This is a genomic window from Streptomyces sp. NPDC090025 (genome assembly GCF_044748125.1).
In the GTDB taxonomy this organism is placed as follows: Bacteria; Actinomycetota; Actinomycetes; order Streptomycetales; family Streptomycetaceae; genus Streptomyces.
In genome coordinates, this window is the sequence record NZ_JBIVFL010000007.1 from 311,729 (window position 1) to 367,737 (window position 56,009).

General features: G+C 73.9%; 52 protein-coding genes and 1 riboswitch (2 of these 53 running past the window's edge). Of the genes, 21 read left to right on the top strand and 31 right to left on the bottom strand.

Annotated features, from left to right (window positions below; translation table 11 throughout):
• On the top strand, positions 1–142 hold the 3' portion of the coding sequence (locus ACIPXM_RS19310) for a TetR/AcrR family transcriptional regulator (protein WP_401656780.1). Its footprint begins 485 nt before the window's first position; the window shows 142 of its 627 coding nt (coding positions 486–627); its start codon lies off the left edge, out of view; the stop codon is at positions 140–142.
• 38 nt (positions 143–180) lie between these two features.
• Here the strand turns inward: ACIPXM_RS19310 and ACIPXM_RS19315 are convergent, their stop codons facing one another.
• The gene (locus ACIPXM_RS19315) at positions 181–1,062 is read right to left on the bottom strand and encodes a diacylglycerol/lipid kinase family protein (RefSeq protein ID WP_401656782.1); all 882 of its coding nucleotides are present in this window, start codon (positions 1,060–1,062) and stop codon (positions 181–183) included.
• Positions 1,063–1,211: 149 nt separating this feature from the next.
• Positions 1,212–2,819, bottom strand: a complete 1,608-nt coding sequence (locus tag ACIPXM_RS19320; protein WP_401656929.1) for an FAD-binding oxidoreductase — start codon at positions 2,817–2,819, stop codon at positions 1,212–1,214.
• 188 nt (positions 2,820–3,007) lie between these two features.
• Here ACIPXM_RS19320 and ACIPXM_RS19325 point away from each other — a divergent pair, with 188 nt between their 5' ends.
• The 3 genes from ACIPXM_RS19325 to ACIPXM_RS19335 all read left to right on the top strand — a co-directional run bounded on the left by ACIPXM_RS19325 (position 3,008) and on the right by ACIPXM_RS19335 (position 8,574).
• Positions 3,008–3,613, top strand: coding sequence for a TetR/AcrR family transcriptional regulator (locus ACIPXM_RS19325; RefSeq protein ID WP_401656784.1), 606 nt, complete (start codon positions 3,008–3,010; stop codon positions 3,611–3,613).
• On the top strand, positions 3,610–5,211 hold the full coding sequence (locus tag ACIPXM_RS19330) for a glycerol-3-phosphate dehydrogenase/oxidase (protein ID WP_401656786.1): 1,602 nt from the start codon (positions 3,610–3,612) through the stop codon (positions 5,209–5,211). The genes ACIPXM_RS19325 and ACIPXM_RS19330 overlap by 4 nt, the downstream gene beginning before the upstream one ends.
• A gap of 276 nt (positions 5,212–5,487) precedes the next feature.
• Positions 5,488–8,574, top strand: a complete 3,087-nt coding sequence (locus tag ACIPXM_RS19335) for a phosphocholine-specific phospholipase C (protein ID WP_401656788.1) — start codon at positions 5,488–5,490, stop codon at positions 8,572–8,574.
• Positions 8,575–8,665: 91 nt separating this feature from the next.
• On the opposite strand, the gene ACIPXM_RS19340 is transcribed toward ACIPXM_RS19335, so the two are convergent.
• The gene (locus ACIPXM_RS19340) at positions 8,666–9,478 is read right to left on the bottom strand and encodes a polysaccharide deacetylase family protein (RefSeq protein ID WP_401656931.1); all 813 of its coding nucleotides are present in this window, start codon (positions 9,476–9,478) and stop codon (positions 8,666–8,668) included.
• A gap of 750 nt (positions 9,479–10,228) precedes the next feature.
• Here ACIPXM_RS19340 and pqqA point away from each other — a divergent pair.
• From pqqA to ACIPXM_RS19370, 6 genes are read left to right on the top strand one after another with little or no spacing between them, the layout of a single operon-like run.
• Entirely contained in the window at positions 10,229–10,372 is a 144-nt protein-coding gene (pqqA, locus tag ACIPXM_RS19345; RefSeq protein ID WP_401656790.1) for a pyrroloquinoline quinone precursor peptide PqqA, read from the top strand.
• Between the two features lie 10 nt (positions 10,373–10,382).
• A complete protein-coding gene (pqqB, locus tag ACIPXM_RS19350; protein WP_401656793.1) occupies positions 10,383–11,390 on the top strand; it encodes a pyrroloquinoline quinone biosynthesis protein PqqB in 1,008 nt (335 codons plus the stop codon).
• Positions 11,387–12,100, top strand: coding sequence for a pyrroloquinoline-quinone synthase PqqC (pqqC, locus tag ACIPXM_RS19355; protein ID WP_401656795.1), 714 nt, complete (start codon positions 11,387–11,389; stop codon positions 12,098–12,100). The genes pqqB and pqqC overlap by 4 nt, the downstream gene beginning before the upstream one ends.
• Positions 12,097–12,351: a pyrroloquinoline quinone biosynthesis peptide chaperone PqqD gene (gene pqqD, locus ACIPXM_RS19360; protein ID WP_401656797.1), complete on the top strand. Its 255-nt coding sequence runs from the start codon at positions 12,097–12,099 to the stop codon at positions 12,349–12,351. Before pqqC ends, pqqD begins: the two co-directional genes overlap by 4 nt.
• The gene (pqqE, locus tag ACIPXM_RS19365; RefSeq protein ID WP_401656799.1) at positions 12,348–13,472 is read left to right on the top strand and encodes a pyrroloquinoline quinone biosynthesis protein PqqE; all 1,125 of its coding nucleotides are present in this window, start codon (positions 12,348–12,350) and stop codon (positions 13,470–13,472) included. The genes pqqD and pqqE overlap by 4 nt, the downstream gene beginning before the upstream one ends.
• Before the next feature lies 1 nt (position 13,473).
• Complete coding sequence (locus ACIPXM_RS19370) at positions 13,474–15,981, top strand: PQQ-dependent sugar dehydrogenase (RefSeq protein ID WP_401656803.1); 2,508 nt, start codon at positions 13,474–13,476, stop codon at positions 15,979–15,981.
• Positions 15,982–16,116: 135 nt separating this feature from the next.
• Here ACIPXM_RS19370 and ACIPXM_RS19375 read toward each other — a convergent pair whose 3' ends face one another.
• The 4 genes from ACIPXM_RS19375 to ACIPXM_RS19390 form a co-directional block, all read right to left on the bottom strand.
• Entirely contained in the window at positions 16,117–16,950 is an 834-nt protein-coding gene (locus tag ACIPXM_RS19375; RefSeq protein ID WP_401656806.1) for a LysM peptidoglycan-binding domain-containing protein, read from the bottom strand.
• Positions 16,951–16,953: 3 nt separating this feature from the next.
• Positions 16,954–17,114: riboswitch (cyclic di-AMP (ydaO/yuaA leader) on the bottom strand.
• A gap of 287 nt (positions 17,115–17,401) precedes the next feature.
• Positions 17,402–18,337: an alpha/beta fold hydrolase gene (locus ACIPXM_RS19380; RefSeq protein ID WP_401656809.1), complete on the bottom strand. Its 936-nt coding sequence runs from the start codon at positions 18,335–18,337 to the stop codon at positions 17,402–17,404.
• 71 nt (positions 18,338–18,408) lie between these two features.
• Positions 18,409–19,443: a PHB depolymerase family esterase gene (locus ACIPXM_RS19385; RefSeq protein WP_401656811.1), complete on the bottom strand. Its 1,035-nt coding sequence runs from the start codon at positions 19,441–19,443 to the stop codon at positions 18,409–18,411.
• A 62-nt stretch (positions 19,444–19,505) separates the two neighbouring features.
• Positions 19,506–20,936: a long-chain fatty acid--CoA ligase gene (locus ACIPXM_RS19390; RefSeq protein ID WP_401656813.1), complete on the bottom strand. Its 1,431-nt coding sequence runs from the start codon at positions 20,934–20,936 to the stop codon at positions 19,506–19,508.
• A 281-nt stretch (positions 20,937–21,217) separates the two neighbouring features.
• Between ACIPXM_RS19390 and ACIPXM_RS19395 the strand changes: the two genes are divergently transcribed.
• The gene (locus ACIPXM_RS19395) at positions 21,218–23,119 is read left to right on the top strand and encodes a helix-turn-helix domain-containing protein (protein WP_401656815.1); all 1,902 of its coding nucleotides are present in this window, start codon (positions 21,218–21,220) and stop codon (positions 23,117–23,119) included.
• Positions 23,120–23,152: 33 nt separating this feature from the next.
• Here ACIPXM_RS19395 and ACIPXM_RS19400 read toward each other — a convergent pair whose 3' ends face one another.
• Complete coding sequence (locus ACIPXM_RS19400; RefSeq protein ID WP_401656817.1) at positions 23,153–23,530, bottom strand: winged helix-turn-helix transcriptional regulator; 378 nt, start codon at positions 23,528–23,530, stop codon at positions 23,153–23,155.
• A 163-nt stretch (positions 23,531–23,693) separates the two neighbouring features.
• On the opposite strand from ACIPXM_RS19400, the gene ACIPXM_RS19405 reads away from it, so the two are divergent.
• Positions 23,694–24,101 (top strand): RidA family protein, encoded by a 408-nt coding sequence (locus ACIPXM_RS19405; protein ID WP_401656819.1) that lies wholly within the window; start codon positions 23,694–23,696, stop codon positions 24,099–24,101.
• Between the two features lie 2 nt (positions 24,102–24,103).
• Here the strand turns inward: ACIPXM_RS19405 and ACIPXM_RS19410 are convergent, their stop codons facing one another.
• A complete protein-coding gene (locus ACIPXM_RS19410) occupies positions 24,104–24,769 on the bottom strand; it encodes a response regulator (protein WP_401656933.1) in 666 nt (221 codons plus the stop codon).
• A 95-nt stretch (positions 24,770–24,864) separates the two neighbouring features.
• Positions 24,865–26,130, bottom strand: coding sequence for a sensor histidine kinase (locus ACIPXM_RS19415; protein WP_401656821.1), 1,266 nt, complete (start codon positions 26,128–26,130; stop codon positions 24,865–24,867).
• Positions 26,131–26,359: 229 nt separating this feature from the next.
• On the opposite strand from ACIPXM_RS19415, the gene ACIPXM_RS19420 reads away from it, so the two are divergent.
• Positions 26,360–26,779, top strand: coding sequence for a DUF2690 domain-containing protein (locus tag ACIPXM_RS19420; RefSeq protein WP_401656823.1), 420 nt, complete (start codon positions 26,360–26,362; stop codon positions 26,777–26,779).
• Between the two features lie 52 nt (positions 26,780–26,831).
• Here the strand turns inward: ACIPXM_RS19420 and ACIPXM_RS19425 are convergent, their stop codons facing one another.
• The gene (locus ACIPXM_RS19425; protein ID WP_401656825.1) at positions 26,832–27,782 is read right to left on the bottom strand and encodes a peptidoglycan-binding protein; all 951 of its coding nucleotides are present in this window, start codon (positions 27,780–27,782) and stop codon (positions 26,832–26,834) included.
• A gap of 361 nt (positions 27,783–28,143) precedes the next feature.
• On the opposite strand from ACIPXM_RS19425, the gene ACIPXM_RS19430 reads away from it, so the two are divergent.
• On the top strand, positions 28,144–31,023 hold the full coding sequence (locus ACIPXM_RS19430; protein ID WP_401656827.1) for a hypothetical protein: 2,880 nt from the start codon (positions 28,144–28,146) through the stop codon (positions 31,021–31,023).
• 176 nt (positions 31,024–31,199) lie between these two features.
• Positions 31,200–31,451: an EF-hand domain-containing protein gene (locus ACIPXM_RS19435; RefSeq protein ID WP_401656829.1), complete on the top strand. Its 252-nt coding sequence runs from the start codon at positions 31,200–31,202 to the stop codon at positions 31,449–31,451.
• A 10-nt stretch (positions 31,452–31,461) separates the two neighbouring features.
• Here ACIPXM_RS19435 and ACIPXM_RS19440 read toward each other — a convergent pair whose 3' ends face one another.
• Positions 31,462–32,115, bottom strand: coding sequence for a dihydrofolate reductase family protein (locus tag ACIPXM_RS19440; RefSeq protein ID WP_401656831.1), 654 nt, complete (start codon positions 32,113–32,115; stop codon positions 31,462–31,464).
• 111 nt (positions 32,116–32,226) lie between these two features.
• On the opposite strand from ACIPXM_RS19440, the gene ACIPXM_RS19445 reads away from it, so the two are divergent.
• Positions 32,227–32,682, top strand: coding sequence for a PPOX class F420-dependent oxidoreductase (locus ACIPXM_RS19445; protein WP_401656833.1), 456 nt, complete (start codon positions 32,227–32,229; stop codon positions 32,680–32,682).
• Here the strand turns inward: ACIPXM_RS19445 and ACIPXM_RS19450 are convergent.
• Entirely contained in the window at positions 32,679–33,146 is a 468-nt protein-coding gene (locus tag ACIPXM_RS19450; protein ID WP_401656835.1) for a DUF5990 family protein, read from the bottom strand. The two genes, ACIPXM_RS19445 and ACIPXM_RS19450, sit on opposite strands and share 4 nt — an antisense overlap.
• A gap of 184 nt (positions 33,147–33,330) precedes the next feature.
• Between ACIPXM_RS19450 and ACIPXM_RS19455 the strand changes: the two genes are divergently transcribed.
• The 3 genes from ACIPXM_RS19455 (at position 33,331) to ACIPXM_RS19465 (ending at position 35,746) form a co-directional block, all read left to right on the top strand.
• Positions 33,331–33,957 (top strand): GntR family transcriptional regulator, encoded by a 627-nt coding sequence (locus ACIPXM_RS19455; RefSeq protein ID WP_401656935.1) that lies wholly within the window; start codon positions 33,331–33,333, stop codon positions 33,955–33,957.
• Between the two features lie 192 nt (positions 33,958–34,149).
• Complete coding sequence (locus tag ACIPXM_RS19460) at positions 34,150–35,475, top strand: amidohydrolase (RefSeq protein WP_401656837.1); 1,326 nt, start codon at positions 34,150–34,152, stop codon at positions 35,473–35,475.
• A gap of 67 nt (positions 35,476–35,542) precedes the next feature.
• The gene (locus tag ACIPXM_RS19465; RefSeq protein WP_401656839.1) at positions 35,543–35,746 is read left to right on the top strand and encodes a hypothetical protein; all 204 of its coding nucleotides are present in this window, start codon (positions 35,543–35,545) and stop codon (positions 35,744–35,746) included.
• Here ACIPXM_RS19465 and ACIPXM_RS19470 read toward each other — a convergent pair.
• From ACIPXM_RS19470 to ACIPXM_RS19490, 5 genes are all read right to left on the bottom strand, one after another.
• Positions 35,739–36,044: a hypothetical protein gene (locus ACIPXM_RS19470; protein WP_401656841.1), complete on the bottom strand. Its 306-nt coding sequence runs from the start codon at positions 36,042–36,044 to the stop codon at positions 35,739–35,741. The genes ACIPXM_RS19465 and ACIPXM_RS19470 overlap by 8 nt on opposite strands.
• A 319-nt stretch (positions 36,045–36,363) precedes the next feature.
• Entirely contained in the window at positions 36,364–36,552 is a 189-nt protein-coding gene (locus ACIPXM_RS19475) for an antitoxin (protein WP_401656843.1), read from the bottom strand.
• Positions 36,553–36,638: 86 nt separating this feature from the next.
• Entirely contained in the window at positions 36,639–37,544 is a 906-nt protein-coding gene (locus ACIPXM_RS19480) for a hypothetical protein (RefSeq protein WP_401656845.1), read from the bottom strand.
• Positions 37,541–39,382 (bottom strand): GMC family oxidoreductase, encoded by a 1,842-nt coding sequence (locus ACIPXM_RS19485; protein WP_401656847.1) that lies wholly within the window; start codon positions 39,380–39,382, stop codon positions 37,541–37,543. Before ACIPXM_RS19485 ends, ACIPXM_RS19480 begins: the two co-directional genes overlap by 4 nt.
• A complete protein-coding gene (locus ACIPXM_RS19490; protein ID WP_401656850.1) occupies positions 39,379–39,819 on the bottom strand; it encodes a hypothetical protein in 441 nt (146 codons plus the stop codon). The genes ACIPXM_RS19485 and ACIPXM_RS19490 overlap by 4 nt, the downstream gene beginning before the upstream one ends.
• A 191-nt stretch (positions 39,820–40,010) precedes the next feature.
• Here ACIPXM_RS19490 and ACIPXM_RS19495 point away from each other — a divergent pair, with 191 nt between their 5' ends.
• Positions 40,011–41,228 (top strand): alpha/beta hydrolase family protein, encoded by a 1,218-nt coding sequence (locus ACIPXM_RS19495; protein ID WP_401656852.1) that lies wholly within the window; start codon positions 40,011–40,013, stop codon positions 41,226–41,228.
• Between the two features lie 70 nt (positions 41,229–41,298).
• On the opposite strand, the gene ACIPXM_RS19500 is transcribed toward ACIPXM_RS19495, so the two are convergent.
• From ACIPXM_RS19500 to ACIPXM_RS19515, 4 genes are all read right to left on the bottom strand, one after another.
• Positions 41,299–42,597, bottom strand: coding sequence for a sugar ABC transporter permease (locus ACIPXM_RS19500; RefSeq protein ID WP_401656854.1), 1,299 nt, complete (start codon positions 42,595–42,597; stop codon positions 41,299–41,301).
• The gene (locus tag ACIPXM_RS19505) at positions 42,594–43,394 is read right to left on the bottom strand and encodes an ATP-binding cassette domain-containing protein (protein ID WP_401656856.1); all 801 of its coding nucleotides are present in this window, start codon (positions 43,392–43,394) and stop codon (positions 42,594–42,596) included. The genes ACIPXM_RS19500 and ACIPXM_RS19505 overlap by 4 nt, the downstream gene beginning before the upstream one ends.
• A 43-nt stretch (positions 43,395–43,437) precedes the next feature.
• Positions 43,438–44,529 carry a substrate-binding domain-containing protein gene (locus ACIPXM_RS19510; protein ID WP_401656858.1) on the bottom strand — a complete coding sequence of 364 codons (1,092 nt, stop codon included), beginning with the start codon at positions 44,527–44,529 and terminating at the stop codon, positions 43,438–43,440.
• A gap of 202 nt (positions 44,530–44,731) precedes the next feature.
• Positions 44,732–46,147 carry an aminopeptidase P family protein gene (locus ACIPXM_RS19515; RefSeq protein ID WP_401656937.1) on the bottom strand — a complete coding sequence of 472 codons (1,416 nt, stop codon included), beginning with the start codon at positions 46,145–46,147 and terminating at the stop codon, positions 44,732–44,734.
• A gap of 155 nt (positions 46,148–46,302) precedes the next feature.
• Here ACIPXM_RS19515 and ACIPXM_RS19520 point away from each other — a divergent pair, with 155 nt between their 5' ends.
• Positions 46,303–47,289, top strand: coding sequence for a LuxR family transcriptional regulator (locus tag ACIPXM_RS19520; protein ID WP_401656860.1), 987 nt, complete (start codon positions 46,303–46,305; stop codon positions 47,287–47,289).
• A gap of 102 nt (positions 47,290–47,391) precedes the next feature.
• Here ACIPXM_RS19520 and ACIPXM_RS19525 read toward each other — a convergent pair whose 3' ends face one another.
• From ACIPXM_RS19525 to ACIPXM_RS19565, 9 genes are all read right to left on the bottom strand, one after another.
• Positions 47,392–47,745 carry a UBP-type zinc finger domain-containing protein gene (locus ACIPXM_RS19525; protein ID WP_401656862.1) on the bottom strand — a complete coding sequence of 118 codons (354 nt, stop codon included), beginning with the start codon at positions 47,743–47,745 and terminating at the stop codon, positions 47,392–47,394.
• Positions 47,742–49,202, bottom strand: a complete 1,461-nt coding sequence (locus ACIPXM_RS19530; RefSeq protein ID WP_401656940.1) for an ATP-binding protein — start codon at positions 49,200–49,202, stop codon at positions 47,742–47,744. Before ACIPXM_RS19530 ends, ACIPXM_RS19525 begins: the two co-directional genes overlap by 4 nt.
• Positions 49,203–49,222: 20 nt before the next feature.
• Positions 49,223–50,899, bottom strand: a complete 1,677-nt coding sequence (locus tag ACIPXM_RS19535; protein WP_401656864.1) for an FAD-dependent oxidoreductase — start codon at positions 50,897–50,899, stop codon at positions 49,223–49,225.
• A 168-nt stretch (positions 50,900–51,067) separates the two neighbouring features.
• Positions 51,068–51,748: a class I SAM-dependent methyltransferase gene (locus ACIPXM_RS19540; protein WP_401656867.1), complete on the bottom strand. Its 681-nt coding sequence runs from the start codon at positions 51,746–51,748 to the stop codon at positions 51,068–51,070.
• Position 51,749: 1 nt separating this feature from the next.
• Entirely contained in the window at positions 51,750–51,884 is a 135-nt protein-coding gene (locus ACIPXM_RS19545; RefSeq protein ID WP_401656869.1) for a hypothetical protein, read from the bottom strand.
• 122 nt (positions 51,885–52,006) lie between these two features.
• Positions 52,007–53,629: a glycoside hydrolase family 13 protein gene (locus ACIPXM_RS19550; protein ID WP_401656871.1), complete on the bottom strand. Its 1,623-nt coding sequence runs from the start codon at positions 53,627–53,629 to the stop codon at positions 52,007–52,009.
• Positions 53,630–53,765: 136 nt separating this feature from the next.
• Positions 53,766–54,641: a carbohydrate ABC transporter permease gene (locus ACIPXM_RS19555; RefSeq protein WP_401656874.1), complete on the bottom strand. Its 876-nt coding sequence runs from the start codon at positions 54,639–54,641 to the stop codon at positions 53,766–53,768.
• A 20-nt stretch (positions 54,642–54,661) separates the two neighbouring features.
• Positions 54,662–55,636, bottom strand: a complete 975-nt coding sequence (locus tag ACIPXM_RS19560) for a carbohydrate ABC transporter permease (protein ID WP_401656876.1) — start codon at positions 55,634–55,636, stop codon at positions 54,662–54,664.
• 134 nt (positions 55,637–55,770) lie between these two features.
• Positions 55,771–56,009, bottom strand: partial view of an ABC transporter substrate-binding protein gene (locus tag ACIPXM_RS19565; RefSeq protein ID WP_401656878.1) — the end only. It continues 1,174 nt past the right edge of the window; 239 of the gene's 1,413 nt are visible here — the last part of the coding sequence; its start codon lies beyond the right edge, outside the window — the gene reads right to left on this strand; the stop codon is at positions 55,771–55,773.

Sequence of the window (56,009 nt, forward strand, 5' to 3'; positions counted from 1 at the left end):
CCACGCGCTGCTCGCGGCGGTCCGGGCCGACCTGGTGGAGCTGCTCGCGGGCCGGGAGGCCGTACCCCGCGAGGAGCTCAGGGCCGCCCTCGCCGGGTACGTGGAGCGGGTCACCGCCCCGGCGGCGCGGCCGGCGTCCTGACCCCTGCCGGGACCCGAGGGCCCCGGGGGCGGGGGGCCTCACGCCAGGACGTTCAGTGCCCCCGGGCGCACCCGCAGCGTCACCGGCAGGGCCGCGTCCACCTCGCCGTCGGCGCCGTACGGCAGGGCACGGTCGGCCTCGATGCGGATCTCGGCGCCGCGCAGGATCTCGACCTGCGGGCGGCGGACGTGGGAGCCGGTCTTGAGCTCGTTCATGAGGGTGAAGAAGAGGTGCTTCGGGGCGTCCTGGATGACGACGACGTCGAGCAGGCCGTCGTCGACGCGGGCGCCCGGGGCGATGTTGCGGCCGAAGCCGTAGAAGCCGGAGTTGGCGGCGACGACGGTGTAGCCGGTGCGTTCGTGGCGGACCCCGTCGACGGTGATCCGGTAGCCGACGGGCCGCCAGGCGAGGACGGCGCGCAGCCCGCCCGCGTAGTACGAGGCGGAGCCGCGCAGCAGGGTGGAGTGGTTGGCGTGCCGGTTGGCGACCGCGTCGACGCCCGCGTACACGCTGCCCAGGACGTGGATCCGGCCGTGCGCGGCGGACTCGACCTCGATGGTGTCGACCTGGCGCGGGGTCCCGTGCAGCAGGATCTCGGCCAGCGCCGCCGGGTCGGTGGGCAGGCCGAGGGCGCGGGCGAAGTCGTTGCCGCGGCCCGCCGGGACCAGGCCGAAGACCGTGTCCGTACCGCTGAGCGAGCCGCCGACCCGGCCGGCCATGCCGTCCCCGCCGACGGCGAGCACCACATGGCCGCGGGCGCCCGCCTCCTGGGCGATCTCCTGGGCGTGGGCCAGGCTGCGGCTGTAGACGGTGTCGAGCCGGGCCCCCGCCTCGCGGAGCAGCCGGGCGAGCGGCAGCAGGCCCGCCGTCCCGCTGGAGCCGCCCGCGGTGGGGTTGACGACGGCGGTGAACTGGCGCATGGATCGTCCTCCGGACGGCAGGAACGGCAGGGACTGCGGGAACGGCGGGGACTGCGGGAACGGCGGGGACTGCGGGGACTACGCGAGCGGCGGAACGGGCGAGGTCCGGACGGCGCTACGACCGGGATACGGCGGGGATGCTGCGGGAGTCACTCGGCGGCCGGGGCCGGGACGAGGACGCCGGGGTTGAGGACGCCGGACGGGTCCAGCTCCGCCTTGACCGCCTGGAGCGTGCGGATGCCGAGCGGGCCGATCTCCTGGGCGTACCAGTCGCGGTGGTCGGTGCCGACGCCGTGGTGGTGGCTGATGGTGCCGCCCGCCGCCAGGATCGCGTCGTTCGCCGCCGCCTTCGCCGGGGCCCAGTGGGCGATCGCGTCCTTGCCCTGCGCGCCGACGACGGTGAAGTAGAGCGAGGCGCCGTTCTCGTACGTGTGCGAGATGTGGCACATCACCAGCGGCGGGGTGCCGGCCTCGGTGAGGGTGCCGGTCAGGGCGTCGCGGACGCCGGTGTAGAGGGCGGGGATCGCGGACCAGAAGGCGGCGGTCTCCAGGGTCTCGGCGAAGGCGCCCGCGTCGAGCAGCGCGTCGCGCAGGTAGGGCGCGTTGTACCGGCCGTGCTCCCAGCGGTCGCCGGGCTCCTCGCCGAGGTACTCGCCGCCGCAGGCGAGCAGCACCTCACGGGCGGCGGCGCGGCGGGCGGCGGTCTCCGCCTCGGTGCCCTCGTGGCCGACGATGGCCAGGCAGCCGGGGTTCTGGGGCAGTTCGGCGCTGCCGATGGCGTCGGGCTGGGCGAGGCCGATGAAGGTCTCGCTCTCGTCGGAGAGGCGCAGCACGGTGGGGCGCGGGCCGTCCTGGGCGAGGCGGCGCAGGGCGGCGGCGCCGGTGGTGAAGTCGGGGAAGCGCCAGCCCTCGTAGACCCGGGCGGCGGGCAGCGGGCGGACCCGGACGGTGACCGAGGTGATGACGCCGAGGGCGCCCTCGGAGCCGAGGATCAGCTGGCGCAGGTCGGGGCCGGCGGCGGAGCGCGGGGCGCGGCCGGTGTCGAGGGTGCCCTCGGGGGTGGCGACGGTGAGGGCGAGGACCATCTCGTCGAAGCGGCCGTATCCGGCGGACGCCTGGCCGCTGGAGCGGGCGGCGGCGAAGCCGCCGACGGTGGCCCATTCGAAGGACTGCGGGAAGTGGCCGAGGGTGAACCCCCGGGCGTTCAGGAGGGCTTCGGCCTGCGGGCCGCGCAGTCCGGGCTGGAGGGTGGCGGTACGGGAGACCTCGTCGAGGGCGAGGAGCTGGTCGAGGCGGCGCAGGTCGAGGGCGACCACCGGGCGTTCGGTGGTGGGCGCGAGGCCGCCGACGACGGAGGTGCCGCCGCCGAACGGGACGGCGGCGAGGCCGTGTTCGGCGCAGGCGCGGAGCACGGCGAGGACCTCGTCGTGGCTGCCGGGCAGCACGACGGCGGCGGGCAGGCCGCCGAGTTCCCCGGCCCGGATGCGCAGCAGGTCGGGGGTGGACTTGCCGCCGGTGTGCCGGATCCGGCTCTCGGCGTCCTCGCGCAGGGCGTCGGGCGCGCCGACGGCGCCGCGCAGCGCTTCGCGCGCCGCGCCGGTCAATTCCGGGGCGGTGGCGACGAGTCCGGCGAGTTCCCGCAGTCCGGCGGGGCCGCTCTCGCGCGGGGTGACGCCGAGCAGGTCGCGCAGCAGGCCGGTCACGGACTCGGGCAGCGGCGCCGCCTTCGCGGGGTCGCCCCAGCCGCTCCACAGCATGTCGGTGTCGGGCCGGGCCGGTCCTTCGGCGCCCGGCCCGCCGGTCACCCGGGTCGTACCGGCCTCGGCATCCGCCACGGTCGTGTCGGTCTCGCCCATTCCGCCCTCTTCGCGCACTTCGGGTTCCTCACGGTCTGGTTCGGGTGCGGCGCTGCCGCTCGACCCCTACGGGCGTTACACTGTGACACATGACGCCCATTCGTCACAACGACTCGGACGCGGATCCCGTCCTCGACGCGGCCCGCGACTGCGTGCTCGCCGTCGGCGTGCGCCGCACGACCCTGACCGACGTCGCCCGCCGCGCGGGCGTCTCCCGGATGACGCTGTACCGGCGCTGGCCCGATGTGCGCAGCCTGGTCGGCGATCTGATGACCCGTGAGTGGATCGCGGTGGCGACCGGGGCCATGCCCGCCACCGACGACGGCCGGCCGGTGCGCGACCGGATCGTCGACGGTCTGACCGCCGGTGCCGCCGCCTTCCGCGCCCATCCGCTGTTCCACAAGATCCTCGACGTCGACCCCGAGCTCCTGCTGCCCTATGTGCTCGACCGGCGCGGCGCCAGCCAGGACGCCCTGCTCGACCTGCTCGGCACGGCGCTCGACCAGGGCCACGCGGACGGTTCGGTGCGGGCGCTCCGCACGGATCTGCAGGCCCGTTCGCTGCTCCTGGTGGTGCAGTCGTTCACGCTCTCGCTGCGCACGATGACCGAACCCGAAGAGACCGATCCCGAACTGAGCGAGGCCGCCTTCCTCGGCGAGCTGCGCATCCTGCTGGAGAGGACCCTCACCCCATGAGCCCCGCCACCCCCGCCACCGGCCCCGCCGATCCGGCCGCCCCGTCCGGTTCCTCGCTCTCCGCCGCCCGCCGAAGCCGCGAACTGGCCGCGCTCGCCGCGGACTCCGAGGTGGACGTGCTGGTCGTCGGCCTGGGCGCGACCGGCGCCGGGGCCGCTCTCGACGCGGCCACCCGGGGTCTCAGCGTGGTCGCGGTCGACGCCCACGACCTGGCCTTCGGCACCTCCCGCTGGAGCTCCAAGCTGATCCACGGCGGACTGCGCTACCTCGCCTCGGGCCAGCTGGACGTCGCCCACGAGAGTGCCGTCGAGCGCGGCATCCTGATGGAACGCACCGCGCCCCACCTGGTGCGCGCCCAGCCGTTCGTGCTGCCGCTCACCCCGCTGGTCGGCACCGGCCAGGCGGCGCTCGCCCGGGCCGGTTTCATGGCGGGCGACCTGCTGCGGCTCGCGGCCCGCACCGGGCGCGGCACGCTGCCCCGGCCGCGCACCCTGTCCGCCGTCGAGACCCGCCATCTGGCGCCCGCGCTGCGCGCGACCGGGCTGCGCGGCGGGCTGCTGTCCTGGGACGGGCGGCTCTCCGACGACGCCCGGCTCGTCACCGCGATCGCCCGGACGGCGGCCGCGCACGGCGCCCGGATCCTCACCCGGGTCCGGGCCCTCGCGCTGCACCGGGACGGCGCGGTGCTGCGCGACGAGACCACCGGCGAGGAACTGACCGTCCGGGCCCGCACGATCGTCAACGCCGCCGGGGTGTGGGCGGGCGGCCTGGTCGACGACGTACGGCTGCGCCCCTCGCGCGGCACCCATCTGGTGCTGCGGTCCGAGGATCTGGGCCGGCTCTCGGCCGGGCTGCACATCCCGATCCCCGGCGAGTCGAACCGGTTCGTGCTCGTCCTGCCGCAGGGCGACGGCCGGGTGTACGTCGGGCTCACCGACGAGCCGGTCGAAGGACCCGTCCCGGACGTGCCGGAGGTTCCCGAGACCGACATCGGCTTCCTGCTCGACGTGCTCGGCTCCGCGCTCGACGTCACGCTGCACCGCGCCGACGTGGTCGGCGCGTTCGCCGGACTGCGCCCGCTCCTCGACACCGGCGCGGACCCGGACGCGCCGGGCCGGACGGCCGACATCTCCCGGCGGCACGCCGTGCTGACCTCCGCCGAGGGCGTCGTCACCGTCGTCGGCGGCAAGCTGACCACCTACCGGCGGATGGCCCAGGACGCCGTCGACGCCGCCGTGGCCGCCGCCGGACTCGACGCCGGACCGTGCAGGACCGCGTCCCTGCCGCTGGTCGGCGCCGCGACCCCGAAGGTCCTCGCCGGGCTCGACGTCCCGTCCCGGCTGGTGTTCCGGTACGGCTCCGAGGCCCCGGCCGTGCACGCGCTGGGCCTCGCCGACCCGGCCCTCGCCCGCCCGGTCGTGCCCGGCCATCCGGTCACAGGGGCCGAACTCCTGTGGGCGGTACGGCACGAGGGCGCCCTCGACGTCGCCGACCTGCTCGACCGCAGGACCCGCATCGGGCTCGTACCGGAGGACCGGGCGGACGCCGAGGAGGCGGCCCGCGAGGCCCTGGCCCGTACCGCGGGGAGCACCGTCTGACGCGCCACCAGGAGCCCCCCCGTCGGAGCCCCGCGCCGCCCGGTCCACGCCGGGCGGGGCGGGGCTCCGGCGTTCCGGGGTTCCCGGCCCGCGTCCCAGAGGTGATGAACCGGACGGAAACGGTCACATCCCACTATCACGGGTCAACACCCCACCCGCGGCAAGGGTGTTCGTTTATCGTTCACCGGCTGCCCGGTCGGGGGACGCCACGATCTCCTAGACATAACGGGTCTGGACCACAGCAGGTCCCGACGCGTGAGCAAGGAGTTCCCCCGTATGTCGCCCTCCCCCGAAGTCTCCCGCCGGACGCTGCTCGGTGGCGCCGCAGGTGCCGCCGTCCTGTCCGCGCTGCCGCTGAGCGTACGCGAGGCGCTCGCCGCGCCCGCGCGTCCCGGACGACTGGAAGACATCCAGCATGTCGTCGTGCTGATGCAGGAGAATCGTTCCTTCGACCACTACTTCGGGACCCTGCCGGGCGTTCGCGGTCTCGGCGACCGCGCCGCGGTGCGTACCGCCAACGGCCGTTCGGTGTTCCACCAGCCGGACCCCTCGCGCGCCGAGGGCCACCTCGTGCCGTTCGCGATGAACGCCGCCCACACCAACGCCTACCGCCAGGGCGCCCCGGCCTTCGGCTTCGTGGACTCCTTCCCGCTCTGGAACGACGGCCGGGTCGACGGCTACGTCACCGGGCGCAGCAGCGGCTGGCTCGGCCACGGCTACTACGAGCCCGCCGACATGCCGTTCTACAACGCGCTCGCGACCACGTTCACGATCTGCGACCAGTACCACGCGTCGGTGCAGTGCAACACCAACACCAACCGCGACCACTTCATGACCGGCACCAGCGGTGGCACGGTCAACGACACGGTCGTCTACAACAACACCGTCATCGCGGGCGGCAACACCTGGACGACGTACGCGGAGCGTCTGGAGCAGGCGGGCGTCAGCTGGAAGACGTACCAGGCCCGGGACAACTACGACGACAACGCGCTCGCCTGGTTCCGTCCGTTCATGCAGTCCAAGCCGGGGCAGCCGCTGTACGACAAGGGCATGGCGATGGCCGGTGCGGCGGCCGACCAGAAGGACGGCCACAAGATGGGCGACGCGCTCGTCGAGGCGTTCCGCGCCGACGTGGCCGCCGACCGGCTGCCGCAGGTGTCGTGGATCGTCGCCCCCGAGGCGCTGTCCGAGCACGCGAGCTGGCCGCCGCCGTTCGGCGAGCACCTCACCGCGCGGCTGATCGAGGCGCTCGCGGACAACCCGGCCGTCTGGGCCAAGACCGTGTTCATCCTCAACTACGACGAGCACGGCGGCTTCTTCGACCACTGCATGCCGCCGGTGCCGCCGCTGTCCGCCGAGCGCGGCAAGGCGACCATGTCCGTGGACGGCGAGGTCGTGGTCCGGGTGCAGCAGCCCGGCGGAGCCATCGCGATGCGGGTGGTCGGGCAGGACGGCCGCTACCGGGTGCGGGCCGGTGACGGCGCGCTGACCTGGTCGAAGACGCTCCCCGAAGGCGAGACGCTGGTGTCGGGGCCGCACGCGATGGGCCTCGGTCTGCGGGTGCCGATGCTGGTGGTGTCGCCGTGGACGCGCGGCGGTGTGGTCGACTCCACGGTCCTCGACCACACCTCGGTGATCCGCTTCCTGGAGCGCCGCTTCGGGGTGCACGAGCCCAACATCAGTGCGTGGCGCCGCTCCGTCGCCGGTGACCTGACCTCGGTGTTCGACTTCTCCGGCGAGGACATCGTCTGGCCCGAACTCCCCGACACCAGCGGCAACGTGGCCAAGGCGGACGCCGCCGTCGGCAGGCCGTCGATCGCCGTGCCGTCGCCGCAGTTCTTCCCGCGCCAGCAGCGCGGCACCCGCCCGGCCCGCCCGGTGCCGTACGCGCTGTCGCTGCGCGCGAAGGTCCGCGACGGCCGGGTCGAGCTCGACCTGCGCAACCGGGGCCGGCAGGCCGCGGTGTTCCAGGTGTACGGCGAGCCCGGCAGCACCCCGGACTTCTACACGGTCGGCGCGGGCGGCCACCTGAACGGCGCCCGCGCCCTCCAGGGCGACGCCTACGACATCCGGGTGCACGGCCCGAACGGCTCGCTGTGGCACCTGCGCGGCGACGCCGAAGACGCCCTGGAGGCCCGGCTCAAGGAGGACCGCGACGACGACCGCGCGTACCTGGAGATCGAGATCGCCAACCGCGGCCGGCGTGCGCGCACGGTGCTCGTCGGCGACCTGGCGTACGGCGGCGGGGTCCGCGAGGTGCGGATCGGCGGGCGCGACGAGCGCACCGTGCGGCTGCGCGTCCCGGCCGAGCGCTGGTACGACGTGGCGGTCGGCGCCGCCGACGACCCGCGCTTCCTGCGCCGCTTCGCGGGCCGGTTCGCCGACCGCCGCCACCGGGGCGTGACCGACCCGGCGATGGGCCTGCCGGACGCGCTGGCCGTCGAGGTCGGCACCGCGGCCGGGGACGAGCCGGTGGTCGCGGGCGGCACCACCGCCCGCTTCACCGCGACCGTGACCAACCGGGGCCCGGTCCCGCTGACGGATGTCGCGGTCGCCTTCACGGTGCCCGCGGGCTGGACCGCGAAGGCCGTCGCCGACGTGCCGCCGCGCGCCCTGGCGGTCGGCGCCTCGGCCACCGCGAGCTGGGACGTCACGGCCCCGGCCGACGCCCCGGCGTACGGCTCGGCCCGGCTGCTCGCGAACGCCCGGGGCCGCGCCGCGGACGGGCTGCGGCTCGCCGACGGCGAGATCCAGGCCCGGATCGCCCCGGCCATGAGCGGTCACCTGCTCGCGGAGGACTTCCAGTCGCTGGCCGGGAAGCTGGTCAGGCGCGGCCAGGTGCTCGGCTGGACGGCGACCGCGCCCGAGGGCTGGTCGGTCGTCAACGCGGCCGCCATGCCGCAGGGCACCCCGATGTTCCAGGGCTGGACCTTCCACACCCGGCGCGCCTGGTCGGGCGGCGCCCAGGACCGTCCGAACTTCACCCGGGGCCTCGGCATCATCGCCGTCGCCGACCCGGACGACTGGGACGACACCGGCGCGCCGTCGGCGAAGGGCCGCTTCGACTCGACGCTGGTCTCCCCGGCGGTCGCGATCCCGGCGGGCCGGACGACGCTGCGGTTCGACGTCGACTCGCACTACCGCCAGGAGGGCAACCAGAAGGCCGAGATCCGCGCGGTGTTCGACACCGGCGCGGACCAGGTGCTGCTCGCGTACGGGCCGGGCTCGTCGGACGCCGAGAACACGGCCGTCACCAAGGAGTTCCCGGTCCCGGCCGGGGCGCGGACGGTGACGCTGAAGTTCCGCATGTACGACGCGGGCAACAACTGGTACTGGGCGGTCGACCACATCCGGCTCGGCTGACGGGCACCGGCCCGTGGCCGCCGCGCCCCTGACGACGGGTCAGGGGCGCGGCGGGGCAACCGGGGTGCCTGGGTGGCAGGGCGTCAGGGCGTCAGGGGGTGGTGCGGACCGGGAAACTGGTCGGGTGTCCCTGGGACTTCAGCCAGGGGAGGATCTCCTTCAGCGCCGCGACGGTCTGCGAGCGGTCGCCGCCGCCGTCGTGGAAGAGGATCGTCGGGCCGTTGGACAGCTCGTTCTTCACGGTGCTGACGATCGCGGCGGCGCCGGGGCGCTCGAAGTCCTTGGTGTCCACGTTCCAGCCGAGCGGGCGCATGCCCGCCTCGGCGGCCAGCTTGCGGCTCGCCGGGGTGAACGCGCCGCCGGGGGCCCGGTAGTACTCCACCTTGGCGCCGCCCGAGGCTTCCTCGATCATCCGCTTGGCGTCCATGATCTGCTGGCGCTGGTAGGCGACCGGCTTCTTGTCCATGCCGGTGTCGTGGGTGACGGTGTGGTCGCAGAGCCGGTGGCCCTCGGCGACGATCCGCTTGACCAGGTCCGGGTGCTGCTTGGCATTGGGGCCCACCATGCAGAACACGGCCTTGACGTCGTTCTCCTTGAGGATCTCCAGGATCCTCGGCGTCCAGCGCGGGTCGGGGCCGTCGTCGATGGTGATGTTGACGGCCTTTCCGCCCGCCTCGGCGGCGTGCGCGATGCTCTCGGGCGTCTTCACCGGCGGGACCTTGTCCGGCCCCTTGTCGTCCTGGCCGCTCGCGCCCGGCCGCACCGCGCCCTGACTGCTCGGTCCGGCAGCCTGGTTGGTGGCCTCGGTGTCGGTCAGAGCGGCCGCGCCCCAGGCCGCCAGACTCAGTCCCACCGCAGAGGCCACCACTGCTATGTGTGCGGTGTACTTGCCCTTCAGCCCCATCACGTGCCCACTCCCAGCGTCTTCGTCGTCCCGACGGCTCCGCAGGTGAGGACGACGATCAACCGGAGAAGGTTTCACCGGACGTGCGTGAACCTGATCTCTCCGGTTCACCCGGCACCCGTCCGCCCCACCCGGCACCGCCCGCCCCGCGGACTCGCCCCGATCTCCCCGCGCCCGCCGCCCGCTCCGCACGGACTGCGTCCCCGTGCGGGCATCCAGCATCGCGCCCGGCGGGGTGACCAGGGAAGCCCGTCGACCGCCCGGCGTGGTCAACAGCCGTCGCCCGTCCGGCCGATGGCCTACCAAGGCGAAGCCGGGCAGAGCACGACGGGGACCAGGACCACCGCGCCGAGGGGCAGCGCGGACGGCGCGGACCGCGCGGGCCGCGGGGCCCTGAGGCCGCATCGGGACGGCCGTGGCGTGCCCTGGCCGCTCCGCTCGGGTGGCCGCCGGTGGGGCTGGCGGGCAGCTCGGCTGTGGCGGGGATCACGGCTGCCTCGGGCGGCCCGCGCAGGCCGGCCGGCCGCTACCGGGCGGTAAGGGTGCCGGGTGCGGTGCGGGGTGCGGTGTCCGTGATGGGACCATCTCCGTGGTGGGGAGGGACGGGAGCACGATTCCAGGGAGTCCGGCCGATCGACTATTGGGAAACTTTCCTAACGAAGGGTATTGACCGGGGTCCCGTGAGCCCCGAAGCTCTACCCAGTTCACCGCGCACTCCTGAACCCCCACACAGGAAGGCAAGGCTCTCCCATGACCGAGAACATCACATCGCCGCAGCAGAACGGCGGTTCCGGCGGCACCGTCGTCCCCGCCGAAGAGCACTGGGTCACCCCCGAGTTCACCGTCGTGGAGACCGCGCTCGAGGTCACCGCGTACAGCCTCAACCGGCGTTAGCGGGGCCGCCGTGCTGCTGCGGGTGCTCGGCACCGCGGCCGGCGGCGGGATCCCCCAGTGGAACTGCGCGTGCCCCGGGTGCTCCGGGGCGCGGCGGGATCCGCGGTGGCGGCGGCGGCACGCGTCGCTCGCGGTCCGGGCATCGGACGGCACCGACTGGTACGTCGTCAACGCCGGGCCCGACCTCACCGACCAGCTGGAGGACGCCCCGCCGCTGCGCCCGGGCCCCGGGCGCAGCTCCCCGGTCGCGGGGGTCGTGCTCACCGACGCCGAACTCGACCACACGCTCGGCCTGGCCAGGCTCCGGGAGGCGGACGCCCTGCGGGTGCACGCCACGGCTCCGGTGCGCGGGGCGCTGACGGCCGGGCTGCGGCTGGGCGCCGTGCTCGCCCCGTACCTGGAGCTGACCTGGACGGACCTCGGGCCCGACCACCGGCCGCTGAGTCCCACCCGCCCCACGGTGCCCGGCGGTTCCGGCGGTTCCGGCGGTTCCGGCGGCGGGCTGCGGATCGCCGCGGTGCCGGTGTCGGCCAAGCGGCCCCGGTACGCGGCCGGGCTCGACATCGCGCCGGACACCGTGCCGGGCATGCTGCCGGAGGGCGATCAGGACGGCGGCCCGGGCGGTGGTCCGGGCCCCGGGGCGTGGGTCAGCGCGCTGTCCGTACGGGACCCGGTCACCGGCGGGTCGCTGCTCTACGCCCCGGCGCTCGGCAGCTGGCCCGAGGAGCTCCAGCGGGCGGCCGAGCGGGCCGACTGCGTGATCGTCGACGGCACCTTCTGGGACGACGACGAACCGGTGCGGACCGGCATCTCGGCGCGGACCGCGACCGGCATGGGCCATCTGCCGATCACCGGCCCCGGCGGCACCGCCGAACGCCTCGGCAAGCTCTCGGCCCGCTGCCTCTACACCCACCTCAACAACACCAACCCCCTCGTGGACCCGGCCGCGCCGCAGCACCGACTGCTCGCCGAACAGGGTCTGGAGGTGGCCTCCGACGGGATGGAGATCGAGCTGTGACCCTTGAGCAACGGCTCCGGGCGGTCGCCGCCGACCGCTACCACGACCGGCATCCGTTCAACCGGCGGATGCACGCGGGCACGCTCACCCCGGAGGAGCTGCGCCGCTGGATCACCAACCGCTTCCACTACCAGCGCCACATCCCGGTCAAGGACGCGCTGATCCTGGCCGCGCTCGACGGGCCCGCGCTGCGCAGGTCCTGGCTGCGCCGGATCCAGGACCACGACGGGCTGCGGGAGGGCGAGGGCGGGCTCGAACGGTGGCTGCGGCTCGGCGAGGCCGCCGGGATCGAGCGGGAGACGCTGCTCTCGGGGCGCGAGGTGCTGCCCGGGGTGCGGCTCGCGGTCGAGGGCTATGTGAACTTCTGCCGGCTGCGCACCCCGTTGGAGGCGGTCGCCGCCTCGCTGACCGAACTCGCCGCGCCCGACCTGATGGTGACCCGGATCGCCGCCTTCGAGGAGCACTATCCGTGGATCGAGGCGGCGGGTCTGCAGTACTTCAGGACCCGGGTCACCCAGGGCGCGCACGACGGCAAGGAGGCCCTGGAGCTGGTCCTCGGCTGGGCCGTGTCCCCGGCGGACCAGGACCGGGCGGTGGCCGCGCTGCACTTCAAGTGCGATGTGCTGTGGTCGCTGCTCGACGCGATCGACCACGCGGGAACGGCGGCCGGGTCCGGGCGGGCCGCGGGCCCCGAGGGCGAGGCCCGGTGAGCTGGCGGCCCGCGCTGCCCGCCTCGACGCTGCTGCGGCACGACCGGGTACGGGACGCCGAACTGCTCCTGATGCCGGAGCGGGTGGTGGTCCTGGAGGGCTCGGCGGCCCGGGTGCTGCGGCTGTGCGACGGCAGCCGGGCGGTCGACGAGATCGTCGACGAGCTGTCCCGGTCCTTCCCCGGGGCGCCGGTCGCCGCCGAAGTGCCGGAATTCCTCGCTCGGTTACGGGAAAGGGGGTGGCTGCGATGACCGTGCCGCCGCCGTGGGCGCTGCTCGCCGAACTCACCCACGCCTGCCCGCTGCACTGCTCCTACTGCTCCAACCCGCTCGAACTCACCCGCAAGGCCGCCGAGCTGACGACGGATCAGTGGTACGAGGTGTTCGCGCAGGCGGGCGCGCTCGGCGTCGTACAGACACATCTGTCCGGCGGGGAGCCGCTGTTGCGGTCCGATCTGGCGGCGATCACGGCCGCCGCCGACCGGGCCGGGATCTACACCCAGCTGGTCACCAGCGGCACCGGCCTGGACGAGCGGCGGCTCGCCGAGCTGGCCGGGGCGGGGCTGCGCAGTGTGCAGCTGTCGGTGCAGCACGCCGATCCCGGCGCGTCGGAGCGGATCGCGGGACGGCGCCGGTCGTTCGCGGACAAGGAGCGGGCGGCGGCGCTTGTGCGGGCGGCCGGGCTGCCGCTCGGGCTCAACGTGGTGCTGCACCGGGACAATCTCGACGCCGTCGACGCGCTCGTGGAGCTCGGGCTCGCCTGGGGCGTCGAACGGATCGAGCTGGCCAACGCCCAGTACCACGGCTGGGCGCTGCTCAACCGGGACCGGCTGCTGCCGACCGCCGGTCAACTGGCGCGCGCGGTCGCCTCGGTGGAGTCCTGGCGGGAGCGGCTGCGGGCGTCCGGCGGGCCGGAGCTGATCTGGGTGGTGCCCGACCACTTCGACGGCACGGCCAAGCCGTGCATGGGCGGCTGGGGCAAGGTCTCGCTGACGGTGACCCCGGACGGGACGGTGCTGCCGTGCCCGGCCGCCGCCTCGCTGCCGGGTCTCGACCCGCCGAACGTGCGGGACCGGACGCTGGAGTGGATCTGGCGGGAGTCGCCAGCCTTCGGCCGCTACCGGGGCACCGACTGGATGCGCGAGCCGTGCCGGAGCTGCGCGCGCCGGGAGGAGGACTTCGGCGGCTGCCGCTGCCAGGCGTTCGCCCTCACCGGCGATCCGGCGCGGGCCGATCCGGCCTGCTCGCTCTCCCCCGACCACGGGCTGATCCGTGACCTCACGGCCGTCCCGGCCGACCCTCCCACCTCTTTGACCTCTCCCACCCCTCTGAACCCCCTGATCCCCCGAAGAGCATCGTGGAAGCGAGTGTGACGTGCAGAAATCCATACGGAGCAACGGCCGTGGGGCGGGCCGGGCCAGACGTCTCGGCACCGGTCTGATCGGCGTGGCGACGGTCGCCGCGCTCGGCTCGACGGCCCTGGCCGGGACCGGCGCCGCGGCGGCCCCGGTGTCGGCCGGCGTGTCCGCGGGCGCCCTGGCGCCGGTCCGGCACGAGGCGGAGTCGGCGGCGCTCTCCCAGGCCGCGGTCGAGAGCAACCACACCGGTTACTCGGGCACCGGTTTCGTCAACGGCGACAACGTTGCCGGGAGTTATGTCGAGTTCACGGTGAACGCGGCGACCGCGGGCACGGCGGTGTTCTCGCTGCGCTACGCCAACGGCACCACCACCGACCGGCCCGCGAACATCGCCGTGAACGGCACCGTGGTGGCGGCGGCCAAGCCGTTCCCGTCGACCGGGACCTGGACGGACTGGACCACGGCCACCGTGACCGCGCCGGTCACCGCCGGGGCCAACAAGATCCGGCTGACGTCGAGCAGCGTGGCCGGGCTGCCCAACCTCGACTACCTGGACGTCGAACTGACCGCGCCGGTCACCGACTACCAGGCCGAGGACGCGACCATCAACCAGGGCGCGGTCGCCTCCAACCACACCGGCTACACCGGCACCGGCTTCGTCGACTACACCAACGTCGTCGGCTCGTACGTGGAGTTCACGGTGAGCGCGGCCACCGCCGGGACCTCCGCGCTGACCTTCCAGTACGCCAACGGCACCGACGCGACCCGCCCGATGGACATCTCCGTGAACGGCACCGTCGTCGCGTCCGGCGTCACCTTCCCGGCCACCGGGGCGTGGACCACCTGGACCGCGAAGAGCGTCAACGCGGCCCTGAAGGCGGGCAGCAACACCGTCCGGGCGACCGCGACCAGCGCCGACGGCGGGCCGAACCTGGACCGGCTGCGGGTCGGCACGGCCGCCGACACCACCGCGCCGAGCCGCCCGGGGACGCCGAGCTGCTCCGGCATCGGCCCGAACGGGCTCACCCTGAGCTGGGGCGCGTCCACCGACGACGTCGGGGTCAGCGCGTACGACATCTACGAGCGCGGCAACAAGCTGGCCGAGGCGCCCGGCGACAGCACGAGCAAGGCGCTCACCGGGCTCGCGCCGGGGACCACGTACAACCTGACGGTGATCGGCCGTGATGCCTCGGGGAACGCCTCCCCGGCGAGCGTGGCGGTCGACTGCACCACCGGGCAGAGCACCGACCCGCTGCCGAGCACACCGGGCACGCCCACCGTGTCGGCGGTGACCTCGACCGGGGCGACCCTGACCTGGGGCGCGTCGAGCGACGACAAGGGCGTGGTGGCGTACGAGATCCGCAGCGGCGCCGCGGTCGTGGCGACCGTCACCGGCGCTCCCCCGGCCGCCACGAAGGCGGTGACCGGGCTCGCCTGCGACGCGCCGTTCTCGCTGACGGTGGTCGCGAAGGACACCGCGGGCGGCTACTCGACGCCGTCGGCGCCGGTCACCTTCACCACCGGGGCCTGCTCCGACAGCGGTGGCGTGCCGGGCTCGCCGGCCGCGCTGTCCAGCGGCTGGACCGTGCCGTGGGGCGTGCACTGGATGCCGGACGGCAAGACCGCGCTGGTCACCGAGCGGGACGGCTTCAAGGTGTTCAAGGTGACGCCGACCGGCACCCGCACCCAGGTGGGTTCGGTGCCCAACACCATGACCACGGACGGCGAGGGCGGCCTGATGGGCGTGGCCGTCGACCCCAACTGGTCCAGCAACCACTACGTCTACTTCATGCACACCGCGTCCGAGGGCAACCGGATCGCCCGCATGACGTACGACGGGACCTCGCTCAGCGGCTACACGGTGCTGCTCCAGGGCATCAAGAAGAACCGCTTCCACAACGGCGGGCGGCTCGCGTTCGGCCCCGACGGTCTGCTGTACGCGTCGACCGGCGACGGCCAGACCCCGGCCCTTGCGCAGGACAAGAACTCGCTCAACGGCAAGATCCTGCGGATGACGACGGCGGGGCGCCCGGCGCCCGGCAACCCGTTCAGCAACTACGTCTACAGCTTCGGCCACCGCAACCCGCAGGGCCTGGCCTTCGACCGCACCGGGCGGCTGTGGGAGGCGGAGTTCGGCGACGCGAGCAAGGACGAGCTCAACCTGATCAAGCCGGGCGGCAACTACGGCTGGCCGACCTGCGAGGGCAACTGCTCGACGTCCGGCATGACCAACCCGAAGGCGACCTGGCCGGTCGCGCAGGCGTCGCCGAGCGGGATCGCGATCGTCCGCAACGTCGTCTACATGGCGAGCCTGCGCGGCGAGCGGATGTGGCGGATCCCGATCACCGGTGACACGGAGTCGGTGGGCACGCCCACCTCGTACTACGTGGGCACCTACGGGCGGCTGCGCACGGTCACCAAGGTGCCGGGCGCGGACCGGCTGTGGCTGACCACGACCAACGCGGACAACAACGGCGGCGCGGCGGACGGCGCGGACAAGATCTACCGGATCGACGTCGGCTGACCCACCCCCACCCCCGTCCCCGCCCATCGGGCCGGACCGGAGCGCGAACGCCGCCCGGTCCGGGATCCCCCCTCGGATCCCGGACCGGGCGGCGTCGCCGTGTGCGGCCCCGCTGGTCCCGGTGGCCCCGGTGGCTCAGTAGGCGCCGAAGACGTTGTCGATCGAGCCGTAGCGGTCGGCGGCGTAGTTGCAGGCGGCGACGATGTTGGCGACCGGGTCGTAGGGGTCGAGCGAGGTCCCGGCCACGTGGTACGCCTGGAAGGTCGGGTCGATCACCTGGAGCAGGCCCTTGGACGGGGTGCCGGCGGCGGCGTTGGAGTCCCAGTCGTTCACGGCCCGCGGGTTGCCCGAGGACTCGCGCATGACGTTGCGGTAGATGCCGTCGAAGGTGCCGGGGATGCCCTGGCGGGCCATCACGTCGAGGGACTCACGGATCCAGCCCTCCAGGTTGTCCGCGTAGCCGTAGGAGGCGGCGGGGGCGGCGGTCGCCGCCTTCGGCGCCGAGGTGGCGACGGCGGGGACGGCTCGGGCGACGGCCGGGGCCACGGTCTTCGCCGCCGCCTTCGCCGCCGCCTTCTTCACGGTCTTCGTGGCCGTCTTCGTGGCGCCGGCCGTGGTGAGCGACAGTTTCTGGCCCGGGTGGATGAGCCCCGGGTCGGCGCCGACCACGGCACGGTTGGCCTGGTAGAGGCTCTTCCATCCGCCGCTCACGGAATACTTCCGCGCGATCTTCGAGAGCGTGTCGCCCTTGACGACCGCGTGCGTGAGCGAGGCGGCCCGCGCCGGAGTCTGCTTTGCGACCGCGACGGTCGAGAGGTGGATCGGCGTGGTCGCCGGTACGGCCGCGGCCGCGGCGCCCGCGCCGGTCAGCGGCAGGGCGAGGGCGGCGCTGCCGGTGAGACCGGCGACGGCGATCCCGCGGGTGAGCGGGGTGTTCCTGGGGCGGCGGTGCTTGCCGTGTCCACGCATGGCGTTTCCTCTCCTGCGCCTGCGAGGTGAGCTGTCGGGTTCGGGCTGGAGATGCCCGGCCGCGCACATGCGCGGCTTCACCCCGAGCCGGTCCCGGAATACCGGGACCGGCGGCGAACCTGGGTCCCCCGCTCCTGCCGGAAGGGTGTGGGTGCGGTCGTTCCGGGCGGCGGCAGGATTCGGCGTTTCCGTCCGGTTGCGAGGTGACGCTATGCGAAAACAAATCTGGAGAACAAGACCGGAATTCGATATCACCAATTGATCTAGAGAGAATTCCAAAAGGATCATTCCGGCCCCGTTCACCGGTGATTCACCGACGTCCTCAACACCGCTCCGCGCGAACGGAGATGACGTCACGGCAGAACGGCCGACAGGGAAAGGCGGACGGGTCCCGAGTGATTCAGATCACTGAATACGGAGCCCGCCCGCCTTACCTATCGATAAACGGACATCATCCGTTTTGTCCCTTAATGCCGGGGGCATTCACGAGCCGGTCCGCGACCGTCCGGGCGGGCTCGCCCATGAGGATCGTGTAGTGGTTGCAGTCCGGCACCAGCTCGGTGCCGAGACCCGGTACCCGGTCCGCCCAGTGCGCCACCAGCTCCGCCGGGTGCATCGCGGGCGCCGCGCCGAGCAGGCCGAGCGGCGCGTGCAGCAGCAGGGCCGGGATGTCGAGCGCCGCCAGGTCCGCGCCGAACGCCGCCTCCCCGGTGAGGAGTTCGCGGCCGTCGTGCCGTACCGCCGCCTCCCGCGCCCGGGACCTGCGGGCCCGCGGAGGGCCGGTGAGGTCGTAGCGCACGTACGCCTCGATGTCCTCGTTCCAGTGCGGCCCGAGCGCCGGATGGGCCCGGAAGAAGTCGACGTACGCCGCGTCGCTCTCGTACGTCAGGGCGAGCCGCGCGATCGCCGGGCCGAGCGTGGCGTCGAGCAGCGCGTCGGGGTCGATGCCCGCGGGGACGGGCATCGGCAGGCCGCCGTCGATCAGGAGCAGCCGGTCGAAGAGTCCGGCCGGGGCCCGGACGGCGGCGCGCAGGGCCGCGTAGGCGCCCATCGACTGGCCGGTCAGGGCGACCGGGCCGCCGTCGCCGTAGGCGCGGGCGGCGGCGATCAGGTCGGCGGCGTGCCGGTCCATCCCGTACGGGCCGGGGACGGCGGTGCTGCCGCCCCGGCCGCGCAGGTCGAGCGCGTACAGGGACCAGTCCGGCGGCAGGTGCCGGGCCACGCCCGCGAAGGACATCGCGGAGGCCGAGATGCCGTGCGCGGCGACGGCGGTGCGCGGCCCGGTGCCGAAGCGCAGCACCCGGAGGGTGGTGCCGTCGTCCACCGTGAGGTCGAGGGCGGCCGGTGCGGGGGTGGTGTCCCCCGACGGGTCCGGACGGGTCGTCATGTGCGGGTGTCTCCTTGCCTGAAGGGCGGGGTGAGGGGCGGGCGTGGGGCGGGCGTTCGGCGACCGGTGGCTCAACCGCCGAGCGCGTGCACCTGGTTGAGCACGGCCCGCATCTGCGGTGCCGACTTCTGCGCGAAGTCGCTCCCGGTGTAGCCCCACCAGTCCCAGCAGCCCTGCGGGTTGGCGCGGGCGACGCTGATGTCGGCCTGCGGGTAGAGGATCACCAGGTCGTTGGTGTCGGCGTACTCGTTGAGGTGGGACTCGCGGGCGAAGCGGTCGCCGACGAACTTGTCGTCGCTGAGGCAGCCGTGCAGGGCGACGACCAGCTTGCAGGGGGCGCCGAGCGCGCAGGAGTCGGGGGTGTAGAGGTAGCTCTTGCCGCCCATGCTGTACCACTGGGCCCAGCCGCCGGGCACGTAGCGGTCCTGGTCGTAGGCGCCGAGGGTGCCGGTCTGGACGGCGGACGGCGGGTTCACCGAGCCGAGCCAGTGGGTGAGCATCTCGCCCTGCGGGTCGTTGCCGCAGTTGATGAGGAACGGGTAGAAGGTGGTGCCGCAGTCGAGCTGCGCGTTCGGGGTGGGCCAGCCGTGTCCGGCCGGGTCGGTGTCGTGGTAGCGGACGCGGGCCCCGAAGTCCCGGTAGAACTGGACGCCTTCGTCGCTGACCCGGTCCCGCACCAGCGGGTCCTTGGTGCCGTGGTAGGTGTAGACGGGCTTGCCGGTGAGGTTGCCGACGGGGTCGATGCGGCCCTCGGCGGACCAGCGGCGGGCGATCTGCTCGATGCCCTCGGGGTCGGTGGAGAGCAGTCCGGTGCCGCAGGCGATGACGCCGGTGACGAGGGCGCCCTTCCCGCAGTAGTAGGGCCCGGCGGCGAAGACGCCCACGCCCTGGAAGGTGCCGGAGTAGGCGACCTGGAGCTGGGAGGCCATGAAGCCGCCGGAGGAGATGCCGGTCACATAGGTGCCGGTGATGTGGAGCCTGGGGAGGGGCCCTTCGCCCGCGTGGGCGGGGGCGGCGAGGCCGAGGACCGCGGCGAGCGCGGTGAGCAGGACCGCCAGTCGGCGGACGAGGGTGGTGCGGCGGAGCGGCGAGGGTCTGGTGCGCATCGTGATCACTCCTGGCGGGGCTCCCGCGCGGCGGCGGGAGCCCGGTGAGGGGGGATGACGGGTCAGCCGGCCGGGGGTGCGATCTCCCGCTTGAGGATCTTGCCGGTGGGACCCTTGGGCAGCGCGTCGGTCAGCCGGACCAGACGCGGATACTTGTACGGGGCGACGCGCGCCTTCACGAACTCGCGGAGTTCGTCGGCGGTGACGGTGCCCTCGTGGCCGGGGCGGAGTGCGACGACGGCGGCCACCTCTTCGCCGAGCTCGGGGTGCGGGGCGCCGATGACGGCGGCCTCGGCGACCGCGGGGTGCTCGTGGAGGACTTCCTCGATCTCGCGCGGGTAGACGTTGAAGCCGCCCCGGATGATCATCTCCTTGGTGCGGCCGACGATCCGGAAGAGTCCGTCGTCGTCACGGACGCCGAGGTCGCCGGTGCGGAACCAGCCGTCCTGGATGACGGCGGCGGTGTCCTCGGGGCGGTTCCAGTAGCCCTTCATGATGTTGTGGCCGCTGACCGCGACCTCGCCGATCTCCCCGTCGGGCAGCTCGGCGCCGTCCGCGTTCTGGACGCGCATCCGCACGCCCTCGATGGGCAGGCCGACGGTGCCCGCGCGGCGCGGCCCCTCGGGGCGGTTGAAGGAGGCCACCGGCGAGGTCTCGGTCAGTCCGTAGCCCTCCAGGAGCGGGGCGCCGAACTCCTTCTCGAAGGCGTGCAGCACCTCGACCGGCAGCGCGGCGCCGCCGGACACCGCGAGCCGCAGGGTGCCGTGGTGGGCGGCGCCCCGGTCGGGGTGGTTGAGCAGCGCCGCGTACATGGTGGGGACGCCCTCGAAGACGGTGATGCCGTCCTGGAGCAGCATGGCGAGTGCCCGGGCGGGGTCGAAGCGGGGCAGCAGGGCGAGGCAGGATCCGGCGGCGACCGCCGCGTTGAGGGCGCAGGTCTGGCCGAAGGAGTGGAAGAGGGGCAGGCCGCCGAAGACGACGTCCTGTTCGGAGAGCCGGAGCAGGCTGCTGTGGGTGGCCTGGACGTTGGAGACCAGGTTGCCGTGGGTGAGTTCGGCGCCCTTGGGGGTGCCGGTGGTGCCGGAGGTGTAGACGATGACGGCGGTGTCGTCGGGGGCCCGGTCGACGACCAGGCCGAGCGGCTCGTGCCCGGCCAGTTCGACGGTCCAGTCACGGTCGGCGTCGAGGACGAGCACGGCGCCGGAGTCGGTCCTGATGTGCTCCCGCTCGCGGTCCTTGAGCAGCGGGTTCATCGGGACGGCGACGGCGCCGACGCGCAGGATGCCGAAGTAGAGCACGGCGAACGCGGGCACGTTGGGCAGGGCGAGGACGACCCGGTCGCCGGGGCCGACGCCCGCGGCCGTGAGGTGGGCGGCGGCCCGGCCGGTCTCCCGGTCGAGGTCCGCGTACGACAGCACGGTGCCGTCCAGGGTGATGGCGGGGCGTCCGGGGTGGCGGGCGACGGTGTCGAGGAGGAGTCCTGCCAGGTTCACGAGGACCTCCGCGGGGTGGCGGGGGTGCGGTGGTACGGCACGGAAACCTCCAGGAAGCGAGCGGGAAACGTGGTGCGCACGCCGGACATCGTTCGCCCCGGGACGCACCCGGCGCCATGGAGCGGTCCGCCACCGTGACCACGCGCCCCCTGGAGGTTTTCTCCACCGGCCCCGGGTCGGGACCGGGCCGGGCACCGGAGGAATCCTCCATGCCGGTGGGGGTGGTGAGGGTGGACACATCCATCCCCGCCGGGGCGGGGGTGTGCGATATGACTACGCGGGTGAGCGCGAGGACGGATACGGATACCGGTACGGGTACGGGTACGGGTACGGGCGGGAGTACGGGTTCGGGGTCGGCGCCTCCGGAGGCGGGTGCGGGGTCGGGCGCCTCCGGGCCGGCCGGTGCGCTGCTGCGGCTGCTCAGGGAGCACGCCGAGGACGGCGACGGCGGCGGCGCGGCCGACTTCCCCCCGGTGGGCGCGGAGCCGGGGCAGGTGGCGGACGCGCTGGCGATCCGCGCGCTGCTCGCCGCGCACCGCCGCCGGGCGGCCGCGCTGTCCGGTCTGTACGAGACGGCCGGGGACCTGGCGTCGCTGCGCGATCTGGAGGCGGTGCTGCAGGCCATCGTGCGCCGGGCCCGGACGCTCGTCGGCACCGACGTGGCGTATCTGCTCCTGTCGGACGCCGAGGCGGGCGACACCTATGTACGGGTCACGGACGGCATCACCACGGACGCCTTCAAGACGGGCCGGCTCGCGGTCGGCACCGGCCTCGGCGGTCTGGTGGCCGCGACGGCGCAGCCGTACCACACGGCGGACTACGCGAACGATCCCCGCTTCGCGCACTCCGACTATGTGGACGGGGTGATCACGGCGGAGGGCCTGGTGGCCATCCAGGGGGTGCCGCTGAAGTTCGGCGACCAGGTGTACGGGGTGCTGTTCGTCGCCAACCGGCGGATGCGGCCCTTCCTGCCGGACGAGGTCGACCTGCTGATCTCGCTCGCCCGGCACGCGGCCCTCGCGATCGAGAACGCCACCCTGTTCGAGGAGGTGCGGAAGGCGGCGGCGGTGCACGAGCGGCTGACCGCGGTGGCCCTGGAGGGCCGCGGCGCGGACGGGCTCGCGCAGGCGGTCGCCGATGTCCTGGGCGGCAGTGTGCTGTTCCTCGACGCGCACGACCGGCCGCTGGCCTCGGCGGGCGGCGCCCCGCCCGAACCCCTGGCGTGGGCCGCCGAGTCGGCGGCCGTGCGGGCCGGGCGCGCGTCGCTCTCGCGCGGTGACACCTGCCTCGCGCCGGTGGTGGCGGCGGGCGAGTACCTGGGGACGCTGTTCCTGGTACGGGCCGGGCTGCACGCCTCCGATCTGCACGCGCTCGAACGGGCTGCGCAGGCGGCGGCGTTGATGCTGCTCGGCGAGCGTTCGGTCGCCGAGGCCGAACTGCGGCTGCGCGGCGAGATCCTGGACGATCTGCTCGGCGCGCCGCACCGTGATCCGGAGGGGCTGCGGCGGCGGGCCGCGCTGGTGGGGCTCGGTCTCGACGAGGCCCATGTGGTGCTCGCCGCGCGGGCGCCGCACCCGGAGCACCGGCGGCGGGTGACCGAGCTGGCGGGGGCGCACGCGGCCCGGCTCGGCGGGATCGCGGGCGAGTACGGCGGTGACACGGTGGTGGTGCTGCCCGGCGCGCACGCCCCGGGACCGGCGGCGCGGGACCTCGCCGAGACGCTGGCGGGCGGGCCGGGTGGCACCGGGGCCACGGTCGGCGCGGAGGCGGCGGCGCCCGGCGCGGCCGGTCTGGTGGAGGCGCACCGGGACGCGACCCGCTGTCTGGACGTGCTGCTGACCCTCGGCCGGGCGGGCGAGGGTGCTTCGCGCGACGAACTCGGCATCCACGGCGTGCTGCTGGGGCAGGCGGACCGCACCGAGCTGGACCGCTTCGTGACCCGTACGGTGGGCCCGCTGCTCGCGCACGACGCGGACCGGGGCAGCGAGCTGGCCCGTACGGCGCTCGCGTACTTCGCGCACGACGGCAGCCTGGCCCGTACCGCCGCCGCCCTCTACATCCATGTGAACACGCTCTACCAGCGGATCGACCGGATCGCGGCGCTGATCGGCCAGGACTGGCGGCACGGGGACCGGGCCCTGCACGTCCACTTGGCGCTCAAGCTGCGCCTGACCTCGGGCTGAGGGCGCGCGGGACGCCGACGGGCGAGGTGGGGCTCAGCCGTCGAAACGGCGGCGTGACTCCTCGATGTGGCCGAGCCAGGTGTGGGTCCAGTCGCACATGCCGTCGATGGTGACCCGCAGGGCCTGGCCGGACTCGGTGAGCGCGTACTCGACCTTCGGCGGCACGGTGGGGTGCACGGTGCGCCGGAGCAGACCGTTGCGCTCCAGCATGCGCAGGTTCTGGGTGAGCATCTTGTGGCTGACGCCCTCGACGCCGTCGCGCAGCGCGCTGAACCTGAGGGTGTCGTCGCCGAGGCACTCGATGATCAGCAGCGCCCACTTGTTGGCGATGTCGGAGAGGATCTCGCGCCCGAGCGAGTCCGCGCGGGTCACGTCCGCCGGGTCCAGTCCGTCCACGATGCCCGTACCCATGTCCGTGTCCTCCCTCAGGGCGCCTCGACCCGTCTCGACCCCGCTGACCTGCTGGGTCACCGCCGGGTTACCCAGGCACCGAAAAGTGCGTTCTTCCGCCTCTCTCCGCACTCTCCTACGGTTTCCAAGTAACCGCAAGAGAGCACGAGAGAGGCCCACCGCCATGTCCGTCACCCTCATCAACCCCGCGGGACTCCCCGAGGTCCCCGTCTACCACCAGGTGGCCGTCGCCTCCGGCACCCGGCTCGTCTTCGTCGCCGGACAGGTCGCCTGGGGCCCGGGCGGCGACACCGTCGGCGTCGGCGACCTCGCCGCGCAGGTCGAGCAGGCGTACGTGAACGTCGGCACCGCGCTCGCCGGGGCCGGTGCGGGCTTCGACGACGTCGCCAAGCTGACCGTGTACGTCGTCGACTGGACGCCCGACCGGATGCCCGAGCTGCTCGCGGGCCTCGGCCGGGCCACCGAGCGGCTGGGCGTGAAGACGGCGCCGCCCGCCAGCATGATCGGGGTCGCGGCGCTCGACGTGCCCGAGCACCTGGTGGAGATCGAGGCGACCGCCGTCCTCGCCTGAGGTCAGAGCCCGGGGCCGCCGGGCACCACGAGGCCGGTCTCGTAGGCGACGACGACGGCCTGGGCCCGGCTGTCGACGTTCAGCTTGCTCATCGTGCGGTTGAGGTGGGTCTTCACGGTCGCCTCGCCGATGTAGAGCTGCCCGGCGATCTCGGTGTTGGACAGGCCGCGCGCGGTGAGCCGCAGCACCTCGCACTCGCGGGCGGTCAGCACGTCCAGATCCGCCCCGGCCGCGCCCGGCGCGAGCCCGGCCCGCTCGACGTACGCCTCGATGAGCCGCCGCGTGACGCTCGGCGCGAACAGCAGGTCGCCGCCCGCGACGGCGGTGACGGCCTCGATGAGCCGTTGCGGTCCGGTGTCCTTGAGCAGGAAGCCGGAGGCCCCGGCGCGCAGCGCCGCGTACACGTACTCGTCGAGGTCGAAGGTGGTCAGGACGAGGATCCGCGGCGCCGGTCCTTCGGCCAGGGCGAGGATGCGCTCGGTGGCGGTGGTGCCGTCCATGCCGGGCATCCGGATGTCCATGAGGATCACGTCGGGGCGCACCCGGACGGCGGCGGCCACCGCGCCCTCGCCGTCGGCGGCCTCGCCGACGACCTCGAGACCGGGCGCCGCCCGCAGCAGGGCGACCAGGCCCGCCCGGATCAGGTCCTGGTCGTCGACCACGAGCACCCGGATCGGGCCGTCGGCGGCCGGGGCGGCCACGTCCGCCGCCGTCGGGCTCGTACCGTCCGCGCCGCTCGCGCAGTGGGTACAGCCGGTGTCGTTCATGCGGTCGTCGCGACCGGGAGCCTCAGGCACACGCGGAATCCCCCTTCGGCCCGGGGGCCGGCGTCCACTGTTCCACCGTAGAGCCTGGCGCGCTCCCGCATCCCGATCAAGCCATATCCGGAGGGAGTTGGCACGTTGGCCGGATCCGGACGGCGGCCCGGCGGGCGGGTGGGCGCCCCGCCGTCGTCAGTGACGGTCACCACCAGTTCGCTCGGGCGGTGGGCGACGAGCACGGTGGCCCGGGCCCCCGGGGCGTGCTTGATCACATTGGTGAGCGCCTCCTGGACGGCCCGGTAGGCGCAGAGTTCGGTGCCCGGCGCCAGCGGGCGGGCCCGGCCCTCGGTCAGCAGCTCGACGGTCAGGCCCGCCGCCGCGGCCCGCTCGGCGATGTCGGAGAGCCGGGCGAGTCCCGGCATCGGCGCGTACCAGGCGTCGGACGGCCGCCCGCCGGAAGCCGCGGCGCCCGCCGGGGACGCCGGGTCGGTCTCGCCCGCCGCCGACCGCAACAGGGTGAGGATGCGGCGCAGTTCGCGCAGGCCCTCCTGACTGGTGGCGGCGATGGTGTCGAGGGCGGCGCGGGCGGTCGCGGGTTCGGTGGCGAACACATAGCCGGCCATGCCCGCCTGGACGCTGATCACCGACATGTGGTGGGCGACCACGTCGTGCAGTTCGCGGGCGATACGGCGCTGCTCCCCGGCCACCGCGCGGCGCGCCCTGGCCTCCTGCTCCTGGCGCAACCGCTCGGTCAGGTCGGCGAGTTGCCGGTTGCGCAGGGCGAGGAGGCGGGCGCCGTTGCCGACCACCCACAGCACCCCGGGCACGCCGACGGCCTGGATGACGGCGACGGCGATCCCGAGTTCCCTCGCGCACAGACCGCTGTAGAGGACGACGGCCGCCGTGAGCAGGGCGGCCCAGGCGGCGGTGCGGGGCGGGCGCTGGGCGGCGACGCCGTAGAAGGCCAGGGCGGGCGCCCAGAAGTTGAGGGAGGGCTGGTAGCCGGCGGCCAGATAGCCGGCGAAGGCGAGGCTGGAGGCGACGAGCACACCGACCGGGGCGATCCGGCGCAGCGCCAGCGGCAGTCCGATGCCCGCGGTGAGCAGATGGGCGGTGCCGTCGAAGCGCGGCCAGCCCTCCGGGTGGTACTGGTCGCCGACCACCGCGGCGGCGGCCACCAGACAGAGGGCGAGCGCGGTGTCGACGAACAGCGGGTTCACCGCGCGGACTTCGCGGTACCACCTCGGCCACTGGCCTCTGATGCGCATCGCGCGATGGTACGGCCGGGGCCCCGGTGGCGTCCTCCTACCAGCGGGGCAGCGTGCGGGGGTGCGGGATACCGCGGTGGTTTACCCCGGCGTTCAACTCTGCGGTGGACGCCCGGACTCCGCGTTCGGAGGGAAGGTACTCGTGCTCGGCCGGCACACATCCGGCCGCCGGATCGACCAGATCCGGCCTCTCCATCCGGCCTCTCCATCCGACATCTCTGGGGGAACCATGACGATCAGCAAGCGGACCGGTGTCCTGCTGTCCACGGCCGCGCTCGTGCTCGGGCTCGGCGGCGTCGCGGGCACCGCGCAGGCGGCCACCACCGCGCCCTCCGGCGCCCTGGCCTGTTCGACGGCCAACGCGACCAGCCCGCGCACGGCGAGCGTCGACGGCATCCGCATCGAGCTGCGCTACAGCACGTCCAGCCGCTGCGCGTGGGGCCGGATCACCAACGCCGACCCGGGCGACAAGGTGTGGGTGGACCGCTCGACCGACGGCGGCGGCACCTGGACCGGCCCGCTGGGCATGACCTCGGTGTCGACCGGCAGCGACGTCTACACCCCGGCGTTCGACGACGCGGGCAAGGTCATGCGGGCCTGCGCCTGGAACGACACCACGGGCAACATCCGCTGCACCGGCTGGTACTAGGCCGTACGGGCCCGCACGGGTTCGTACGGGTCCGTACGGGCGGGCGCGCGGCTCAGCCGGTCTCGGCCGTCAGCTGAGCCCGCGTCAGCGGGCCGTACACGCCCGGCCGTTCGGGGATGGCCCGGGCGATCTGGAAGCGGCTGAGGGCTTCCGCGACGGTGCCGTCGAAGGAGCCGTCCACGGAGCCGACGTACAGGAACAGGCGCTGGAGCCTGCTCTGGAGGTCCTCGACCGCCGGTCCCGTGCTGCCGACGCGGAGCGTGCCGTCACCCTCCGGGCGGCCGTGGCCCGGGCGCGGCCCGCCGGGGCGGGCGGTGCGGGTCGCGTCCGGCCGCCGGGCGAGGGACGCGGACGGCGCGGTGACGGGGGTCGCGGCGTTCGACGGCGGGGCCGAGGACGGCCCGGCCGGTACGGGATCGGTGGGCCGCCCGGTACGGGGCGGGGTCGGGGTGCCCGCGGGCGGTGACGCGGGAGGCGTGGCCGACCCCGCGGGCGGCGCCGTGACCGGCACCGGTACGGGTCCCGGCCCGCTCGCGTACGGGGGCGCGGGCGGGTCGTTCAGCAGGTACACCGCGGTCGCGGTGCAGGCGCCGAGGGCGAGGGCGACACCGAGCACGAGCGGGAACCGCGGCTCGGACCTGAACGCCCGGTGCGCGTGCCGGGCCCGCCCGCCCCGGCCGTCCCGCCCCCGCTCACCGCGCGGGGCCGGGCGCGGCGCGGGGATCCGCGGCAACGGGGCCGTCGCGTCGAAGAGTTCGATGTCCTGGGCGCGCACGCCGGGGGTGTCCTGGACCGGTACGGCGACCTTCCCGAACACCGGCCCGGGCGGCGCGCCGGGCGCCGCCGCCGGTGTCGCCGCGGGTGTCGCCGCGCAGGCGCAGGCGGTCGCACCGCCGCCGCGCCGGTGCCGTCCGGCGGCCACGGGGCCGGGGCCGGGGAGGGAGCCCCGGACGGGTCCGGGCGGGAGAGTCGAGCCGCAGAGCGCGCAGATCTGGTGTTCCACGTATCAGGCCGTTCCGTGCACGGGTGGGAGAGGGAGGCCCACCGCCGTCGAGACACGAGACCCGACCTTGACCCATGGTCAAACTGGCCGTCCATTCCGGCATCACCCCACACACGCCGCAACTCAGCTCATTCGCCCTTAAAGGGACCTTAAGGAGTGACACGGATCACAGCGACTCGACGGCCCGACCGATCGTCCCCGGCCGCGCACCGTCGAAGTTCGGCCGTCTTCCGCTTCTCCGCGCCATTCCCGTACTCATGACCGATCGTCAGGCAACCCGCCGCCCGATGTTCCCGTCTCCCGTGCCGAGTGGGGCGTCCGGGGCCAGGGGGGTCCGATCTCGGCATCTCCGACCAGGGGGATGACCGACGGCGCCTCGACGAGAACGATCGTGAGGAAGACCGCTTTGATACCTGTCATACGCGGCGTGACCACCGCCGCGGCGGTGCTGGCGCTGACGGCCACGGCGGCGCCCGGGCTCGCCTACGCGCTGCCGTCGCCCGGCACCCCCGCCACGGCGTCCCCGGGGGAACGGGACGGCGTGCCCGCACTGCCCGACGGGTGGCGACTGTCCGGTTCCGGCGCGGAGCGCCAGCTGATCTGGACGGCCGACACCAAGGTCCCGATGGGCGACGCCCGGGTCGAGTTCCGGTCCGGCGGACGGCTGCTCGGCCACCCGGTCGCCGCACCGGACGGCCGGACGTTCCGGCTCGCCCTGGACGGCCGGCGCATCGGCGACGGCGCCGAGCTCAGCGTCAACGCCGCGGGCCGACGGCTCGACGCGGCCGATGGCGACGGCGACGGCGCGCGGTCCCGCTCGCCGCGCGGCATCCGCCCGACCGCCCCGGCGGCCCGCCCCGAGGCGCAGCCGCCCGCGAACGCGGTGGATCCGGGCACACCCGGCACGTACCGCACCGCACGGAGCGACTACAGCCTGAAGTCCGTGAAGCTGCCCGGCTTCCCCGAGGCCGTCGAGATGCAGGCCGCCGTGGTCGCCCCGGTCGACGCGCCCGGCAAGCGTCCGGTGGCGCTCTTCCTGCACGGCCGACACGGCACCTGCTACAAGCCGGGCACCGACCAGGACTCCGGCGACTGGCCCTGCAAGCCCGGCTGGAAGCCGATCCCCAGCCACCTCGGCTACCTCAAGGCGCAGCAACTGCTCGCCTCCCAGGGCTATGTGACCCTGTCGATCGCCGCCAACGGCATCAACGGGCAGGACCACCAGGCCGAGGACGGCGGCGCGCAGGCCCGCTCCTCGCTGGTCCGCCAGCACCTCGGCCGCTGGGCCGACTGGGGCGTGCGCGGCCAGAACGCCCCGGCGGCCGTCCGCAAGGCGGCGGCCGCCGCCGACCTGTCCCGGGTGCTGCTCGTCGGTCACTCGCGCGGCGGCGAGGGCGTCAACCGGGCGGCGATGGACAGCCTCTACGCGCCGCCCGCCGCCCAGGACGGCTACCGCGGCCCGGTCCGCTGGAAGATCCGCGGCAACGTCCTCATCGGCCCCACCGTCTTCGGCCAGAACCCGGTCGCCGACGTGCCGTCGATGACCGTGCTGCCCGGCTGCGACGGCGATGTGTCCGACCTCCAGGGCCAGATCTACCTGGACGGCACCCGCGGCGTGAGCAACGGCACCGCCCTGCACAGCGCGGTCTACGTGGTCGGCGCGAACCACAACTTCTTCAACAGCGAGTGGACCCCCGGCCAGTCCCAGGCGCCGTCGACGGACGACTTCTGGTCCAGCGACGAGGAGCGCGACGCGGTCTGCTCCCCCGGCACCCGCACCCGGCTGACCGCCCCCCAGCAGCAGACCGCGGGCGCCACCTACATCGCGGCGGCGGCCCGGCTGTTCGTCGGCGGCGACGACAAGGTCCGCCCGCTGCTCGACGGCACCGGCCGCCGCGCCCCGTCCGCGGGCCCGGTCCAGGTGCTGACCCACGCGGTCGGCGGCAACCGCACCGGCGCGTTCACACCCGGCGCGGGGACGACCGTCACCGGCACCGGTGGCCGGATCTGCGCGCAGGTCGACGCCGACCCCGCCCGGTCCTGCCTCCCGGAGGACGGCACGGCGGGCCGTTCCCCGCACTTCTCCTACTGGGAGATCTCGCCCGAGCCCGGCCGTGACGCGCTCGCCCTGAAGTGGTCCCGCGCGGGCGCCCCGGCCGGTCTGCGGTCCGCCCGCCCGGTGTCCCTCGCGGGCAGCGAGTCGCTGGCGCTGCGCGTGATCGTGCCGCCGAACAGCAAGGGCACCGAGCTCGACGTGACCGTGGCCGACGCCTCGGGCCGCCGCGCCACGCTGGGCACGGTCCGCGTCGACGGCCTGCCGGGCACCGAGCGCACCGCGTCGCACTGGGCCCGCGAGGTCCGGGTGCCGCTGGCGCCCGCCACCCGCGCGCGGCTCGACCTGAAGAAGCTCACCGCGCTCGACCTGACCCCGCGCACCGCGTCGGGCCAGGCATGGCTGATGGACGCCTGGGGCTGGCGCCCCGGCACGCCCGCCGTGCGGGTGTCCGCGATGCCGCGCGTCGACCTCGGCCGGCTGACCGTCGACGAGGGCGACTCGGGCGTCCGCACCTACCGCGTCCCGGTCCGGGTCTCCGGTCAGGGCAGCGGCCAGGTCCGGCTGTTCCTGCCGAAGCCGGACTCCGAGGGCTACACCCCGAAGCTGGTCACGGTCCGCCCCGGTCAGACCGACATCGCGATCCCGGTGCAGGTCAAGGGCAACACCCGGTACGGCTGGGACGTCACCGTGGACGCCCTCGTCAAGGCCGTGCGCGGCACCGTCGTCGGCTCGCACCGCGGCGGTGTCACCGCCCGCAACGACGACAAGATGCCCGAGGTGAAGCTGACGCCGGTGGCCACCGACGTCACCGAGGGCGAGGCGCTGGTGTGGCAGGTGACGCTGTCCGAGGCGGCCGACGCCGACATCATGGGCGGCGTCCTGTTCCAGCCGGTGACCGGCGGGACCGAGCTGAACACCGCCGACCTCGACCCCGACTTCGTGCGCGACACCTACGGCTCGCTGCCGGACCCGCCGCGCCCGCTGTCGCAGCCGGAGTACCCGGACTCCTATCTGGCGTTCAACGTCGCCGCGGGTGAGTCGGCCACCGAGATCCGCGTCCCGACCGTCAAGGACGGCGTCGCGGAGCCCGTCGAGTCGCTGCTCGGTCGTACGTTCCACTACGACGGCGACTGGAAGCAGGTGCCGGGCCAGGAGGTCACCGGCACGGTGAAGGACGCGTCCTGACGCCGTAGCGCGTGGCCGGACAGCCCACCGGGCGGTCGCCGGGTCCCCGAGAGGGGCGCGGCGACCGCCTTTCCGTCGCTCCGGGTGCCGGTCGGCGCAACTTCCGGGCCCCCGGCGACGTCCTTCCGTACGACACCGCACCCCCAGGCCCGGATCACACCCGAACAGGACACGCGATGAGCGACAAGGCCCGGATACTCTTCGACGCGCTCGACCTCGACCACGACGGCACCCTGACCCGTACCGAGGTGATCATCGCCCTCAACGCCAAGGGCCCCACCCTCGTCGCCCAGGGCGCCATCCCGGCCTGGGGGCTCGGCGGGCCCGACGACTCCTCGGCGCTGTTCGACGAGGCCGACGCCAACGGCGACCGGGTGCTGAGCTTCGAGGAGTTCGCGACCCTGGTGGACCGGCGCTTCGGCTGGTGAGGGCGGACGGTCAGTCCTGCGGCAGATGCGTCCTCGCGTCGGCGTAGGTCGCGTCCGCGGGCCCGGAGCCCAGTGCGTAGAAGAGGTTCAGGACACCGGTCTCGAAGGTCTCGGCCGACAGCAGCCGCAGCGGCACCGGCGGGGTGCCCTCGTCGAAGAGGCGGGTTCCGGTGCGCCGGGCGATCGGGTGCAGCATCAGGTTGAGCTCGTCGAGCAGCCCGGCGGCGATGAGGGCCCGGACCAGGGAGACCGATCCGCTCACCCAGATGGGTGACCCGTCCCCCGTGTCGCCGCCCGTGCCGTCCGCCGTGCCGCCGCTGCCCGGCTCGTTCTTGAGCGCGGTGACGGCGGGGACGAGATCGCCGTCCAGCCGCTCGGAGTTGCGCCAGCCGAACTCCAGCGGGCCGCGCGAGACCACGATCTTGCGGGCGTCCCCGAGCAGCTTCGCGAACGGCGCGTCCTCGCCGCCCGCCGTCTCCCGCTCCGGCCAGGCACCGGCGAAGCTGTCGTACGTGCGACGGCCGAGCAGCAGCGTGTCCGCGCGGCCCAGGGTCGCGTCGACCGCGCGCCCCATCTCGTCGTTGAAATAGGGGAAGTGCCACTGGTCCGGCGCCTCCACGACACCGTCGAGCGCCATGAACAGCTGTGCCTTGATCTTCCGCATCCCGGCCTCCAGTACGTCGTTCGCTTCGTTCGTCCTACCGATGCATGCCCCATCCCACACGGTGCGGGGCCGGTGCGCATGAGGGGCGGGCCCGGTGGGCAGGCAGGCCGCATGACGCTGCTCGACGAGGAGATCCGCGCGCGGATCGACGCCCCGCACCTCTGGTACGTCGCCACCGTGGCCGCCGACGGTGCGCCGCACGTGAGCCCGATGTGGCTCGGCCGCGACGGCGACCGGGTCTTCTTCAACACCGCCGTCGGCCGGATCAAGGAGCGCAATCTGCGCCACGACCCACGGGTGTCGCTGTCCCAGGCGGACCCGGCCGACCTGTTCGACCGGGTGCAGATCCGGGGCCGGGTGGTCGGCTTCGTCGAAGGGGCGGAGGCGGAGCGGAACATGGACCGGCTGGCGGCCAAGTACCTCGGCACGGAGCGGTACCCGTGGCTGATCCCGGGCGAGCACCGGATCGTCGCGGTGATCGAGCCGGCGAAGGTACGGCGGGTGCGGGGCGTCGAACCGCTGCCGCCCGGCGCGCCGGGCGCGGGCACCCCGGGCGCCGCGGGCTAGTCCGCCGGGGCGGCGGCGGTCCAGTCGATCCGGGGCGGGCGGACGGCCGCGCACAGCGGCTGGCCCTTCACGTCGGTGAGGCCGAGCCGCCCGAGCAGCACACCGGAGCCGACGGCCGCCCGTACGGTCCGCTCGGGCACGGCGTCCAGCATCAGCTTGGCCCGCCGGAACATGGTGGCCGTGCCGTCCTGGCCGACGCTGACCCAGGAGAGATAGACGAACCGGCCGCCCGGCCCGCCCTGCACATAGGGGCCCTTGATGTCGTGGCCGCCGGTGGCGGTCTCGGTGACGACGCAGTCCAGGGTCCAGGCGGCCGAGGGCGCGTCGCCGGGCTGCGGGGCGAGGAGTTCGGCGGGGCGTGCCCGGCGCTGGACGGCGACGTGGATGCCCGTGTGGCCCGGGTAGCCGGGGGCGGGGGCACAGCTGAGGCCGGGCAGCCGGTCCGCTTCGATCCTGATCTGCATGGCTCCATCCTGCCGCGCCGCCGCGCCTCGTGGGAGCGCCGTCCTGCGGTGGCCCGACGTATTCTCGGGCCGAGCACGCGCGGCGCGGGGCCGGCGGGGAACGGTGGAGCACGTGAAGAGGTCGGACGGCGGCGACGGTTCGGGCGGCGGGGCCGGTGCGGGCGGTGGCGGTACGGCCGCTCCGCTGAGCGCGCGGGCGCGGGCGGACATCCTGCAGCGGATCGTCGACCGCCGGTACGAGCAGGGCGCGCGGCTGGTCGAGCGGGAGGTCGCCGAGGAGCTGAGCATGTCCCGGGTGCCGGTCCGGGAGGCGCTGCGCGCGCTGGTCGCCGAGGGCCTGCTGGAACTGCTGCCGCACAGCGGGGTGCGGGTGCGGCGTCTCGAACGGGCCGATGTGGAGCACCTGTACGAGGTGTGGGAGCCGCTCGCCGTGCAGGCGTCCCGGCTGGCCGCGCGGGCGGCGCACGCGGACCCGGCGGCCCTCGCCGGTCTCGCGGCGACGCTGCGGCGGGCGGAGTCGGCTGCCGCGGCGGACGAGGGAGCGGCGGAGGTGGCCGCGCACACCGATTTCCACGAGGGGATCGTGGCGATGGCGGGCAATCCGCTGCTGGCCCGCACCATGGAGCAGTTGAGCTGGCAGTTGCGGCTGCTGTTCGGTCTGCGCGCGGAGCCCGCGCACATGCGGGCGCAGCACGCGGAGATGCACCGGCACATCGCGGCCGGTGACGTGGAGGCGGCAGCGGCGAGCACGCTGCTGCACGTACGGGACAGCCGGGCGGTCGCGCTGCGGACGCTGTTCGGCGAGGGCTGAGCCCCTCGGCACTGAGTGCCGCCCTCCACTTGCGTTAGTTGTATACCAACACTGTCACCCACGCCCACCCCTGTGCACATTTCTTCACGTCATCGCCGTGACCCTTGTCCGGCGGGAAGACTTTGGTATACAAACCCGGGAAGTCGCTTGAAGTCGCTGCCACGCGCCGTCTTCCGTTCCCAAGGAGTCCCCATGCAGCTCTCCCGCCGCACCATGCTGGCCGGCGCCGCCGCGCTCGCCGGTACGACCGCCACCGCCACCGCCACGGCCGCGCCCGCTTCCGCTTCCGCCTCCGCTTCCGCATCCGGTTCCCCGGAGGGGCAGCGGCACAGCAAGGACAAGGCCGTGGTGTTCCGTGACGTCCGCCCGTTCGGGGCGGCCAAGGCCACCGATCTGGTGGCGGTGGACGGGCGGTTCGTCGCCGGGCCCGCGCCGCGGGGCGCCCGGGTGGTCGAGGGCGGCGGCCGGATCGCGCTGCCGTCGCTGGTGGACGCGCACATCCACCCGGACAAGACGACCTGGGGCGGCTCCTGGGTGTCCCGGCGCCCGGCGAGCGCCATCGCCGACTACGTCGAGCAGGACGTGGAGCTGTTCCGGGCGCAGCGGCGGCCGGTCGCGGAACGGGCGTACGGCCTGATGGCGCACGCGGTGGCACGCGGCACCCGGGCGATGCGGGCGCACGCCGACGTGGCCCCGGCGTACGGTCTCGCGGGGGTGGCGGGCCTGGCGGAGGCGCGGCGGCGGCTGCGGCACGCGCTCGACGTGCAGATCGTGGCGTTCCCGCAGCACGGTGTGGTGCGTACGCCCGGGGCCGCGAAGCTCCTGGAGGCCGCCGCCCGCAGCGGTGACGTCGACATGATCGGCGGCATCGACCCGATCGGCTTCGACCACGCCCTCGACGAGCAGCTGGACCTGGTCTTCGGGATCGCGGACCGGCACGGCGTCGGCCTGGACATCCACCTCCACGACCGGGGCGAGCAGGGCGTCAGGACGCTGCGCGGGATCGTCGAGCGGACCAGGGCACTGTCCCTGGCCGGAAAGGTGACGGTCAGTCATGTCTTCTGCCTGCCGGGCCTGTCCGACCGTGACCTCGGCGCGCTGGCGGCCGATCTGGGCGACCAGGACATCGCGCTGACCACGGTGGCGCCGTCGGACTCGCTGGTGCTGCCGATCGCGCGGCTGCGCGAGCACGGGGTCCGGGTGGGCCTCGGCTCGGACGGGGTGCGGGACTCCTGGAGCCCGTTCGGCGACGCGGACATGCTGCACCGGGCGCACATCCTCGGCTGGGTCACCGATGTCCGGCTCGACGAGGAGCTGACCGACTGCTACCGGGTCGCCGCGCACGGCGGCGCCGACGTGATGCACCTGCCGCACGCGGACCTGAAGCCCGGCTCCCCGGCCGACTTCGTGCTGGTGCGGGGCGAGTGCCTGCCGCAGGTGGTGGTCGACATGCCGCGTCGGGACCTGGTGGTGCACGGGGGCGTGGTGGTGGCCAGGGACGGCGTGTTCCTGGCCTGAACGGGCGCCCGCGCCCGCACTTGGGCCGGGCCGACCTGGCCCGGTCCGGGTGGCGGGGACGGCTTCCGTGACAGCGCCGTCGAAGGGCGGACAGCTGGCGCCGACCGTCGGCGACGCCATCATGGCCGTTCCACCGGCCATCGGCACCACCACCGCGGTGATCCTGCACAGCGGGCCGCAGGCGGAAGCAGTATCCCGTGCTGATCGAGGAGTTCGGCAGGCCCGGCAAGGACTGACCGGCACCGGCCTCCCACCCCACCCGGTCAGCTGACGGTCGGTGTCGGGGCCAGGGCGTCGGGCCGGGTCTCGGGGGCGATCCGGACCGGGCCGACGACGCTGAGCGGGATGCCGAGGGTCTCGCAGATCCTGCGGGCCCTGGACAGGGTGCTCAGGGACGCCGGGGACGGGTCGGCGGTGGGGAGCTGGACCCGGACGAGCCGTGGGCGTGGCCGGTGGCCGTGGAGCAGGGCCTCGGTCTCGAGGTGGGCCGCGGCCCTGCTGGTGACGTCGAGGTCGCGCAGCAGCGACACATGCAGGACGCCGTCCTCGAAGGCGTGGCTGATGAGCATGAAGCTCTCCTTCCGCCGCTCGGGGGATGTGCGGGACCGCGCGGTCCCGGCCGGGCCGGATGGCATGACCTGGGATGACGGCGGCTCGTCCAGTATGCGGAGAAACATGCCTGATGCACCCGTTCGCACGCTGCCCCGATCCCGTCCCCGCCCGGCCCCGCCGGGGCCGGAGCCCGCCCGGCGCGTTCGCCCAGTCGGGCGATGGGGCCCGGCGGGAGCGGCTGGGCGACGTCGGCGGTGGCCTCGCCGCCCGGACGGACGACCACGAGCCGGACGCCGCGGGGGCGTCCGGCTCGTGGTGCCGCGGCGGGGCCGCGGTTCAGGGCTGGGGCGGCTTGTCCTGGTCGGCGCCCAACTGCTCCTTGAGCTTGTCCTGGGCGGTGTCGACCTGGCTGCTGTACTTGCCCTGGGTCTTCTCGTCGACGAAGTCGCCGGCCTTGTCGATGCCTTGTCCGGCCTGGTCCTCGTGGCCCTTGAGCATCTGCTTGAGCTTGTCCATCACGGACATCGCGGCCCTCCTCGCCGTGGCCCCCCTGTCGGATCCAGGATCCCGGACCGGCGGGCGGGCCGCATCCGCAGTGCGAACCGTGCTGGTCAGGGGCGTTCCGGCAGGTAGTACGGGCGGAGGTGGGCGGCCACCGGGGGTGACTGGTAGGTCCAGGCCCCGGCCGCCGGGCGGCCGTCGACCAGCTCCGCGAGGTCCCGCAGCGGGTCGCCCGCCGGGGCCCGGACGTCGAGCGCGACGCGCGTGGTGTGTTCGGGCACGGCCAGGTCGTACCAGCGGAAGGGCTGGGAGAGGTTCATCGGACCGGCGAGCAGCCGCCCCTCGGGGTCGGTGCCGTAGCCGGTGACGGGGGCGCTCGCGGCGGGCCGTGAGGCGAGTCCGCCGAGCTCGGCGGTGAGCGACAGGAGCGGGGTGTCGTGCCGTTCGAGGGCGCCGTCCGGGCCCGCGGCGCCGTCCCGGCAGTGCACGGTCCAGGTCTCCCCCGCCGGTCCGTTCAGGGACGGCAGGTCGACCTCGAACCAGCCGGGGTGCTTGGGCTCGGCGTACAGGGCGCGTCCGGCGTCGATGGCGAACAGGTTGTCGCAGACGACGTGCAGCCGGGCGATGCCGAGCAGTTTGGTCTGGTCCCAGCCCTGCGCGTACTCGGGGTAGCCGAGGCGCGGGACGCGGTGCGCTTCGGCGGTCGGGAAGGCGATGACGTTGAACTCGATCTCCTGGGTGATGCCGCCGCCGAACGCGTACTGGGCGTAGTACAGCTGGTAGTTGAACGACACCAGGGCCTGTCCGTCGAACTCGGCGGCGGTCAGGCCGGGATGGTGCTTGGCGAGCAGTTCGCGTACGGGTGCCGGGTCGGCCCGCCAGTCGACGCCGAGCTGGTGCAGGGCGCCGTAGTGGAAGGGCAGCCGGAAGGGTGCGGGGACCGGCGGCAGGGCCGGTCCGGCCGCCGCGGGGGTGCGGGCGGGCGGGACGGTACGGGAGTGCGGGTGGGCGGTCATGCGGCGGCTCCGGGGGTGGTGGGGGCGGGCCGGCCGGGTGCGCCGGGGCGGGCAGGGCGCGGGCCGTGGCCGAGGTGGACGGGCCGGTCGCGGGCGGTGAGGTCGGCCTCGATCCGCTCGGCGCTGCGCAGGGCGAGCGCGGCCATCGTCAGGGTCGGGTTGGAGGTGGCGACGGACGGCATGCTGCCGCAGCCGACGGCGTAGAGCCCGGGGTGGTCCCAGCAGCGCTGCCAGGGGTCGACCACCGAGGTGGCCGGGGAGTCGCCCATGAGGTGGGTCCCGGCGGCGTGGCCCGCGCCCCGGTAGCCGTGCTCGCGGCCGGCGTGCTCGAAGCGGCCCGGCCAGGCCGCGGCCGGGAACGCGGTGCGTTCGTCGGCGCCGAGCAGCGCGAACAGCTGGTCGGAGACGGCACGGGCGGCGGCGATGCCGTCCTTGACGTGGTCGTCGAGGTCGTAGGTGAGAAGCGGGCGGGGCAGGCCGAGCGGGTCGCGCGCGGTGGGGTGCAGGGTGACCCGGTTGGCGGGGTCGGCGGACTGCTCCAGCTCGAACTGCAGGGTGAACTGGCGGCGGATCCGGTCGCCGACCGCACGCCGCAGTTCCGCGCCGAACAGGCCGCGTTCCGCCATGAGTTCGGCGACATCGGTGCCGACCGGGCCCTTCGACCAGATCCAGCCCCAGTTGCCGAACTCGACCCGGAACGGGGCGCGTGCCCGGCGGCCCGGGCCGGTGCGGAAGCCTTCGAGTCCGGAGGTCGAGCCGGGGCCCCGGTACGGTCCGACGTCCTCCGGCAGCAGGCCCCAGGTGAGCAGCACCGGGTGGTCCATCAGGTTGCGGCCGAGCTGTCCGCTGCGGTCGGCGAGTCCGGAGAGCAGCAGCAGGCGGGCGTTCTCGATGGCGTGCGCGGCGAGCACGACGACGTCGGCGCGGGCGGTGCCGGGGGTGCCGTCGTGGCGCAGATAGTCGACGCCGGTGGCGCGCCCGGTGCCGTCGACGAGGACCCGGCTGACGACCGAGCGGTCCTGGAGGGTGACGCCGTCGTGCCAGCGTCCCTGGGTCTTGAGCGGGGTGTACTTGGCGTACGAGGGGCAGTGCGGGATGCAGGAGGCGTGGCCCCGGCACCGGTTGGCCGGATCGGGGCGGCCGTGCTCGCCGCGCGGCACGTAGCCGCGGCCGTGGTCGTAGGCGGGGTCGGGTTCGCCGTTGCGGGCGTGCGGGCTGCCGGTGACGCGCAGCGCGACCTCGCCGGGCGCGACCGGGTCCTTGACGACGTGGCCGTCGAGCCGGGCGGCGAGCAGTCGGTCGAGGTGGCTCGGCGGGATGGGGCGCATCGGGAAGGCGTAGTCGTCGGGGAGCGGCACCCCGGCGTGGGCGCGCTGTTCGGCGGCGTCGCCCGCCACGCCCAGTTCGCGTTCGGCGGCCTCGTAGTACGGGACGAGGTCGGCGTATCCGAGCGGCCAGCGGCGGCCGTAGCCGAAGCGGCCCTCGGTGTCGAAGTCCTCGGGGAGCATCCGCAGGGCGAGCCCGGTCCAGATGGTGCCGGTGCCGCCGTTGACCCGGGCGTAGCCGCTGCCGTAGGGCAGCGGGCCGTTCTGCAGCAGGTGGCCGGTGGCGTGGTAGCCGGGCGGTTCCTCGGTGCCGGTCAGGTCGCCGAGTTCGGGGGCGGGTGCGGCGGGGCTGGGCGGCGCGCCGAGGGTGCCGGGCGCGGGTGCGGGGAGGTCGCTCGCGCCCGCTTCCAGGACCAGGACCCGGCGGCCCCGGGCGCCGAGGCGGTGGGCGACGAGCGATCCGGCGACGCCCGCGCCGACGACGATGACGTCGTAGCGGGTGGTCTCGTTCATCGCCCGGCCCCCGCCCCGGTGCCACGGGCCGGTGGTCCGGTGAGCGGGGCCGGGGGTTCGCTCCAACTGCCGTACGGCTGGGGCGCGGTGGCGGGCGGGACGAGTCCGGCGGCCTTCCAGACCAGGCTCTCGGCGTAGGACGCGGGGGACAGCGGGGCGGCGTCGGGGGCGGGCCAGCCGCCGGTGTACCAGAGCAGGGTGAGGGCGCGGGCCGCGTCCGCGAGGTCGCCGGTCAGCCGCTCGGGCGGGGTGCCGCGGGCCGCGAGGAGCCGGGCGAGGAGGTCCGGGCCGAGGCGGTCGGCGGTCTCGGCGCGGCAGGCGTCGGCCAGGCCGGTGGCGGCGAGTTCCGGGGCGGTGAATCCGGTCAGGCGGACCGAGAGGTCGGTGAAGGGGTCGCTGGCGGGGGTGGTGGGGCTGGCGTCGTCCGTTGTGAGCACGGGGCCATCGGTGCCCCGGCGCCGGGGTGATCATGCTGGGTGCCCGGGGGTTGTCCGGATGTCGTTCCGTCAGGGCCGGTCGATGGGCGGCGGGGTGGAGAGCGGGGTCCGACCTGGGGGCTACGCCCGCCCGCTCCGCTCCGACCGTGGTCTGACGCGGGCGGTGCGGGCACCGCCGTAGCGTCCTGGACATGGTCAACTTCACCCGGGCGGCCGCGGCCGCCCTGCTCGCCTGCGCCGTCGCGTTACCCGCCACCGCGCTGCCCGCCCAGGCCGCCGCCCCCGCGTCGGCCGCCGCCCCCGCCACGGCCCGCCTCACCACCGTCACCCCGGCCGTCCCGGCCCCGCCGCTCGAACTCCCGGCACCCACCGGCAGGTTCGGTGTCGGCAGCTCCCTGCTCCATCTCGTCGACCGGTCGCGGCCCGACCCCTGGGTGCCGACCGCCGACGGCCGTGAACTGATGGTGACCGTGCACTACCCGGCGGCCCGCCGGGCACCGCACGGCGCGACCGCCCCGTACGCCACCGCGCAGGAGGCCCGGCTGCTCCTGGAGGGTGTCGGGGTGACCGATCCGGCCGCCCCGAAGGCGCTCGCCGGGATGAACACGTACAGCGTCAAGGGCGCGCGTCCGGCGGCCGGCAAGCACCCGCTGGTGCTGCTGTCGCCCGGGTTCGGGGTGCCGCGCTTCACGCTCACCCACCTCGCGGTGGACCTGGCCTCGCGGGGCTATGTGGTGGCGTCCGTGGACCACGCGTACGAGGCCAACGGCACCGAGATGCCGGGCGGCCGGATCCTTCCCTGTGTGGCCTGCGAGAAGTTCGAGGACGGCTCCGCGACCGGCAAGGACGTGACGGCCGCCCGGACGGCGGACGTGCGTTTCGTGATCGACCGGCTGACGAAGGCGGGTCCGCACGCGGCCTGGCCGTACGCCCGGACGATCGACGCCCGCCGGATCGGCATGGCCGGGCACTCGATCGGTGGCGCGAGCGCCGCCGCCGCGATGGTCGCGGACCGGCGGATCGACGCCGGGGTCAACATGGACGGCTCGTTCTGGGACACGCTCCCGGCCGGCGGGCTCGGCGGGCGGCCGTTCCTGATGCTCGGCACCGACGACGAGACCCATCGCCCCGGTGGCCTCGACGCCACCTGGGACACCACCTGGAAGGCGCTCGGCGGCTGGAAGCGCTGGCTGACGGTGGCGGGTTCGGACCACTTCACGTTCTCCGACGCGCCGGTGCTGCTGCGGCATTTCGGGCTGCCGACCGCCGACATACCCTCGGACCGGGCGCTGTCCGTGACGCGTTCGTACCTGGCCGCGTTCTTCGACGCGCAACTGCGCGGCAGGCACCAGCCGTTGCTCGACGGGCCGAGCCCGGCCCACCCCGAGGTGAAGTTCCACAACCCGTGAGCCGCTGAGGTCCCTTCCGGGCTCCCTCAGCTCCCCCGCGCCGCCGTGGGGCGCGTCCGGCCCCGTCCGGTCAGGCGCGTCCCGCGGCCTTCTGGGTGCGCCGGGACAGCGAGTCGACGACCACGGCGGCCAGCAGCACCGACCCGGTGATCATGAACTGGACGGCGTTGCTGACGCCCATGATGTTCATGCCGGACTGGATCGAGCCGATGACGAGCGCGCCGAGCAGCGCCGACCAGACCGAGCCGCGCCCGCCGAACAGGCTGGTGCCGCCGATGACGGCGGCGGCGATGACGTTCATCAGGAGGTTGCCGCCGCCGGAGGTCTGGCTCGCGGACTGGATCTGTCCGGCGAGGAACAGCCCGCCGATCGCGGCCATCGTCCCGGCCACGGCGAACACGCTCATCCGCACGAACGGCACGCTGATGCCCGCCCGCCGGGCACCCTCGATGTTGCCGCCGACCGCGAAGATCTGCCGCCCGTAGCGGGTCCTGCGGAGCACGAAGTCGAGCAGCACGAGCAGGATCAGGAAGACGAGCAGGGCCAGCGGCAGGCCTTGGTAGCGGTTGAGGATGTACGCGGCGGCGAACGCGAGGGCCGCGATGACCAGGGTGCGCAGGCCGATCTCGGCGACCGGCCGGAACGGCACCCGGGCGGCCTGCCGCCGTCGGGCATCGAGCAGCGAGGCGAACAGGAAGAGCCCGACGCCGACGGCGGCCGCGACATAGGCGGTGGCGGGGCTGTGGAAGATGGTCGAGTAGAGCTTGGAGACGACGGTGTCGGCGGGGATGTTGACGGTGCCGTTGCTGCCGAGCACCTGGAGCATCAGACCGTTCCAGGCGAGGTTGCCCGCGAGCGTGACGACGAACGCGGGCACGCCGACCTTGGCGAAGAAGAAGCCGTGGATGAGCCCGACGGCCGCTCCCCCGGCGACGGCGACGAGCAGCGCCAGCCACTGGTTCATGCCGTTGACGACGTTGAGGACGGCGAAGATCGCGGCGCACAGGCCGCTGACCGAGCCGACGGACAGGTCGATCTCGCCGAGCAGCAGCACGAAGACGATGCCGACGGCGATCATGCCGGTGCCGACGATCTGCTGGCTGAGGTCGGAGAGGTTCTGCGCGGACAGGAAGGCGCTGTTCAGGCTGCCGAACACGGTCCAGATGACGATGACGGCCACCACGACGGGCAGCGAGCCCAGTTCGCCGCTGCGGGTGCGGCGGCGGAACTCGGCGAGGTAGCCGCGCAGGCCCTCCTCGCGGACGATCAGCCGGGTGTCGACGGCCGGTACGGCGTCCTCGGCGGGCCGCAGTCCGGAGGTGTCGTCGGGCAGGCCGGGGCCGCCGGTCGGCCCCTGGGAGTGCTTCATGGCTCCTCCCGGCCGCGCGCCTCGCGTTCCTCGCGGATCCGGGCCTGGCGGCGGGTGACGGCGCTGTCGGACGCGCCGGTGATCGCGGAGATGATCTCCTCGGTGCTGGTGGACCGCCGGTCGAAGAAGCCGTTGTTGCGGCCGAGCCTGAGCACCGCGATCCGGTCGGCGACCGCCATCACGTCGACCATGTTGTGGCTGATCAGAATGGTGCCGAGGCCGCGCTCACGGAGCCGTTCGACGAGGTCGAGGACCTCGGCGGTCTGCTCCACGCCGAGCGCGGCGGTCGGCTCGTCGAGCAGCACCACCTTGGGGTCGCCGATCAGCGAGCGGGCGATGGCCACGGTCTGCCGCTGGCCGCCGGACAGCGAGGCGACCGGGATGCGCACCGAGGGGATGCGGATGGAGAGGGTGTCCAGGAGTTCCCTGGAGCGGCGTTCCATCCGCACCTCGTCGAGGACGCCGAAGCGGCCGAGTTCGCGGCCGAGGAAGAGGTTGCCGACCACGTCCAGGTTGTCGCAGAGCGCGAGGTCCTGGTAGACGGTGGCGATGCCCAGGTGCTGGGCGTCGTGCGGCCGGTTGATGGAGACCGGCCTGCCCTCCCAGTCGATGACGCCGTCGTCGGGCGGGTTCACCCCGGCGATGGCCTTGACGGCGGTCGACTTCCCGGCGCCGTTGTCGCCGACGAGGGCGACCACCTCACCGGCACGGACCTCCAGGTCGAAGCCGGAGAGCGCCTGGACGGCGCCGAACCGCTTGGAGATTCCCCGCAGTTGCAGGACTGGTGGGTCGGCCACCACGACCGCCTCCTCGCTCGATCGATCGCCGCGATTGCCGGGGTCACTCCAGTCCGGCCTTCTTGCAGGCGTCGGCGTAGGCGGGTGTGCAGATGTCCTTCACCGTGTAGAGCCCGTCCTTGACGACCGTCTCCTTGATGTTGTCCTTGTTGACGACGACCGGGGTGAGCAGCGTCGACGGCACCTTCTCGCCGCTGCCGCTGGTGACGGTGGTCGGGGTCAGGTCCTTGCCGAGCGGCTTGCCCTCGGCGAGGTCGACGGCCATGGTGGCGGCGATGTCGGCCTCCGGCTTGTACGGCTTCTCGATGGTGATGGTCTGAGCACCCGTCAGCAGCCGTTGGACGGCGTCGAGCTGGGCGTCCTGACCGGTCAGCGGCACGCTGATGCCGGCGGCCTTGAGGGCGGTGGAGATACCGGCGGCGAGGCCGTCGTTGGCCGAGTAGACACCGACGATGTTGTCCTTGCCGAGTGCCGAGATGGCGCCGGACATCTGCTGGTTGGCGTTGTTCGGGTCCCAGTTGGGGGTGTCGTACTCCTTGCCGATCTTCACCTTGCCGTCCAGGACGGAGTGCGCCCCGGCCTTGAACTCGGCGGCGTTGGGGTCGGTGGGCGAGCCGTTGTGCATGACGATCTCACCGCTGTCCGCCTTGTCGCCGAGGGCGTCGAGGAGTGCCTTGCCCTGGAGTTCGCCGACCTTGCGGTTGTCGTACGAGACATAGGCGTCGACCGGGCCCTGGGCGAGCCGGTCGTAGGCGACCACCTTCACCCCGGCGGCCTTGGCCTTCTCGACCGAGGACTGGATCGACTTGGCGTCCACCGCGTCGAGGATCAGGACCTTGTCGCCCTTGGCCAGCGCGGTGTTGACCTGCTGCTGCTGGGTGGTGGCGCTCTCGGCGGCGTTGTAGTAGTCGATGCGGGCGCCGGGCGCCAGCTCCTTGATCTTCGCCTCGATGTAGGGGCGGTCGAACTTCTCGTACCGGGTGGTCTTGCTCTCCGGGAGCAGCAGTCCGATCTTCACGTCCTGGCGGGCCGCGGCTCCGGTGGCGGACTGTGCGACACCGCTGGTGCCCACGACGCTCAGGGACAGGACGGCCGTTCCCGCGAGGGCGATCGCCGCTCGCAATGTGCGGGTCATGGCGGGGCTCCTTCCGCGCGCCCTCGATCCCTCCTGCGCGGGACCGAGAGGCGGGGAAACCACCAGAAGACCACCGGCCGCGGGAGCGTCGGCGCACCTATGGCCTATGTATCGACAGTAGACCCAGCCCCCGCGCCGGGCCATTCGCGGCCGGTCGCGGGGGCGGGGATGCCAGGGTCCCGGGGTGCCGGGGCCGCGGGGGTCAGCCCGCGTGGCGGGCCATCCACGCCTCGACGTCGGCGGCGGAGCGGGGCAGCCCGTCCGACAGGTTCTCGTGGCCGTCGGCGGTGACGACGAGGTCGTCCTCGATGCGGACGCCGATGCCCCGCCACTCCTCGGGGACGGTCAGGTCGTCGGGCTGGAAGTAGAGGCCGGGCTCGACGGTGAGCACCATGCCGGGTTCGAGGACGGCGTCGACGTACTCCTCGTTGCGGGCGTGGGCGCAGTCGTGGACGTCGAGGCCGAGCATGTGTCCGGTCCCGGCCATGGTGAAGCGGCGCTGCAGACCCAGTTCGTACGCGCGGTCCGCGGGGCCCTCGATGAAGCCCCACTCGACGAGCCGGGCGGCAAGGTGGCGCTGGGCGGCCTCGTGGAAGTCGCGGTAGGCGGCGCCGGGCTTCACGGCGGCCATCCCGGCCTCCTGGGCCTCGTACACCGCGTCGTACACCTGGCGCTGCACCGGGCTGAAGGTGCCGCTGATCGGCAGGGTGCGGGTGACATCGGCGGTGTAGAGGGTGTGGGTCTCCACACCGGCGTCGAAGAGCAGCAGCTCGCCGGGGCGGACCGGGCCGTCGTTGGTGGTCCAGTGCATGATCGTGGCGTGCTCGCCGGCCGCGCAGATGGAGCCGTAGCCGACCGAATTGCCCTCCAGGCGGGCGCGCCGGAAGAAGGTGCCCTCGATCCACCGCTCGGAGGTGGCGACGGCGCGGGACAGCTCGCCGACGGCGTCGGTGAAGCCGCGCACGGTGGAGTCGACGGCCTTGCGCAGCTCGCCGATCTCCCACTCGTCCTTGACCAGGCGCAGCTCGCTCAGCGCCTCCTCCAGCTCGTCGTCGCGCTCCGGGTCGCTGGTGACGGCGGCCTCCAGGGCCGGGTCGACGCCGCGGACGATGCGGGTGGGCACGGCGCCGGAGGCGGCGGCGAGGTCGTCGGCGACGGTGCGGACGTCGCGGCAGGGCAGGCCGAGGACGCGGGCGGCCTCGGCGAGGGAGCGGCGCCGGCCCATCCACAGTTCGGCGTGGTAGCCGCTCCAGAACTCGTCGTCGTCGCGGCCGTCGCGGGGCAGCTGGTAGCAGTAGGCGTCGTGGCCGCCGTCGGCGCGGGGCTCCAGGACGAGGGCGCCGTCGCGGGCCTGGTCGCCGGTGAGGTGGACGTAGCCGGTGTACGGGCGGAAGGGGTAGGTGTCGTCGTTGGAGCGGGTCTTGAGGTTGCCGGAGGGGACGATCAGGCGCTCGCCGGGGAAGCGGGCGGAGAGCGCGGCCCGGCGCGCGGCGGCGTACGGCGCCTGCGGGTCGGCGTCGAGGCCGGTGCGCTCGGTGTCGGCCCAGCCGGTGCGCATCAGCGCGGACAGCTCTGCGGAGATGTTCGGGTAGAGACCGTTCTTCCGGGCCTTGGCCACGTCGGGCTCCTTCATCGCATGGCACCTGGGCGGTGCGGCGCCTGGGTACGCGCGCGGCTGCGCGTCGTCGTCCCGGACGGTAGTGCGCCCGGCGGGCGCTGCGGGCCAGGGAGTGCCAGTGGCACCGTTCGGCCACGGCGGGTCAGGATGGGGGCATGACGAACGAGGAGCGGCTGGGGTCCGCGCTGCGGCTGCTGGGGCTCGGGGACGCGGCGGGCCTGGTCTACCGGGCGCTGCTCGCTGAGGGTCCGGCGCCGCTGGCGGCGGTGGGGCGGGCGGCGGGGCTGCGCGGCGCGGCGCTGGCCGGGGCGTACGGGGAGCTGGTGGCGGCGGGCCTGGCGAGCACGGCCGACGAGGACGCGGACATGGTGGCGCCGGTGCCTCCGGCGGCGGGGCTCGAGATCCTGGCCCGGCACCGGGCGGCGGAGCTGGAGGAGTCGCGGATCGCGGTCGGCGGCGCCTTCGAGTCGTTCCGGCGGCACCGGCTGGCCGCGTACACCGGCGATCTGGTGGAGGTGGTGACGGGCGAGGCGATCGGGCCGCGGATGCGGCACGCGTGGGCGAGCGCCCGGGAGCAGATCCGGCAGTTCGAGTCGCCGCCGTACGTGGGGGTGGTGGAGGCGGCGGAGGACGCGCTGGCGACGCTGGCGCGCGGGGTGACCCAGCGGGTGGTGTACGCGCGGGAGTCGCTGGAGCACCCGGGGCACCTGCGGGACGTGATCGAGCCGTGCATCGCGGCGGGCGAGCAGGCCCGGGTGCTGCCGTCGGTGCCGGTGAAGCTGCTGATCATCGACGACGCGTTCGCCCTGGTGTCGCTGTCGATCCGGGAGGCGGACGTGGTGAACACGATGCTGGTGGTGCAGCCGTGCGGGCTGCTCTCGGCGCTGGTGGCCCTGTTCGAGCAGTCCTGGCAGGCGGCCGTCCCCTTCCACGGCCACGCCCCGCGCGCGGGCGGCCTCGCACCCGCCGACCGCCGCCTGCTCCGGCTGCTCGCGGGCGGCGCGAGCGACGAGGTGATCGCCCGCGAACTGGGCGTGAGCCGCCGCACCCTGTTCCGCAGGCTGCAGATCCTGATGGCCCGCCTGGGCGCGGGCAACCGCTTCCAGCTGGGGTTGCAGGCGGAGCGCGCGGGGTGGCTGTAGGCGGGCCCGGAGTGCGGGGCGAGGGACGGTCCGAGCCCGGACTCCGGCCCGCCCCGGCCCGATCCGGCGGTCGGCACCGCGCGCGCGGCCGCGCGCCGGGACTCAGCCGTTGAGCCGTCGCTGCCAGTCGGCCGGTACCCGCCCCGCCGGGCCGGGGGCGGGCTGGTCGGCCGGGTGGCCGGACGGCGGGGCGAGCGGCGGGCCCGCCTCGTACAGGGCGTCGGTGGCGTAGTTCCAGTACCACTCCTCGGCCGGCTCGAAGCTCTGCACGAGCGGGTGACCGCTCTCCTTCCAGTGCGCCGTGGCGTGCTGGGCCGGTGAGGAGTCGCAGCAGCCGACATGGCCGCACTGGGCGCACCGCCGCAGGTGGAACCACCAGCCGCCGAGCGGTTCGCAGTCGGCGCAGCCGGTGCCGCTCGGCGGGACGTTCGGGTCGATGCCGTCGATCTGGGTCATGCGGACTCCTCCGGAGGGGTCGGGTGGGTCTCGGGGTCGGCGGTCAGCGGCAGCAGCACCTGGAAGCGGGTGTCGCCGGGGACGGACTCGACCTGGAGGCTGCCGTGGTGCTTGTTGACGACGATCCGCCAGGAGATGTCGAGGCCGAGCCCGGTGCCCTCGCCGACCGGCTTGGTGGTGAAGAACGGGTCGAAGATCCGGCCCCTGATCTCCTCGGGGACACCGGGTCCGGTGTCGCGGAACTCGACGAGCAGCCGGTCGCCCTCCCGGGCCGTACGGACCGTCAGAGTGCCCTCGCCGTCCCCGCCGCCCGCCGTGCCGATGGCGTGCACCGCGTTGTCGATGAGGTTCGTCCACACCTGGTTGAGCTCGGCCGGATAGGCGGGCACCTGGGGCAGCGAACGGTCGTACTCCTTGACGACCCGGATGCTCGGGCCGATCTTCCCGGACAGCATCAGCAGGGTGCTGTCGAGGAGTTCGTGCACGTCGACGTCCCGGTGCGGGGCGCGGTCGAGCTGCGCGTACTGCTTCGCCGCGTCCACCAGGTGCGAGATGCGGTCCGTGGAGTCGGCGATCTCGTCCATCAACAGCTCGGTCTCGACCGTGTAGTTGAGCCAGCCGACGGCCCCCGGCAGGACGTCCTCGTCGACGGTCGCCGCGACCTGCTCCAGCCAGTCCGTGTCGAGCCCGGCCTGGACGAAGGTGGGCGCGAGCCGCCAGCCGTCGGCGATGCCGTGGTCGTCGAGCCAGTCGGTCAGCTCGTCCTCCCGGTCCGACGCTTCGAGGGGGCTCAACACCGGGGCCTTCGCGACCCGTTCGGCCGTGCGTTCCTGGATCTCGATGAGCGAGGCGAGGGCTTCGCGCGAGTACGGGCCCTGGGCGATGATCGCCAGCTTGTGCCGCATCTTGCCGACCCGCTCGCGCAGCGCCGCCGTGGCCCGTACGGCCGCCGCCGCCGGGTTGTTCAGCTCATGGGTGAGTCCGGCGGACAACGAACCGAGCGCCAGCAGGCGTTCGCGCTGCCCGATGGCCCGCTGGGTGTTCTTCGCGCCGAAGAACAGCCCCTCCAGGAGGTGGGCCGCCATCGGGAACCACTCCTGCATGATGTCCGCGAACGACTGCGCGGGCAGCACGAAGAACCGGGTCGGCTCCACCACCCGCATGGTGTTGGTGTACGTCTGCGGGACCCGGTCCCCCAGGTACGCCTGCATCGCCCCCGCGTACACCCCGCGCTGCGAGGTGCGGCTCACCTCCACGTCGTCGCCGCCCACCCGGCGGAAGAGCACGACGGTGCCCTCGACCATCACGTAGAAGCAGGTGGCCGGTTCCCCCTCGACGTACACGGGCCCCGGCTCGAACCGCTCCATCCGGCCCTCCACGCACAGCCGCCCCAACTGCTCGGGGGTGAGCTTCTCGAACAGGAACAGGGTGGCGATCTCCCCCGGGTCGCAGGGCATGGCCGGGACCGGCTGGTCGCTCATGACTGCTCCAGATAACGGTGGACGAGCATCACGGCCATCGCGCCCTCGCCGACGGCCGAGGCGACGCGCTTGGCCGACTGGGCGCGCGCGTCACCCGCCACGAACACGCCGGGAACGCTGGTCTCCAGGTGGTACGGCGGCCGGTCGAGCTCCCACTCCCCCGGCGGCCGCCCGTCCGGGGTGAGGTCGGGGCCCGCCAGGATGAATCCGTGCTCGTCGCGCAGCACCGTGCCGCCGAGCCAGTCCGTGAGCGGCGCCGCCCCGATGAACACGAACAGCCATTGCGCGTCGACCGCCTCGCTGACACCGCTGGCCGTGTCCCGCAGTGTCAGCCGCTCCAGGTGCTCGGCGCCGTGCGCCTCCTCGACCTCGGTCGTGGGCCGCACCGTGATGTTCGGCGTCTCCTCGATCTGCTGGATCAGGTAGTACGACATCGACGCGGCGAGCGATTCGCCGCGGACGAGCAGCGTCACCGACTTGGCGCCCCTGGCGAGGAACACGGCGGCCTGACCTGCCGAGTTCGCGCCGCCGACGATGTACACGTCCTGGTCCTCACAGGAGGCGGCCTCGGTCAGCGAGGAGCCGTAGTAGACCCCGCGCCCGGTCAGGTCCGCGCAGCCCGGCGCCCGCAGCTGCCGGTAGGAGACCCCGGTCGCCAGGATGACGCTGTGCGCCGCGACCGAGGAACCGTCGGAGAAGCGCACCACCCGGGCGGCCCCGTTGGCCTCCAGGCCCGTCACCTCCCGCGCGGTGAGGATCTCGGCCCCGAACCGGGTCGCCTGGCGGCGGGCCCGGTCGGTGAGCTGGGCGCCGGAGACGCCGTCAGGGAAGCCCAGATAGTTCTCGATGCGGGAGCTCTGTCCCGCCTGCCCGCCCGTCGCCGACCGCTCGACCAGGACCGTGCGCAGCCCCTCGGACGCCCCGTACACCGCCGCGCCCAGTCCGGCGGGGCCGCCGCCGATGACGACGAGGTCGTAGAACTCGGCCGTCGGTGTCGTCGCGAGCCCCACATGAGCGGCGAGCTCCGGCGCGGCCGGCTCGATCAGCGCCGAGCCGTCCGGGGTGAGCACGAGGGGCAGCCGCTGCCCGTCGGCGCCCGCCGCGTCGAGCAGCCGCCGCCCCTCGGGCTCGTCGGAGGCGTACCAGCGGTACGGCACCTGGTTGCGGGCCAGGAACTCCCGTACCCGCGAGGAATGCGCCGACCAGCGATGCCCGACGACCTTGGTCTCCGGCACCGGCCGGTAGTCGCTGGAGCGCCAGGCGGTGAGCAGATCGTCCAGGACCGGGTAGAGCTTCTCCTCCGGCGGGTCCCAGGGCTTCAGCAGATAGTGGTCGAGGTCGACCACGTTGATGGCGTCGATGGCCGCGTTGGTGTCGGCGTAGGCCGTCAGGAGCACCCGGCGCGCCCCCGGGTAGACGCCGATGGCCTGTTCGAGGAACTCGATGCCGTTCATCTGCGGCATGCGGTAGTCGGCGAGGATCACGGCCACCAGGTCGCCGCGCAGCTTCAGCTCCCGCAGCGCTTCGAGGGCCGAGTCGCCGGACTCGGCGCGGACGATCCGGTACCCGGCACCGTAGTGGCGCCGCAGGTCACGGGCGATGGCCCGGGACACGCCCGGGTCGTCGTCCACCGTCAGGATGACGGTGCGCGGTGTGTCGCCGGCCTGGGTCATACGTCTCCGCCCTGCGCGCGCCGACGCGCCGGGCTGCCCGTCGGCTTCCGTCCCATCGTAGGTTCGATCGCCGAGGGGCGCTCAGAGCGGAACGGGGGCCTGGACAGGGGCCAGGGCCGGGGACCGGGGCGGGGGTCCGAGCGGGGGCCGGGGCCCGGACCCGCGCCCTCACCCCGTCGTGTCCACCGGCCGCCGGGCGTAGCAGAACAGGTGTTCCTCCGGCTCCGCGAGGCCGCCCTCCGGCCGGAACCGGGAGATCTCGTGGTGCAGCACCTCGAGCCCGCAGTCCTCCCGCAGCCGCCGGACGTACTCCGCCGCCGCGAAGCTGGAGACCTCGACGCCGCGCCCCATCCACTCGATCCGTACGCCCGCCACGTCGGCGGGCACCGTCGCGGAGACCAGATAGCCGCCGGGCCGCAGCCACCCGGCCATCCGCTCCAGCGCCGCGCCCGCCTCCGCCCTGGTCATCATCAGCAGCGGGAAGAAGGCGCAGACGGCGTCGAAGGACCCGTCGGGAACCCGGTGGGTGCGTACGTCCGCCTGCTCGAAGCGCGCCCCCGGGACCTGGCTCCTGGCCAGTTCCACCATGGTCCGCGACACGTCGATGCCGGTGACCTCGCAGCCCGCCCGGACCAGCCGGTCGGCGACCGGCCGTCCCGTACCGCTGCCGACGTCGAGGACCCGCGCGCCGGGGCCGAGCCGGGCGGTCAGCCAGTCGACCGCGGCCAGCTGGGCGGGCAGCCGCCCGAACGCCTCCTCGTACGCCGCCCCGAGCCCGTCGAACAGCTCCGCCGCCGACAGCGCCTCCTGCCGCCCCGTACCGTCGTCGCCCGAACCGTCGTCGCCCATCTCAGGCCCCCACCATCTTCAGGATGTGGGTGGTGAAACCGCCGGGGCCGGTCGCCTCCGCGTGGCCCGCGGGGTCGCGGCGGCCGCCGTGGCCGCGCCTCGTCCTGGCGTGCTCCCTGTCGTCGTGGTGCCACATCGGTGTCGCTCCCCCTGTGTCCGGCGAGCGGCTCGGCTCCGCCCCGGCCGAGTGCATCGCACCCGGCCGGGGTTCCGCAAGGTCCGTGCGGGCCGGTCCCGCCCGGAGCGGTTCAGGGCGGTTCAGGCCAGGGACTGTTCCGGTCCGCGCAGCCAGGCCGAGGTGTCCGGGGGCAGCAGTCCCTCGTCGGTGAGCGGCCCGCTGGTCAGCAGGAGTTCCTCGTACGGCGGGAGCGGTACGGGGGTGGTGGACAGGTTGCTGACGGCGACGAGGCCCGCCGGGCGGGCGAACGAGAGCACCCCGTCGGGGGCGTCGAGCCAGCGCATCGGTCCGTCGCCGAAGCCGGGTTCGGTACGGCGCAGGCGCAGCGCGGCCCGGTAGAGGCTGAGCGCCGAGTCGGGGTCGGCGCGCTGCCGGTCGACGGCGTAGTCGGGCCAGTCGGCGGGTTGCGGCAGCCAGGGTTCGGCGGCGGGGCCGAAGCCGGACCAGGGGGCGTCGGCGGTCCAGGGCAGCGGGACCCGGCAGCCGTCGCGGCCGGGGTCGGTGCCGCCGGACCGGAAGTGCATGGGGTCCTGGATCCGGCCGGGCGGGATGTCGGCCTCGGGCAGGCCGAGTTCCTCGCCCTGGTACACGTACACCGAGCCGGGCAGGGCGAGGGTGAGCAGGGCGGCGGCGCGGGCGCGGCGGGTGCCGAGGGCGAGGTCGGTGGGGGTGCCGTAGGTCTTGGTGGCGAAGTCGAAGGCGGTGTCGGCGCGGCCGTAGCGGGTGACGGTGCGGGTGACGTCGTGGTTGCAGAGCACCCAGGTGGCGGGGGCGCCGACCGGGGCGTGTTCGGCGAGGGTGGCGTCGATGCTGGCGCGCAGCCGGTCGGGTTCCCAGGGGCAGCTGAGGAAGGCGAAGTTGAAGGCGGTGTGGAGTTCGTCGGGGCGCAGGTAGCGGGCGAAGCGTTCGGCGTCGGGGAGCCAGACCTCGCCGACGAACACGCCGCCGTACTCGTCGGCGACGGTGCGCCAGGAGCGGTAGATGTCGTGGAGTTCGTCCTGGTCGATGTACGGGTGGGGGTCGACGCCCTCGGTGAAGTCGGCGAGCGCCGGGTCCTTGGCGAGCAGGGCGGCGGAGTCGATGCGGACGCCTGCGACGCCGCGTTCGAACCAGAAGCGGAGCACGTCCTCGTGTTCGCGGCGGACGGCGGGGTGGGCCCAGTTGAGGTCGGGCTGTTCGGGGGTGAAGAGGTGGAGGTACCACTCGCCGTCGGGGACCCGGGTCCAGGTGGGCCCGGAGAACTGCGACGGCCAGGTGTTGGGCGGGAGTTCGCCGCCGCGGCCGCGGCCGGGGCGGAAGTGGAACAGTTCGCGTTCGGGGCTGCCGGGGCCCGCGGCGAGCGCGGCCTTGAACCAGGCGTGCTGGTCGGAGACGTGGTTGGGGACGATGTCGACGATGACCCGGATGCCGGCGGCGGCGGCTTCCTTGATGAGGGTCTCGGCCTCCTCCAGGGTGCCGAACGCGGGGTCGACCGTGCGGTAGTCGGCGACGTCGTAGCCGCCGTCGACCAGCGGGGACACGTACCAGGGGGTGAACCAGACGGCGTCGACGCCGAGTTCGGCGAGGTAGGGCAGTCTCGACCGGACGCCCGCGAGGTCGCCGGTGCCGTCGCCGTCGCCGTCGGCGAAGCTGCGCGGGTACACCTGGTAGATGACGGCGTCGCGCCACCAGTCGGTGGTGCGGGGCGGGTGCGGGGCTGCCACGTGAGGGTTCCTTTCGGGCAGGGCGGATCCTCGCCGCCGGTCCGGATGCTGCGGGGCGTCGGACGGCACCGGCGGCGAGGGCTTATGGGAGGCGTGCGGGGTGCGGGGCGCGCGCGTCGGACGAGCGGCGGCGGGGTCAGCCCTTGAGGCTGCCGGCGGTGAGGCCGCCCATGATGTTGCGCTGGAAGATCAGGAAGAGGATGAGGGTGGGCACGGAGGCGATGGTCAGGGCGGCGATGAGGACGTTGACCGGCACTCCGTTGGCGAGCGAGTAGATGCCGACGTTGAGGGTCTGTTTCGCCGGGTCGGGCAGGGTGAGCATCGGCCAGAGGAAGTCCTTCCAGACCCCGACCACCGCGAAGATCGACACCACGCCGAGGATCGGCCGGGAGACCGGCAGCACGATCGACCACAGGATCCGCAGCGGTGAGGCGCCGTCCATGGCGGCGGCGTCGAGGAGTTCCTGCGGGATGGAGTCGAAGAAGCGCTTCAGCAGGAAGATGTTGAAGGCGTTGGTGACCGACGGCAGCCAGATCACCCAGGGGCTGTTCAGCAGGTTGCGCTCCACGAACGGCACGTCGAGCACGGTGAGGTACTGCGGCACGACGAGCACGGTGGCCGGGATCATCAGGGTGGCGAGCATCATGCCGAGGATCGCCTTGCCGAGGACGGGCCGCAGCCGGGACAGCGCGTAGGCGGCGGCGACGTCGAGGACGAGCTGGAAGGCGAGCGCGCCGAGTGCGTAGTAGAGGGTGTTGAGGAGCAGCGAGGAGAGGTCCATGACCTCCCAGGCGCGGCTGTAGTTCGAGGTGTCGACGCTGCCGGGGAACAGGGTGGGCGGGGTGGCGACGGCTTCCTGGGTGTCCTTGAGGCCGCTGGACACCATCCAGTAGAGCGGGCCGAGGAACACCAGGGTGAAGCCGCCGAGCACCAGGGCGAGCGTGGAGCGGTAGATCACCTTGCCGCGCGGCCGGTTGCGCTGGGACGGCGGGATGAGGGTGCGTGTGGACATGCTGGTCTCCCCCCTTGTGCCTAGGCTTCCTCGGTCCGGCTGAGCCTGACGTACGCGGCCGAGAAACCGGCGAGCAGGACGAGCAGGAGCAGGCCGAGCGCGGCGGCGGCGCCGTAGTTGTTGAAGCTGAAGGCGTACTGGTAGATGAGGTGGACGACGGTGGTGGTGGAGCCCTCGGGGCCGGCGCCGCCGGTGAGCAGGAACGGTTCGACGAAGACCTGCATGGTGGCGATGACCTGCATGAGCAGCATCAGGGTGAGGATCAGCCGGGTCTGCGGGATCGTCACGTGCCAGATCTTGCGGAGCAGTCCCGCGCCGTCGAGCTCGGCGGCCTCGTACAGCTCGCCGGGGATGCCCTGGAGGGCGGCCAGGTAGATGAGGGTGGCGCCGCCCATGTTCATCCAGGTGGCGGCGACCACGACGGAGAGCATCGCCAGGTCGGGGTCCTGGAGCCATTGCTGTTCGGGCAGGTGGAGCAGGCGCAGGAGTTCGTTGAGGAGGCCGTAGCCGGGGTCGTAGAGGTATTTGAAGAGGAGTACGGAGGCGACCGGCGGGAGCATCACCGGGAGGTAGACGAGCAGCCGGAGGTAGCCCTGGCCGTGCCGGAACTCGTTGATGACGAGCGCGGTGACGAACGGGACGGCGAAGCCGAGGACCAGGGCGAGCGCGGTGAAGAGCAGGGTGTTGCGCCATGCCTGCCAGAAGGCGGGGTCGTTGACGACGGTGGTGAGGTTGTCGAGGCCGACCCAGGTGGTGCGGCCGCGTTCGGTCTTCTGGAAGGCGAGCAGGAACTCGCGGACCATCGGGTACCAGGAGAAGAGGGCGAAGCAGACGACGGCGCCGATGAGGAAGCCGTGGGCGGTGAGGTTGCGCCGCACGCTGCGGGCGAGGCGGCCGGGGGCCCGGGCCGGGTGGTGGGCCGTGGGGCGGGCCGCTGCCTGGGAGGCGGGGTCGGGTGCTCCCTGGGTGCTCGGGGTGAGGCCGGTGGCCGTCATCGGGGCTCCTGCTCGTGGCTGCGGGTCCGGGCTGCGGGCGGGCGGCCGGGCGGGGCGGCGGGCGTCGAGCCCGTGGGGCCGTGGGCCGTGAGGCCGTGAGGCCGTGGGGCCGTGGGCCGCCCCGCCCGGGTGCGTCACCCGTTGGCCAGGACCTGGTTGACCTGGGTCTCGGCGGTGGCGAGGAGCTTGTCGATGTCGGCGTCCTTGTTGGTGAGGACGGCCGACATGACGGTGTCGAGGACCTTGTAGATCTCCTGGGCCTTCGGCGGCTCGGCCTTGCCGGGGACCGGGCTGTCCATGAACGCCTTGAAGTTGGCGACCGGCATGGTGGCGTTCTGGACGCGGCTCGCGTCGTCCTTGGCCTTGGAGTCGT

Coding starts and splice junctions, on each gene's coding strand:
- ACIPXM_RS19560 (WP_401656876.1), bottom strand. CDS start 55,636: ATGACGGCCACCGGCCTCACCCCGAGCACCCAGGGAGCACCCGACCCC.
- ACIPXM_RS19485 (WP_401656847.1), bottom strand. CDS start 39,382: ATGAACGAGACCACCCGCTACGACGTCATCGTCGTCGGCGCGGGCGTC.
- ACIPXM_RS19330 (WP_401656786.1), top strand. CDS start 3,610: ATGAGCCCCGCCACCCCCGCCACCGGCCCCGCCGATCCGGCCGCCCCG.
- ACIPXM_RS19340 (WP_401656931.1), bottom strand. CDS start 9,478: ATGGGGCTGAAGGGCAAGTACACCGCACACATAGCAGTGGTGGCCTCT.
- ACIPXM_RS19435 (WP_401656829.1), top strand. CDS start 31,200: ATGAGCGACAAGGCCCGGATACTCTTCGACGCGCTCGACCTCGACCAC.
- ACIPXM_RS19495 (WP_401656852.1), top strand. CDS start 40,011: ATGGTCAACTTCACCCGGGCGGCCGCGGCCGCCCTGCTCGCCTGCGCC.
- ACIPXM_RS19450 (WP_401656835.1), bottom strand. CDS start 33,146: ATGCAGATCAGGATCGAAGCGGACCGGCTGCCCGGCCTCAGCTGTGCC.
- ACIPXM_RS19520 (WP_401656860.1), top strand. CDS start 46,303: ATGACGAACGAGGAGCGGCTGGGGTCCGCGCTGCGGCTGCTGGGGCTC.
- ACIPXM_RS19530 (WP_401656940.1), bottom strand. CDS start 49,202: ATGCCCTGCGACCCGGGGGAGATCGCCACCCTGTTCCTGTTCGAGAAG.
- ACIPXM_RS19545 (WP_401656869.1), bottom strand. CDS start 51,884: ATGTGGCACCACGACGACAGGGAGCACGCCAGGACGAGGCGCGGCCAC.
- ACIPXM_RS19510 (WP_401656858.1), bottom strand. CDS start 44,529: ATGACCCGCACATTGCGAGCGGCGATCGCCCTCGCGGGAACGGCCGTC.
- ACIPXM_RS19385 (WP_401656811.1), bottom strand. CDS start 19,443: ATGCGCACCAGACCCTCGCCGCTCCGCCGCACCACCCTCGTCCGCCGA.
- ACIPXM_RS19380 (WP_401656809.1), bottom strand. CDS start 18,337: ATGACGACCCGTCCGGACCCGTCGGGGGACACCACCCCCGCACCGGCC.
- ACIPXM_RS19475 (WP_401656843.1), bottom strand. CDS start 36,552: ATGTCCGTGATGGACAAGCTCAAGCAGATGCTCAAGGGCCACGAGGAC.
- ACIPXM_RS19500 (WP_401656854.1), bottom strand. CDS start 42,597: ATGAAGCACTCCCAGGGGCCGACCGGCGGCCCCGGCCTGCCCGACGAC.
- ACIPXM_RS19420 (WP_401656823.1), top strand. CDS start 26,360: ATGACGATCAGCAAGCGGACCGGTGTCCTGCTGTCCACGGCCGCGCTC.
- ACIPXM_RS19445 (WP_401656833.1), top strand. CDS start 32,227: ATGACGCTGCTCGACGAGGAGATCCGCGCGCGGATCGACGCCCCGCAC.
- ACIPXM_RS19525 (WP_401656862.1), bottom strand. CDS start 47,745: ATGACCCAGATCGACGGCATCGACCCGAACGTCCCGCCGAGCGGCACC.
- ACIPXM_RS19400 (WP_401656817.1), bottom strand. CDS start 23,530: ATGGGTACGGGCATCGTGGACGGACTGGACCCGGCGGACGTGACCCGC.
- ACIPXM_RS19320 (WP_401656929.1), bottom strand. CDS start 2,819: ATGCTGTGGAGCGGCTGGGGCGACCCCGCGAAGGCGGCGCCGCTGCCC.
- ACIPXM_RS19375 (WP_401656806.1), bottom strand. CDS start 16,950: ATGCGTGGACACGGCAAGCACCGCCGCCCCAGGAACACCCCGCTCACC.
- ACIPXM_RS19430 (WP_401656827.1), top strand. CDS start 28,144: ATGACCGACGGCGCCTCGACGAGAACGATCGTGAGGAAGACCGCTTTG.
- ACIPXM_RS19480 (WP_401656845.1), bottom strand. CDS start 37,544: ATGACCGCCCACCCGCACTCCCGTACCGTCCCGCCCGCCCGCACCCCC.
- ACIPXM_RS19440 (WP_401656831.1), bottom strand. CDS start 32,115: ATGCGGAAGATCAAGGCACAGCTGTTCATGGCGCTCGACGGTGTCGTG.
- pqqA (WP_401656790.1), top strand. CDS start 10,229: ATGACCGAGAACATCACATCGCCGCAGCAGAACGGCGGTTCCGGCGGC.
- ACIPXM_RS19555 (WP_401656874.1), bottom strand. CDS start 54,641: ATGTCCACACGCACCCTCATCCCGCCGTCCCAGCGCAACCGGCCGCGC.
- ACIPXM_RS19535 (WP_401656864.1), bottom strand. CDS start 50,899: ATGACCCAGGCCGGCGACACACCGCGCACCGTCATCCTGACGGTGGAC.
- ACIPXM_RS19335 (WP_401656788.1), top strand. CDS start 5,488: ATGTCGCCCTCCCCCGAAGTCTCCCGCCGGACGCTGCTCGGTGGCGCC.
- ACIPXM_RS19325 (WP_401656784.1), top strand. CDS start 3,008: ATGACGCCCATTCGTCACAACGACTCGGACGCGGATCCCGTCCTCGAC.
- ACIPXM_RS19460 (WP_401656837.1), top strand. CDS start 34,150: ATGCAGCTCTCCCGCCGCACCATGCTGGCCGGCGCCGCCGCGCTCGCC.
- ACIPXM_RS19405 (WP_401656819.1), top strand. CDS start 23,694: ATGTCCGTCACCCTCATCAACCCCGCGGGACTCCCCGAGGTCCCCGTC.
- ACIPXM_RS19540 (WP_401656867.1), bottom strand. CDS start 51,748: ATGGGCGACGACGGTTCGGGCGACGACGGTACGGGGCGGCAGGAGGCG.
- ACIPXM_RS19315 (WP_401656782.1), bottom strand. CDS start 1,062: ATGCGCCAGTTCACCGCCGTCGTCAACCCCACCGCGGGCGGCTCCAGC.
- pqqE (WP_401656799.1), top strand. CDS start 12,348: ATGACCGTGCCGCCGCCGTGGGCGCTGCTCGCCGAACTCACCCACGCC.
- ACIPXM_RS19415 (WP_401656821.1), bottom strand. CDS start 26,130: ATGCGCATCAGAGGCCAGTGGCCGAGGTGGTACCGCGAAGTCCGCGCG.
- ACIPXM_RS19470 (WP_401656841.1), bottom strand. CDS start 36,044: ATGCTCATCAGCCACGCCTTCGAGGACGGCGTCCTGCATGTGTCGCTG.